The organism is Lysinibacillus sp. K60 (assembly GCF_019731275.1).
In the GTDB taxonomy this organism is placed as follows: Bacteria; Bacillota; Bacilli; order Bacillales_A; family Planococcaceae; genus Lysinibacillus; species Lysinibacillus capsici.
Window position 1 is genome coordinate 1 of record NZ_JAASJR010000017.1, and the last position, 57,671, is coordinate 57,671.

At 34.8% G+C, this 57,671-nt stretch carries 60 protein-coding genes and 3 pseudogenes (1 of these 63 running past the window's edge); 15 read left to right on the top strand and 48 right to left on the bottom strand.

Annotation, left to right across the window (positions count from 1 at the left end; genetic code table 11):
- From arsD to HCH28_RS23105, 5 genes and pseudogenes are all read right to left on the bottom strand, one after another.
- On the bottom strand, positions 1–338 hold a 338-nt coding region (arsD, locus tag HCH28_RS23085), incomplete at its 3' end, for an arsenite efflux transporter metallochaperone ArsD (protein ID WP_221683285.1).
- A gap of 1 nt (position 339) precedes the next feature.
- Positions 340–759, bottom strand: coding sequence for an arsenate reductase (thioredoxin) (gene arsC, locus HCH28_RS23090; RefSeq protein WP_221683286.1), 420 nt, complete (start codon positions 757–759; stop codon positions 340–342).
- 12 nt (positions 760–771) lie between these two features.
- Positions 772–1,830: an ACR3 family arsenite efflux transporter gene (arsB, locus tag HCH28_RS23095; protein WP_221683287.1), complete on the bottom strand. Its 1,059-nt coding sequence runs from the start codon at positions 1,828–1,830 to the stop codon at positions 772–774.
- Complete coding sequence (locus HCH28_RS23100; RefSeq protein WP_221683288.1) at positions 1,823–2,149, bottom strand: ArsR/SmtB family transcription factor; 327 nt, start codon at positions 2,147–2,149, stop codon at positions 1,823–1,825. Before HCH28_RS23100 ends, arsB begins: the two co-directional genes overlap by 8 nt.
- Before the next feature lie 334 nt (positions 2,150–2,483).
- Positions 2,484–2,923 (bottom strand): annotated as a pseudogene (locus HCH28_RS23105) (NUDIX hydrolase).
- Between the two features lie 460 nt (positions 2,924–3,383).
- Between HCH28_RS23105 and HCH28_RS23110 the strand changes: the two are divergent.
- Entirely contained in the window at positions 3,384–3,836 is a 453-nt protein-coding gene (locus HCH28_RS23110) for a hypothetical protein (RefSeq protein WP_221683289.1), read from the top strand.
- Positions 3,837–4,238: 402 nt separating this feature from the next.
- Here HCH28_RS23110 and HCH28_RS23115 read toward each other — a convergent pair whose 3' ends face one another.
- The 5 genes from HCH28_RS23115 to HCH28_RS23135 all read right to left on the bottom strand — a co-directional run bounded on the left by HCH28_RS23115 (position 4,239) and on the right by HCH28_RS23135 (position 8,628).
- Entirely contained in the window at positions 4,239–4,712 is a 474-nt protein-coding gene (locus tag HCH28_RS23115; RefSeq protein ID WP_221683290.1) for an EVE domain-containing protein, read from the bottom strand.
- 12 nt (positions 4,713–4,724) lie between these two features.
- Positions 4,725–5,264, bottom strand: coding sequence for a DinB family protein (locus HCH28_RS23120; protein ID WP_221683291.1), 540 nt, complete (start codon positions 5,262–5,264; stop codon positions 4,725–4,727).
- Positions 5,265–5,331: 67 nt separating this feature from the next.
- Positions 5,332–6,279 carry a helix-turn-helix transcriptional regulator gene (locus HCH28_RS23125; RefSeq protein WP_221683292.1) on the bottom strand — a complete coding sequence of 316 codons (948 nt, stop codon included), beginning with the start codon at positions 6,277–6,279 and terminating at the stop codon, positions 5,332–5,334.
- Positions 6,280–6,777: 498 nt separating this feature from the next.
- Positions 6,778–7,191 carry a universal stress protein gene (locus HCH28_RS23130; protein WP_221683293.1) on the bottom strand — a complete coding sequence of 138 codons (414 nt, stop codon included), beginning with the start codon at positions 7,189–7,191 and terminating at the stop codon, positions 6,778–6,780.
- A 12-nt stretch (positions 7,192–7,203) separates the two neighbouring features.
- Complete coding sequence (locus HCH28_RS23135; RefSeq protein WP_221683341.1) at positions 7,204–8,628, bottom strand: SulP family inorganic anion transporter; 1,425 nt, start codon at positions 8,626–8,628, stop codon at positions 7,204–7,206.
- A 93-nt stretch (positions 8,629–8,721) separates the two neighbouring features.
- Between HCH28_RS23135 and HCH28_RS23140 the strand changes: the two genes are divergently transcribed.
- Positions 8,722–9,273 (top strand): recombinase family protein, encoded by a 552-nt coding sequence (locus HCH28_RS23140; protein ID WP_221683294.1) that lies wholly within the window; start codon positions 8,722–8,724, stop codon positions 9,271–9,273.
- Between the two features lie 349 nt (positions 9,274–9,622).
- Here HCH28_RS23140 and HCH28_RS23145 read toward each other — a convergent pair.
- The 4 genes and pseudogenes from HCH28_RS23145 to HCH28_RS23160 form a co-directional block, all read right to left on the bottom strand.
- Positions 9,623–9,883 (bottom strand): annotated as a pseudogene (locus tag HCH28_RS23145) (NUDIX domain-containing protein); the annotation flags it as partial.
- A 195-nt stretch (positions 9,884–10,078) separates the two neighbouring features.
- Positions 10,079–10,693: a cysteine peptidase family C39 domain-containing protein gene (locus HCH28_RS23150; protein WP_205443601.1), complete on the bottom strand. Its 615-nt coding sequence runs from the start codon at positions 10,691–10,693 to the stop codon at positions 10,079–10,081.
- Positions 10,694–10,989: 296 nt separating this feature from the next.
- Positions 10,990–11,436, bottom strand: coding sequence for a MarR family winged helix-turn-helix transcriptional regulator (locus tag HCH28_RS23155; protein WP_205443603.1), 447 nt, complete (start codon positions 11,434–11,436; stop codon positions 10,990–10,992).
- A gap of 92 nt (positions 11,437–11,528) precedes the next feature.
- Positions 11,529–12,590 (bottom strand): flavin-containing monooxygenase, encoded by a 1,062-nt coding sequence (locus tag HCH28_RS23160; RefSeq protein ID WP_221683295.1) that lies wholly within the window; start codon positions 12,588–12,590, stop codon positions 11,529–11,531.
- 1,105 nt (positions 12,591–13,695) lie between these two features.
- Here HCH28_RS23160 and HCH28_RS23165 point away from each other — a divergent pair.
- A complete protein-coding gene (locus HCH28_RS23165; protein WP_081011020.1) occupies positions 13,696–13,842 on the top strand; it encodes a YrzI family small protein in 147 nt (48 codons plus the stop codon).
- A gap of 862 nt (positions 13,843–14,704) precedes the next feature.
- Here the strand turns inward: HCH28_RS23165 and HCH28_RS23170 are convergent.
- The 4 genes from HCH28_RS23170 to HCH28_RS23185 form a co-directional block, all read right to left on the bottom strand.
- Positions 14,705–16,060, bottom strand: a complete 1,356-nt coding sequence (locus HCH28_RS23170; protein WP_221683296.1) for an FAD-binding oxidoreductase — start codon at positions 16,058–16,060, stop codon at positions 14,705–14,707.
- A 312-nt stretch (positions 16,061–16,372) separates the two neighbouring features.
- Complete coding sequence (locus tag HCH28_RS23175) at positions 16,373–16,810, bottom strand: hypothetical protein (protein ID WP_221683297.1); 438 nt, start codon at positions 16,808–16,810, stop codon at positions 16,373–16,375.
- A gap of 10 nt (positions 16,811–16,820) precedes the next feature.
- On the bottom strand, positions 16,821–17,360 hold the full coding sequence (locus HCH28_RS23180; RefSeq protein WP_221683298.1) for a LytTR family DNA-binding domain-containing protein: 540 nt from the start codon (positions 17,358–17,360) through the stop codon (positions 16,821–16,823).
- 32 nt (positions 17,361–17,392) lie between these two features.
- The gene (locus HCH28_RS23185) at positions 17,393–18,580 is read right to left on the bottom strand and encodes a serine hydrolase domain-containing protein (protein WP_221683299.1); all 1,188 of its coding nucleotides are present in this window, start codon (positions 18,578–18,580) and stop codon (positions 17,393–17,395) included.
- 474 nt (positions 18,581–19,054) lie between these two features.
- Here HCH28_RS23185 and HCH28_RS23190 point away from each other — a divergent pair, with 474 nt between their 5' ends.
- The gene (locus HCH28_RS23190; RefSeq protein WP_221683300.1) at positions 19,055–20,431 is read left to right on the top strand and encodes a PepSY-associated TM helix domain-containing protein; all 1,377 of its coding nucleotides are present in this window, start codon (positions 19,055–19,057) and stop codon (positions 20,429–20,431) included.
- A 42-nt stretch (positions 20,432–20,473) separates the two neighbouring features.
- On the opposite strand, the gene HCH28_RS23195 is transcribed toward HCH28_RS23190, so the two are convergent.
- The 7 genes from HCH28_RS23195 to HCH28_RS23225 all read right to left on the bottom strand — a co-directional run bounded on the left by HCH28_RS23195 (position 20,474) and on the right by HCH28_RS23225 (position 25,611).
- On the bottom strand, positions 20,474–21,019 hold the full coding sequence (locus HCH28_RS23195; RefSeq protein WP_221683301.1) for a TlpA family protein disulfide reductase: 546 nt from the start codon (positions 21,017–21,019) through the stop codon (positions 20,474–20,476).
- Positions 21,016–21,702, bottom strand: a complete 687-nt coding sequence (locus HCH28_RS23200; protein ID WP_221683302.1) for an ABC transporter ATP-binding protein — start codon at positions 21,700–21,702, stop codon at positions 21,016–21,018. Before HCH28_RS23200 ends, HCH28_RS23195 begins: the two co-directional genes overlap by 4 nt.
- Positions 21,699–22,448, bottom strand: coding sequence for an ABC transporter permease (locus HCH28_RS23205; protein WP_255601748.1), 750 nt, complete (start codon positions 22,446–22,448; stop codon positions 21,699–21,701). Before HCH28_RS23205 ends, HCH28_RS23200 begins: the two co-directional genes overlap by 4 nt.
- A gap of 44 nt (positions 22,449–22,492) precedes the next feature.
- The gene (locus HCH28_RS23210; RefSeq protein WP_004230382.1) at positions 22,493–22,945 is read right to left on the bottom strand and encodes a nitrous oxide reductase accessory protein NosL; all 453 of its coding nucleotides are present in this window, start codon (positions 22,943–22,945) and stop codon (positions 22,493–22,495) included.
- Complete coding sequence (locus HCH28_RS23215) at positions 22,942–24,207, bottom strand: right-handed parallel beta-helix repeat-containing protein (protein ID WP_205443616.1); 1,266 nt, start codon at positions 24,205–24,207, stop codon at positions 22,942–22,944. The genes HCH28_RS23210 and HCH28_RS23215 overlap by 4 nt, the downstream gene beginning before the upstream one ends.
- The gene (locus HCH28_RS23220; protein WP_221683303.1) at positions 24,179–24,820 is read right to left on the bottom strand and encodes a nitrous oxide reductase accessory protein NosL; all 642 of its coding nucleotides are present in this window, start codon (positions 24,818–24,820) and stop codon (positions 24,179–24,181) included. Before HCH28_RS23220 ends, HCH28_RS23215 begins: the two co-directional genes overlap by 29 nt.
- A gap of 197 nt (positions 24,821–25,017) precedes the next feature.
- Positions 25,018–25,611 (bottom strand): class I SAM-dependent methyltransferase, encoded by a 594-nt coding sequence (locus HCH28_RS23225; RefSeq protein ID WP_221683304.1) that lies wholly within the window; start codon positions 25,609–25,611, stop codon positions 25,018–25,020.
- A 321-nt stretch (positions 25,612–25,932) separates the two neighbouring features.
- Here HCH28_RS23225 and HCH28_RS23230 point away from each other — a divergent pair, with 321 nt between their 5' ends.
- Both HCH28_RS23230 and HCH28_RS23235 read left to right on the top strand, forming a co-directional pair.
- On the top strand, positions 25,933–27,261 hold the full coding sequence (locus tag HCH28_RS23230) for a c-type cytochrome (RefSeq protein ID WP_221683305.1): 1,329 nt from the start codon (positions 25,933–25,935) through the stop codon (positions 27,259–27,261).
- Positions 27,258–28,298: a cytochrome ubiquinol oxidase subunit I gene (locus HCH28_RS23235; protein ID WP_221683306.1), complete on the top strand. Its 1,041-nt coding sequence runs from the start codon at positions 27,258–27,260 to the stop codon at positions 28,296–28,298. The genes HCH28_RS23230 and HCH28_RS23235 overlap by 4 nt, the downstream gene beginning before the upstream one ends.
- A 472-nt stretch (positions 28,299–28,770) precedes the next feature.
- Here HCH28_RS23235 and HCH28_RS23240 read toward each other — a convergent pair whose 3' ends face one another.
- Positions 28,771–29,061, bottom strand: a complete 291-nt coding sequence (locus HCH28_RS23240) for an MraY family glycosyltransferase (RefSeq protein WP_221683307.1) — start codon at positions 29,059–29,061, stop codon at positions 28,771–28,773.
- A gap of 439 nt (positions 29,062–29,500) precedes the next feature.
- Here HCH28_RS23240 and HCH28_RS23245 point away from each other — a divergent pair, with 439 nt between their 5' ends.
- Positions 29,501–29,929: a HEAT repeat domain-containing protein gene (locus tag HCH28_RS23245; protein ID WP_004230391.1), complete on the top strand. Its 429-nt coding sequence runs from the start codon at positions 29,501–29,503 to the stop codon at positions 29,927–29,929.
- Between the two features lie 406 nt (positions 29,930–30,335).
- On the opposite strand, the gene HCH28_RS23250 is transcribed toward HCH28_RS23245, so the two are convergent.
- From HCH28_RS23250 to HCH28_RS23265, 4 genes are all read right to left on the bottom strand, one after another.
- Positions 30,336–31,508: an anti-sigma factor gene (locus HCH28_RS23250; RefSeq protein WP_221683308.1), complete on the bottom strand. Its 1,173-nt coding sequence runs from the start codon at positions 31,506–31,508 to the stop codon at positions 30,336–30,338.
- Positions 31,498–32,040, bottom strand: a complete 543-nt coding sequence (locus HCH28_RS23255; protein WP_202342226.1) for an RNA polymerase sigma factor — start codon at positions 32,038–32,040, stop codon at positions 31,498–31,500. Before HCH28_RS23255 ends, HCH28_RS23250 begins: the two co-directional genes overlap by 11 nt.
- Before the next feature lie 348 nt (positions 32,041–32,388).
- Complete coding sequence (locus HCH28_RS23260; protein ID WP_221683309.1) at positions 32,389–33,405, bottom strand: LCP family protein; 1,017 nt, start codon at positions 33,403–33,405, stop codon at positions 32,389–32,391.
- On the bottom strand, positions 33,398–33,922 hold the full coding sequence (locus tag HCH28_RS23265; protein WP_221683310.1) for a sigma-70 family RNA polymerase sigma factor: 525 nt from the start codon (positions 33,920–33,922) through the stop codon (positions 33,398–33,400). The genes HCH28_RS23260 and HCH28_RS23265 overlap by 8 nt, the downstream gene beginning before the upstream one ends.
- A gap of 475 nt (positions 33,923–34,397) precedes the next feature.
- Here HCH28_RS23265 and HCH28_RS23270 point away from each other — a divergent pair.
- Positions 34,398–34,922, top strand: a pseudogene (locus HCH28_RS23270) (LysE family translocator); the annotation flags it as partial.
- Between the two features lie 566 nt (positions 34,923–35,488).
- On the top strand, positions 35,489–35,764 hold the full coding sequence (locus HCH28_RS23275; RefSeq protein WP_009371666.1) for a YqhV family protein: 276 nt from the start codon (positions 35,489–35,491) through the stop codon (positions 35,762–35,764).
- A 549-nt stretch (positions 35,765–36,313) separates the two neighbouring features.
- On the opposite strand, the gene HCH28_RS23280 is transcribed toward HCH28_RS23275, so the two are convergent.
- A complete protein-coding gene (locus HCH28_RS23280; RefSeq protein WP_221683311.1) occupies positions 36,314–36,634 on the bottom strand; it encodes an ArsR/SmtB family transcription factor in 321 nt (106 codons plus the stop codon).
- Between the two features lie 497 nt (positions 36,635–37,131).
- Between HCH28_RS23280 and HCH28_RS23285 the strand changes: the two genes are divergently transcribed.
- A complete protein-coding gene (locus HCH28_RS23285; RefSeq protein ID WP_221683312.1) occupies positions 37,132–37,752 on the top strand; it encodes a class I SAM-dependent methyltransferase in 621 nt (206 codons plus the stop codon).
- Between the two features lie 205 nt (positions 37,753–37,957).
- Here the strand turns inward: HCH28_RS23285 and HCH28_RS23290 are convergent, their stop codons facing one another.
- The gene (locus tag HCH28_RS23290; RefSeq protein ID WP_221683313.1) at positions 37,958–38,851 is read right to left on the bottom strand and encodes a DMT family transporter; all 894 of its coding nucleotides are present in this window, start codon (positions 38,849–38,851) and stop codon (positions 37,958–37,960) included.
- A gap of 183 nt (positions 38,852–39,034) precedes the next feature.
- Here HCH28_RS23290 and HCH28_RS23295 point away from each other — a divergent pair, with 183 nt between their 5' ends.
- The gene (locus HCH28_RS23295; protein ID WP_221683314.1) at positions 39,035–39,904 is read left to right on the top strand and encodes a LysR family transcriptional regulator; all 870 of its coding nucleotides are present in this window, start codon (positions 39,035–39,037) and stop codon (positions 39,902–39,904) included.
- Positions 39,905–39,967: 63 nt separating this feature from the next.
- On the opposite strand, the gene HCH28_RS23300 is transcribed toward HCH28_RS23295, so the two are convergent.
- Complete coding sequence (locus HCH28_RS23300; protein WP_221683315.1) at positions 39,968–42,124, bottom strand: ATP-dependent helicase; 2,157 nt, start codon at positions 42,122–42,124, stop codon at positions 39,968–39,970.
- Positions 42,125–42,303: 179 nt separating this feature from the next.
- The gene (locus tag HCH28_RS23305) at positions 42,304–42,753 is read right to left on the bottom strand and encodes a GNAT family N-acetyltransferase (RefSeq protein WP_221683316.1); all 450 of its coding nucleotides are present in this window, start codon (positions 42,751–42,753) and stop codon (positions 42,304–42,306) included.
- A 488-nt stretch (positions 42,754–43,241) separates the two neighbouring features.
- On the opposite strand from HCH28_RS23305, the gene HCH28_RS23310 reads away from it, so the two are divergent.
- Complete coding sequence (locus tag HCH28_RS23310) at positions 43,242–43,391, top strand: hypothetical protein (protein ID WP_016992948.1); 150 nt, start codon at positions 43,242–43,244, stop codon at positions 43,389–43,391.
- 97 nt (positions 43,392–43,488) lie between these two features.
- On the opposite strand, the gene HCH28_RS23315 is transcribed toward HCH28_RS23310, so the two are convergent.
- The 4 genes from HCH28_RS23315 to HCH28_RS23330 form a co-directional block, all read right to left on the bottom strand.
- A complete protein-coding gene (locus HCH28_RS23315; RefSeq protein ID WP_221683317.1) occupies positions 43,489–44,307 on the bottom strand; it encodes an SPL family radical SAM protein in 819 nt (272 codons plus the stop codon).
- 30 nt (positions 44,308–44,337) lie between these two features.
- A complete protein-coding gene (gene adaB / locus HCH28_RS23320) occupies positions 44,338–44,871 on the bottom strand; it encodes a methylated-DNA--[protein]-cysteine S-methyltransferase (protein WP_221683343.1) in 534 nt (177 codons plus the stop codon).
- Positions 44,855–45,475, bottom strand: coding sequence for a bifunctional transcriptional activator/DNA repair enzyme AdaA (locus HCH28_RS23325; RefSeq protein ID WP_221683318.1), 621 nt, complete (start codon positions 45,473–45,475; stop codon positions 44,855–44,857). Before HCH28_RS23325 ends, adaB begins: the two co-directional genes overlap by 17 nt.
- Positions 45,476–45,560: 85 nt before the next feature.
- Positions 45,561–46,274, bottom strand: a complete 714-nt coding sequence (locus HCH28_RS23330) for a 2OG-Fe(II) oxygenase (protein ID WP_221683319.1) — start codon at positions 46,272–46,274, stop codon at positions 45,561–45,563.
- Between the two features lie 162 nt (positions 46,275–46,436).
- Here HCH28_RS23330 and HCH28_RS23335 point away from each other — a divergent pair, with 162 nt between their 5' ends.
- Positions 46,437–47,348 carry a DNA glycosylase gene (locus tag HCH28_RS23335; protein ID WP_221683320.1) on the top strand — a complete coding sequence of 304 codons (912 nt, stop codon included), beginning with the start codon at positions 46,437–46,439 and terminating at the stop codon, positions 47,346–47,348.
- A gap of 121 nt (positions 47,349–47,469) precedes the next feature.
- On the opposite strand, the gene HCH28_RS23340 is transcribed toward HCH28_RS23335, so the two are convergent.
- A complete protein-coding gene (locus HCH28_RS23340) occupies positions 47,470–48,351 on the bottom strand; it encodes a LysR family transcriptional regulator (RefSeq protein ID WP_221683321.1) in 882 nt (293 codons plus the stop codon).
- 124 nt (positions 48,352–48,475) lie between these two features.
- Here HCH28_RS23340 and HCH28_RS23345 point away from each other — a divergent pair, with 124 nt between their 5' ends.
- Entirely contained in the window at positions 48,476–49,375 is a 900-nt protein-coding gene (locus HCH28_RS23345) for a PhzF family phenazine biosynthesis protein (protein WP_221683322.1), read from the top strand.
- Between the two features lie 110 nt (positions 49,376–49,485).
- Here the strand turns inward: HCH28_RS23345 and HCH28_RS23350 are convergent, their stop codons facing one another.
- A complete protein-coding gene (locus HCH28_RS23350) occupies positions 49,486–50,370 on the bottom strand; it encodes a LysR family transcriptional regulator (protein ID WP_221683323.1) in 885 nt (294 codons plus the stop codon).
- Positions 50,371–50,474: 104 nt separating this feature from the next.
- Between HCH28_RS23350 and HCH28_RS23355 the strand changes: the two genes are divergently transcribed.
- A complete protein-coding gene (locus HCH28_RS23355) occupies positions 50,475–51,242 on the top strand; it encodes a sulfite exporter TauE/SafE family protein (RefSeq protein ID WP_221683324.1) in 768 nt (255 codons plus the stop codon).
- A 126-nt stretch (positions 51,243–51,368) separates the two neighbouring features.
- Here the strand turns inward: HCH28_RS23355 and HCH28_RS23360 are convergent, their stop codons facing one another.
- The 8 genes from HCH28_RS23360 to hemL form a co-directional block, all read right to left on the bottom strand.
- Positions 51,369–52,121 (bottom strand): SDR family NAD(P)-dependent oxidoreductase, encoded by a 753-nt coding sequence (locus tag HCH28_RS23360; protein WP_221683325.1) that lies wholly within the window; start codon positions 52,119–52,121, stop codon positions 51,369–51,371.
- A gap of 80 nt (positions 52,122–52,201) precedes the next feature.
- Positions 52,202–52,498 (bottom strand): 3-isopropylmalate dehydrogenase, encoded by a 297-nt coding sequence (locus tag HCH28_RS23365; protein ID WP_221683326.1) that lies wholly within the window; start codon positions 52,496–52,498, stop codon positions 52,202–52,204.
- A gap of 56 nt (positions 52,499–52,554) precedes the next feature.
- Complete coding sequence (locus tag HCH28_RS23370) at positions 52,555–53,070, bottom strand: hypothetical protein (RefSeq protein ID WP_221683327.1); 516 nt, start codon at positions 53,068–53,070, stop codon at positions 52,555–52,557.
- Between the two features lie 167 nt (positions 53,071–53,237).
- Positions 53,238–54,494 (bottom strand): DUF4179 domain-containing protein, encoded by a 1,257-nt coding sequence (locus HCH28_RS23375; RefSeq protein WP_221683328.1) that lies wholly within the window; start codon positions 54,492–54,494, stop codon positions 53,238–53,240.
- Positions 54,491–54,991, bottom strand: a complete 501-nt coding sequence (locus HCH28_RS23380) for a sigma-70 family RNA polymerase sigma factor (protein ID WP_115673645.1) — start codon at positions 54,989–54,991, stop codon at positions 54,491–54,493. The genes HCH28_RS23375 and HCH28_RS23380 overlap by 4 nt, the downstream gene beginning before the upstream one ends.
- A gap of 169 nt (positions 54,992–55,160) precedes the next feature.
- Positions 55,161–55,523, bottom strand: a complete 363-nt coding sequence (locus tag HCH28_RS23385) for a hypothetical protein (protein ID WP_221683329.1) — start codon at positions 55,521–55,523, stop codon at positions 55,161–55,163.
- A 41-nt stretch (positions 55,524–55,564) separates the two neighbouring features.
- A complete protein-coding gene (gene pdxR / locus HCH28_RS23390) occupies positions 55,565–57,004 on the bottom strand; it encodes a MocR-like pyridoxine biosynthesis transcription factor PdxR (protein WP_221683330.1) in 1,440 nt (479 codons plus the stop codon).
- Positions 57,005–57,137: 133 nt separating this feature from the next.
- Positions 57,138–57,671, bottom strand: the 3' portion of a protein-coding gene (hemL, locus tag HCH28_RS23395; RefSeq protein WP_312130701.1) for a glutamate-1-semialdehyde 2,1-aminomutase. The gene runs 759 nt beyond the window's last position; the window shows 534 of its 1,293 coding nt (coding positions 760–1,293); its start codon lies beyond the right edge, outside the window; the stop codon is at positions 57,138–57,140.

Below are 57,671 nucleotides of genomic sequence, written 5' to 3' on the forward strand. Positions count from 1 at the left end.
AAGCGTACTTTTGGCTTTTGTAGTAATTCGTCTTCTGAAAGTCCTGACCACTGTGAAAATTGTTCATTTGTTGGATATATCCCTTTACAAAGTAATTCTCCATCCACAAACGTTGCAGGCAAGGCATCAATTCCTTCCGACATTAATAGTTGATTGATTGCTTCGTTTTCTACAAAAGCATTGGGCTCGTTTGTAAGATTAAATCTTTCAGCTTCTATGTTTGTTTTCTTTAAATTATTCATAATAAATGACATACGCAATAATTCTGGGTCTATAGAGGGTCCACATAAGCCTGTAGAACAGCACATTGCTGGTTCATAGATATGAATTTTTTTCAATTTATTTCAGCTCCTCAATTACAAATTGTTCAATGCGTTTACCAATTGCATCACGAACATTTTGAAATACAGCCCATTTCTCTTCATCCGTACCTGTCGCTTTCGCAGGATCTTCAAATCCCCAATGCTCACGACGAACGTGAGGAGGTGTCATTGGGCATTTATCAGCGGCATCTCCACATAACGTGACTACTAACGTGGCGTTATGTAATGTCTCCATATTAATTAAATCGGATGTATGATTTGAAATATCAATTCCTACCTCTGCCATCGCTTTAACAGCATTCGGATTTACGCCATGTGCTTCAATCCCAGCACTTTTAACTGTCCAATTGGTTGGTAGTAGCTTTTTTGCCCATCCTTCAGCCATCTGACTTCGACATGAGTTTCCTGTACATAAGAAATAAAGTGTATTTGTCATAGTAATTGCTCCTTATAATTTAATGGTTTTAAAGTATTTTTTCTGCCAACGTAGGGCAACCCATACAAGTCCGATGAGAACAGGTACTTCTACAAGTGGACCAATAACAGCAGCGAATGCCACGCCACTGTGAAGGCCAAATACGCCAACTGCTACCGCAATCGCCAGCTCAAAATTGTTACTTGCAGCTGTAAAAGAAAGGGCTGCTGTGACAGGATAAGATGCACCTACTTTACGGGAAGAGAAGAATGACACAGCAAACATAATTACAAAGTAAATAAATAATGGGATTGCAATTCGTACCACATCAAGTGGCAGTTCTACTAATTGCTCACCCTTTAAGGCAAACATCATCACTATCGTAAATAACAGGGCAATTAAAGTAAGTGGTGAAATCTTTGGCAAGAATTTTTCCTCATACCACTGTTTCCCTTTTGTTTTAATGCCTATCCATCGTGTGAGGAACCCTGCAGCAAATGGTATCCCTAAGTAAATCAGTACGCTCTTAGTAATTTCCCACATGGAAATAGAAACACTAAAATTCTCTAAGCCAAACCAACCAGGTAATACATTTAAGAAAAAGTAAGCAAAAATTGAATAAGTCACGATTTGAAAGATGGAGTTAAACGCAACTAAACCAGCTACATATTCACGGTCTCCACGTGCTAAATCGTTCCATACAATCACCATTGCAATACAACGAGCTAAACCAATCATAATCAGTCCAGCCATATACTCTGGATAATCGTGCAGGAAGATGATGGCTAAAAAGAACATTAAGAACGGTCCGAGTAACCAGTTTTGAAAAAGAGAAAGTAAAAGCACTTTCCAATCCTTAAACACACGCCACATTTCTTCATACTTTACTTTCGCTAATGGTGGGTACATCATGACAATTAACCCGATAGCAATCGGTATGGATGTTGTGCCAATAGACATGGCCTCTAATGCTTCTCCAATATTAGGCATTGTCAAACTTAATAAAACACCTATTCCCATAGCAACAAATATCCATAGGGTAAGGTAACGATCTAGAAAAGAAAGCTGCTTGGTTAAAGAATTATTATTCATTATCAGTTCCCCCTACATGGCAACAATCTGTGCCACAGTTGCAACCCTTTAAAGGCTGAATTTGTTCTAAGATGCCCTTCATCAATGGCGTTTGATCCTCTACTAAACGGTAATGTTTCCAAGTCCCTACTTTTCGTTCCGTAATAATGCCTGCCTCCTTTAATTTTCGCAGATGTTGACTAACGGCTGGTTGTGAGATTCCTAACACATCCACAAAATCACATACACATACCTCCCCATTTTTCATACATGCAAGTAATTTAATGCGATTTAAATCTGCAGCTGCTTTTAATTGTTTTTCAATTTGTGTGTTTTCCATATATCTGCACTCCTTATATAATCATTTGCTTATATATTAATTTAAATAAAGTCACCTCGTTAAGGAAAGGTGAATTAATCCGTATATAACTATATTCTTATATTATGATTTAATGTTTTGAATTGCAACAGATTTTTGTAGATTTAGAATAAAGATTGAGCAAAAATACCTCACAAACCTTTATTTTACGTTAAATAAGAAGAATCCCTTTTTGAAAAAGATTGATCAAAAGGGATTCTTCTTTAGCAGTTTTAAGTTAGGTTTTTATAAAAAAGTTTGATCATTTTCCAACTTTGTTGCTCCACAATGGCGCCCTATAATGGAAAATGTATAACTAATATTTCATCTGCATATTATCTTGTAGTATTTTCTCTGCAAGTTTAATGTTTTCTTTTAGAAATAAAGGTAGTTCCGTATGTGCAAGAACCTCTGATGTAGTCATCCAAATAACATCATCCACTTCTTCAGTACTTTTAGCGTAAGGTTCTCCAGATTTATGATGACATGGAAAACTATATCGATTACATTTATCCCTGATTCTGTCACGAAGGAGGAGCTATTTACATATTTAATGCCTGTAATTTCGCTACCTACTTCTTCAAAAACTTCTCGTTTTAATGTTCTTTCCAGAATATCAGACGAATCACCTTCAATTTCACACTTTCCTCCTACTAATGAGAGACCTCCACCAGCATGCTCCTCCTTTTCACTTCTACGGATTAAAAGCCATTTCTCATTGCGACGAATAGCCCCTTCTACATTTACTACAAACATAAAATACCCCCTAAAATTTATACTTTATCCATAAACACTTGGCCTATTTCATTTCGTAGACGGATTTTTTTCTGCGGAAATGCGCCCGGTTATAGAACCTTCAAACAATATTCTGTTAATCATATCACACACCAATTATTACCACCACGACTCAAGCACTTTAATTTGAACTAACAATAAACTAATTTTTTAGATTATTCTCAATATTAATCCTCCTAATTTCTCCAAAACCCTTATTCAACAATATGGCCCGATTGTGGAACAAGAAAAAATCTTGCTTTTATATTTCGTATAAACATTGAGCTTTAGAGATTAAAAGTTCGATAAAAAACGCGACAACTTTAAAAACTAATCCCTTGATTTTTGTTAAAATGTAAATAAGGTTTGTTTGCTTTTATGTTAAAATTTTGTAAAATAAAACGGAAGACACATATTTTTACAACTTGGGAGGGGCTATATTATGCGAAGTAAACGAATTAAATTAGCAATTGTCGCAATTATTCTTGTCCTTTGTATAACTGGTATTCTATTTTATTCAGAATATGGAACAAAGAATTTTGGAGATGAACTCATTACAAACACTGATAAATTTGAAGAAGTTGTTGATAGCATTTCCGTTTGGGAAATGAACGGTGGTATAGATAACAAAAATATATTTCTCGTTAACAAAGACGATGAATTATATAACGAAGTACGCAGCATTTTGAATAACTGGGAAGCAAAACGAACGTTATTCAAAAATATGGATGTCTCTAACTCTTATTACAAAATAGTTTTCACTAATAACGACGATCCTACTAGTCCAATTAATATATTAATTTCCAAGGATGGAATGGTTAACATTAACGCAAGAGAATACGAACTTGTCAAAGGCGATTTAGTTGAATTACTTAATATCGCTAAATATGAATAATCAATCGAGAATGATGAATCTCAAGTGCCTTGTATTCCGCTGCAAGTTCGCATGGATTGGTGGAATGCTTGTTGTATGGTGAAGTCCTAAATTTTCTGATTTCTGATTCGTGCAATCATTGCGGAAAGCTCCGTAAGCTAAATAGATCTTTTATTTTACATCTATATGGTTAAGTGAACCAGATGTAAACAATTATAAATGGTGACTGTTTTTATAATAAAGGCGGCCTTCCACAAACTAATCTGTGGAGGACCGCTTTTAATTTGTTCTTATTTACTTAACAATCCTCGTCTCGTGAATTCAGAAGAACAGAACGCTATTCAACAATAGCGCCCAATTGTTGATGATTGTTATCTAACTAAAGCACTCTAAAGTTTAAGTGAAACTGTTCACAAAATGTAATCAGTGTTTTAATATCTCGGATAACGCCTGTTCCTCACCATCTAACATCGAAGTAACGATTGTCATAAAATCTTCAGCTCCAATTTCAAAATGACCTCGACGGAATGGAAATCCCCAATTGCGATTTCCACGCGTAAAAGTGAGCTGGTTTAACAACAATGCAATCTTAACTTCTCGACAAGGAATATAACGCATATCTCTGCGAAATGGCACAAACGACTCCGACACTTGATGTTTGTAAGCACCGTTGTCCGTAACCTGACCAATAGCAGTAAATGCTTGAACTGGCTTCCCTTTTAACATGTCTGTGCGAGGGGAATAGTATATCAGCCAATCACCTGGAGACATTTTACGCAAAGGTGCTGCCTTACCGTGACACAATTGTGCAAAACCACCTTCTATGGCTAAATTCACATGAGAAGCGGATACAACGCCAATCCAATATCTGCTTTTCTGACTTGTTTTATTCGACATGATGCATCCCCCCTACTCTTCAAATGCTAAACGCGTTTTCAACCGATCCAGTTGTAAAAAATGATGTCTGTAATGCATTTCAATCAACATAAACCATTCCTGCGCGTTTAAAGCACCGAACGCCGGATGAAGTATCTTGTTACTTACAGGCGCTTGAAGTAGAACTGATTCCGTATTCCTCATCTGTTCCACTACACTGTTAAGTCCTTCTACCAAATGCTCCATGCTCTCAGGTGGTTGCGGAGTATAAATCGGAGAAGCAGGGACCTTAATACGAACAGCTGGAAATTGTTCTAGTTTAAAAACAATCTTACCCTGCTCAGTTTTTTCCTTCGTTGGGTTCAATGTCGATTCGCTACCAGCTAAACATTGCTCGACATTATGTAGATGCATGAAAGCTGATTGAATTAAATGTACATACATCTGTCCAATGGACCAATCTTCTTCGTTCAGCTTTCTATGTAATTTATCCATATTGAGTTTTGTCAGTTCTTCCAAATATCTTTCTACTGTAAGTTCAAATGACTTCAATACATCCTTTGTACTTTTCATCCTTTAAGCAGCTCCTCTTCATCTTGGTATAGTCACAGTATAAAAGAACACTACTGACAGGTGTATGTCAGTAGTGTTCTAAAATTTTTTTCGCTACTTCTCGAATCTTGAAGCGTAAAGACTTCGGCTCAATCACCTCGATATCTCCGCCCCAGCCAAGTAAATGATGTAATAGTTCCTCTGGATACCGAACACGAAATTGAAAGATTACATCCTCATTCCGCTCCTCAATGGATGCAATATAAAAATTAACTGCCTCAATGATTTTGTCGGCAATTTCGGGGTTTGCCCTCATTATTATTCTTTCATCTCGATTGTCAGGTGGTCGATAGCTACTTAGGTCAAAATCATTTGGTAGAAGAAATTGATCTTCCAACACAGAAAGTTCGGACATCCGGGACAAGCGGAAATGTCGCATTTCTTGCCTCATATCACAATATGCTAGTAAAACCCAATTTTCATGGACAAGTGTTAATCCATATGGAGAGACCACACGTTTATTTTTCCGATTCCCATCTGTTCCTGGCATTTTTTTAATATACATAAAACTGATTTTGCACTGTTTCAAAATTGCATCGCGAACTTGATTAAGATACGTTTTTACCCGCTCTTCAGTTGACTGTTCACCTATATGAAGCAGTCGCATTGTTTCCCGAACAAGCCTTGACTCGTTACGAACTGACTCCGACAAAGTAGCCTCGATTTTGCGTTGAGCGGACTTTGCATTAATACCATAATCTGTATCCAACCTTTGCTCGATAAAATCAGCTCCCATGAGCAGGGAGACGGCCTCTTCGGCTGTGAACCTAACCGGGGGTAGAAAATATCCTTCCATTAAGGAATAACCCTGTCCAGGAGCGCCTAAAATGGGAACCCCAGCCTCACTTAGTGCTTGAATATCCCTATATATCGTACGCACACTTGTCTCAAATTGAGAAGCTAAATCTTCTGCTCTCAATGTTTTACTTCGCTGTAATTCAAGCGTGATTGCAAGCTGCCTCTCCGTTTTGTTCATTTTTTTCCTCCACCATTTCTACATTCTATTACGGTACTTGCCCAATAGTTGAATAACAGCAAGCAATGTAATTAGGCTATATCCCTGGATTCGTTTGTATGTCTCATAATGATATCAAGTTTGCTTAGAGTCATGGTACAACAATTGATAATAGTTGCTTCAATTAAGAATTTTTAAACACCATTCAACTAGATTTTCCTGTTAAAAAAGGTATTCACCCATGTTTTCACGAAGTCTTAATCTAATAATTCTTCAGCAAATTTAATCATCCTTAGTCTCAATTTGTACATATTTCTTATAATATCATAAAAATTTTTGTACTAGACTGCCCCATTTGTTGAACAAAAAAATCCTGCATATCGACACAGGATGTTTAAACAAACTTGATTATAAATGATTAATTTTTTTTATAAAACTACAAAGGCTACCTGTGAATTTTTCATACTCAAGTTAAACCTTTCCAAAGTATTTCCATTTTCCATGCTTCATTAAACCTTGCTATTTCACTATTAACGCTGGGCAATGAACATGTTTCATCACTTTGTGGCTGACACTTCCTAACACCATCTCTTGTAAAGTATTTAAGCCTCTGCTTCCAATGATAACAAGATCAACTTGCTTTTCATTTGCGTACTTCACAATTATAGGACCAGGTGTACCATGTAAAATCGTTAATTTGAAGTTACTACCAGCAACTCTTAAAACTTCTTCTACTGGTGCTACCTTTCGTTTACGTTCTAATAATAAACTTTCACTAGATACAGCATGTAACACTTCTGTTTTCGCCTTTTCAAAATCTGCCACATACACCATTTCAATCAGTGAATTCTCAGAAGCAATTTTGACTGCCTCTTTTGCGGCACGCACTGAATGCTCAGAACCATCAACAGCCAATAAAATATGTTTATACATAAAGTATCCCCCTTAATGTGATACACCTAATAATTGGTTATATAATTTTTCACTCGCTGGATTCATGCCAATGACTTTCACTGTTTTCCCCTGCTCTTCTAATTTCGTAACGACTTTTACGACTGCACCAACTGCTGATTCATCCCATAAATGGCTACTTGTTAAGTCGATTGTAACGATATCATCCTTAACTGCTTCCAGTGTTTGGACAAATTTTTGAGTAGACGCAAAAAATAAAGGACCTTCTACAATAAATTGATCGTTATCTTGATGTATTCGTACCTTTGAAATCGTTGCAACAAAGAATAAAGAACTTAAAATTACTCCTAATACAACTCCAATCGCCAAGTTATCTGTATAGACAACTACAGCAACCGTTGCAAGCATAACGAATGCTTCACTTTTAGGTGCTTTGACAATATATTTAAACGATCCCCATTCAAATGTACCGATACTTACCATGATCATAATCCCAACAAGTACTGGCATTGGAATATCGACCACGATGTTGCCAAGTACTAGGATTAAGAACATTAGGAACATTCCAGCCACAAGTGTTGATAGACGTCCTCGACCACCTGATTTTACGTTAATCATCGACTGTCCAATCATTGCACATCCCGCCATACCTCCAAAGAAACCATTAACGATGTTTGCAATTCCTTGTCCACGTGCCTCGATATTTTTATTGGATTTTGTATCCGTCATATCATCAACAATTTGGGCGGTCATTAGTGATTCCATTAACCCAACAAGCGCTAATGCTAATGCGTAAGGGAAAATAATCACTAACGTTTCAATATTGAATGGTACGTCTGGAATGAAAAAATGCGGTAAGCTCTGTGATATCGCACCTAAATCTCCTATCGTTTTTAGTTCAAAATTAAAAATGAATGTTACAGCCGTTAACATGATAATCGCAATTAAAGGTGCAGGTATTACTTTAAGGAATCGAGGTAAAATGTAAACGATACATAATGTGACCACGATAAATATATACGTTATATACCCTCCACGTAAAAAGTGTGGTACTTGTGCCATGAAAATTAAGATTGCTAGTGCATTAACAAAGCCAATCATGACCGAATTTGGTATAAAACGCATGAGCTTAGCAATTCCAAATACACCAAATAAAACTTGAATAATTCCTGTTAAAATTGTTGCTGCTAATAAATATTGTAACCCATGGTCTGCCACCAAATCTGCAATCACGAGTGCCATTGCTCCTGTTGCGGCAGAAATCATTCCCGGTCTTCCCCCAACAAATGCTATAATAACAGCAATAGAAAAGGACGCATAAAGTCCGACCATTGGATCGACACCAGCAATGATAGAAAAGGCAATTGCTTCAGGTATAAGCGCTAAGGCGACGACCATCCCTGATAAGATGTCACCACGCACATTACCAAACCATTGTTGCTTTAAACTTTGCATGATATTCTCCTTCTTTACTAAAATATAATCTTTGAATATCATAGCATACTTTTCCCAAAAGGGAACCTTTACGGAACTGAAATGGAGTGAAATTATATGATTTACGGTTATCAACGACCCTTATATAATGATGAGGATATGCAAATTCAAACTGTTGCTTTAAAGAATTGTGACCATCTATTTACTGAAAATCATGGTCGTGCGAAAAAGCGATTAGCGCTTGAAGAATTACTCATGACAATAGAAAAAGACGATACCATTCAGGTACTTCGTTTCTTTAGCATCGCGGATACAACTAGGCATTTAGAAGACCTACTAAAAATTTGTAAAAGAGATCAGGTAACTATTCACTTTATGGAGGAAAATATTACGTCCACACAAATTCTTGAAATGCCACTTGAGCAAGTTTTACAATTCTTTTTAACATTTCAAAGTGATATCGTAAAGCAATCAACTACTTTAGGAATGGCTGAAGCAAAAGCAAAAGGAAAATCAATTGGGCGACCTAAGAAATCAGATGAAAATATAAAAAAGGCAATTGAGATGTATCAGTCTGGAAACACATTATTGGATATTAAGAATGAAACAGGTATAAGTAAATCAACACTTTATCGTTATCTAGAGTCAATAGAAGTAAAACCACAGTAAATTGAAATCTTTATAACCACTATTAATTAAATAAAAACAAGCCTGCTTATGCGTTAATTTGAGCAGGCTTGTTTTTTATTTAATTAATTCATTTTTACTTCCCAAAAAGTCATATAATAGAATGGTATTCCATACTATGCTTCGTTAATTCAATAAAAATGAGCTGCCTTTGCAATTCCTTGTTCTTCAAACAAAGCACTCGTTAGCTTAAATAATTTTTTCATAAACTATGTTTGGTGTTCATCTGATTAACTAACCTTTTGTTCAATTCCCATAACGCCGTTTTATTGCTATCCCATTTCAAAAGTGTTACTGCCTCTTCAAAACATAACCATTTATAGTTAAGGTGCTCTTTGGATAAAGATATATCTTTTGTAGGAATTTTTTTTGTGATGTAGTTAAAAATCATATATCTATCCATAGCAACTGGATTTACATATTCATAGAGACCTTTAAAAATAAGGTTACTTACTTCTAAACCCGTTTCTTCTTTTACTTCTCTAATTGCATTTTCCAAAATACTTTCAGGAAATTCAACTTTTCCACCAGGTGGAATAAACCCTTTGAAATGATCATGTTGTCTATCAAGTAGTAAAACCTTATCTTCTTTAGGTTTCGGTCTCTCTCAAAACTTTCATTTGGGAACGTTATTGAGGTTTGTATTAGATACGTTATAAATCCTTGTGGCACTACACTAAAGCACCCGTTTAACAAAAATAGAATATATAATCTTTTTTTGGTATATTTGTTAAATCGAGGTTCTTGCTAGCACAACTAGACAGTTTAAATTTCTTCGTCATTGAGATTAATGCTGCGAAATATCTACAGAAATGTAAGTATTGCTAGAAATAGGCATATGGATTTTCTTTACATTCCACAATTTCTGAAATTCCTTAATTGGAACTTTTCGATTATATTTTTTATTGTCATCATCACAATTCACCAAATGCCCTAACGATTCTGAAAGATAAATATACTCTTTGTCGTAGCCTACAACGGGGACAAAATGCAAATTATTAAGCCCCTTCTGTACTTTAATAAAAACAATTACAGGAGTTCCTTTACTAACTTCGTACTTTAATGAATGTATATCCCCTTTATAATAGCTTGTTTTAAAGCCTTTTTCTCTTAATATTTTACGAATTCCCTTTGGATATACATTACCTGCTCTTGTTTTACAAGGAAAATGTGTATATAACGATTCTCCCTCAGCTTCTATACCGAAATGACGTAGTAGATACGCTGTTGAAAACGCTGCACATTCTGTATTTTTTTGTAAATCAATTCGATTATTTTGTTGAATAAGATAATTAGGTGGATAATCTCTTTTGCGTAAAACAGGTATAGGTAATGTCATTAAATATGCATTAATACTAATTGTTATAACCAGCCAAAAAATAACTGTTCTAATTATAAACATATTGCCTCCCACATTGTTTTCATTTGTATTAAAATTACATTTTATAACTGAATTTACCATATTATTGATTAAAGTATATCATTCCCAAAGCGTCGTTTGGTAGACATTTTATAAAAGTTTGTTATTCCACATTCTGGCCCGTTTATTGAACAAAAAAAACCTGCATATCAACACAGGATTTTTAATCAAACTTTATTATCAATGATCAAATTTTTTATAAAACTACAATTACATCTTTTATTGGACTATTTTTTACAGGTAGATGAAATTATTAATTGCTTATAACCTTTAACGCATTATGAAGAAGGCATACAACAAAAGCTTGATTTAGCCATAGCTTTGTTTAAAAGTTCAATTGAACGTAAAACAGTTTCTTTTTCGAACTCATTCAAATGCGAAAAAACTTCATTTAAATAATTGTTTATCATTTCATCAATTGTAGTAGCGAGAAATGTCCCTTCCACCGTTAATGACAAAATGTACACTCTTTTATCTGATGGTAGAGGATTTTTTTTGACAAGATTCATCTTAATAAGAGATTGAATCTGTCTACTAAATGTAGTAATATCCATTCCTATTGCCTCTGCTATTTGTTGCATAGATGGGTTATTTTGTTTGTCTATCTCATATAGAATATGGCTCTGTATTGGTGTGATGTCAATTGATCCTACAGAACAACATGTTTTATTTAGTAAAGCAAACTTTTGAGTTAATACTTGAAAAAGTTCACGTTTATTTTCCATTTAATCATCTCCTATAAAGACATATATATATTATTTACTTGCAAAATGCAACTAAAATATATTTAACTTTTTTTGAAGATGTTTTCCTTACTTCAAAAGTTACTTTTCAAGTGATGAAGTAACTTTTTCACCACATACTCGGCATCTTCTCCCACTCCTCTTAAAGTTGCAGATGCAAATGATCGTTGTCCTTCTAGTCCCACAAAATACAATCCAGGGATACTGCTAATACCTGCCTTTTGTAAAGGCATTCCTTCCCCATCCAATGCACCGAGTAATTTCATATAGGGTAAATATGGTCTGAATCCTGTGGCATAGATAATAGTATCTACAGGTTCCCTTTCTCCATCCGGCCAAATAACTCCATCTTCATAGAAAGAAGTAAACATTAAACGTTGTTCTGGATTCCCCTTACTAATTCTATCTTTATATCCACCTGTATCATTCACAGCATTTGATCTGGGTGCCGTTTTTCCAAAGCGCCAGAAAGGAAAGGTATCAAAACCAATTATTTTCAACCAATAATGTATATCCAGTCCAAGTAAACGTTGTTTTACAAATTTTATTGGTTGTAGTACTGAAAGAGTAGTTTTGCTCACCTCAGACAATTCAACAGCAATCTGCACAGCCGAATTTCCTCCACCAATTACAATTACCCTTTTGTTATGAAATGGCAGTGTATTTTGATACTCTGAAGAGTGAAGAGTTTTCCCTTGAAAAACTTCTCTTCCTTTAATTTTAGGAATAAAAGGGTTATTAAATGAGCCTGTAGCGTTTATGATTGTTCTAGCTTGAAATATATCCCCTGTGACTGTTCGAATAATAAAACCTAGTTTGTTTTTCTCTATCAAATCTACTCTCTGATTAATTAAAACAGGTAATTGAAACTTATTTTTATACTCCTGCAAATATTGAATAACTTCATCTCTTTTCGGATAGCGATTCTGAGTTCCAGGAAACTTCATACCAGGCAAAGAGGAAACACTTGCTGGAGAAAACAATTTAAGACTGTCATAATATCTTGGCCAAGATCCCCCAATCTGATTACTTGCCTCCAATATTAAAAAACGTAGACCTTTTTTCTGTAAATGAAAACCTGATGCTAGCCCTGCCTGCCCTCCCCCTATTACGATAGTTTCTAGTATATCTTTCATTTTTATTCCTCCCTTTTTTATTTGTATTATGCAAGTATTAATGTAAAATAAATATGTTCAAGATACTCATTTTGTCTTAACATTTCCCTTCAATTAAAACGCTATGTAAAATATTTATAACGTAATTACTTGCAAAATGCAAATAAAATAATAAAAAAAAAATACCTCTCTAACTGAGTGGATTATGGAAGTCTCAAATATAATTAATTTCCTGAGTATTTCTCTTTTTTTCATACGTATTAAATACTTCATTCGCAATATTTATTATTAACCGAACTTCAGCTTCATTTCTATCCTCTACTAGATTTTGTAATATCATAATCAAATCTTTTTTTCAAAATACTTATTATTAAAATTCAGAGTATCAAAATTAACAATACACTGACAATAAGCTCTTCAAATCCTGTTAATACTTTTTGTTCTCCGTTTATAGTACCAACCAACAATATGGATGTTCTCTTCTTTCTTTACCTGTGAGATATAGAAAGGTGTTATTACTTCAACTTTACCTGAATATATTAATCCGTGAAACACCGAGTGTGCCATGTGCTGCCAAAGCATATTTTTTTTCGCCGCCATAGGCTTCTTCTACAGACTTTTTATGCATAATCCACACTAGCTTTGTTGAAGGGTTTTCTCTCTGTAATTCAGCCAAAGCTAATTATTAATGTCTGGGATCCCATACTCAATGTGATCTGCTAATACTTTTTCATTTTGTAGCTATACATCGGGTTTGGATTTCCCCATGTACCGTAGCATTCATAACGCTTCACACTTCAATAATTAGGAAAGCTTAGTAAAAGATGTTTACAAACAACTTAAAGTTAGATATACTTACTAAGTAATCAAAAAAATTCTTAAGGAGGTCGAATAAAATGATCGTTATCGTTAAATTGATGTCATTGGTAGCTACAACTTCATTAAAAATGAAAATCACACATTCGACCGCATCGGAATGGATCGCTTAAGGTTTTTTTGTAAATAAGCATACCCATACCGCAGGGAGAAGTGTGCCCCTGCGGTATTTTTGTGCCTTTTTTCACCGTAGAGGAGTCTCTCTACGGTTTTTTTCATTTTTCATGACAATTTAAGGAGGTGATAATAAATGATATTAAACTTTTTTGCGCTCACGATAACTATTACAAAACGTAAGGTCTCTCTTGAGAAAGCACTTCATGATGAATATGTGAAAAAAATCTTTGAAGAGAACCGAAAAAAAATTGACGATTATATTCGTATTCGTCAATATTAATCTTGTTAATTAAAAAACATGAAAGGTGGAAATTGAAATGTTTTATATGATCAAAAGACGTTATGCAGTTTTATGGCTGGAGAAAGACACAACCACCAGATGAAGTAATATAAAGTGATAATATAGCTAATGTTATAATCTCAGTTGAGCTAACCCGTTCTAATCTAGGACGGGTAGCTTCAGGAGGTATTTTGCACTTTTTTAAGTGATATGTTACACAAACAACTTGATGTAGTTTAAGAAAATGCGGAATTACAATGTTAAGAAAAATAATTCTAATGCTAAAAATCGTAATTCCTCGATACTAAAATGGAATTTGGCAATTTTTATTTTAATTCCATTGTTCCGCCTAGTTAGCTATCCATGTAGTGCAAAAACAGTACCCGAATATTGAAGATCGTTATTCATTTAAAACAAACTAAAAAGTCACTTTCCTTACGGAGAGGAAAGTAACTTTTAGTCTTTTTCAATGGCCTGATTGTGGGACTACTCTATTGTTACTCAATAATTATCAATTTGATATGTATATTGGACATGTCTAGATTAAATAATAAATAATATTATTTATACGAATAACCTTTTGAGCGATCAATTATGAGGAGCATCCGATAACCAGTAAGTTGTGACCAATTTACTTATATTATGTAAACTAAAATTGTTTGGTGAGGAGTCGGGCTTGATTGCGTCTACTACCCATGCCATTGCAATAAACCCGCCTTCCTTTGCATGAGGATTTTAAAGCTTCATAATATTTTAGACAAGTACTTTTATTTAATTAATTTGAAACTAAGATTTACAGAACTTTTATAGTATAGCCGTAAATTATCTCTTATATAGTGATCATTCCTATTTCAATTTAATTTCATTTTAATCCCTGTGGAAACCTAAATACATTAAACGGATCATACTTTTGGTTAACTCGTTTCAACCTTTGTGCATTGCCTCCAAAGTATTCCTTATCATAATTTTTAAGCTCACTTATAGGAAAATTCACATAAGAACCTTTTGTCATATTTTTAATCATTTCAAAACGCTCACGAACCCACTCCTGATTATCTCTTGCATACTTATCCTCTATCCATACAGACTGGACACCCATTATATATTTAGCATCTCTATAGTAAAAAGCCGTTTCTTCTTTATCAATGTGTTTGATTTCTCCTCCTAATGCATAAAAAGAAATAGCAGCATATACAGAACCATTCGGAGGACTTTGGACACTAGTTCCAATATTTTTAAGCTCTTCTACTGTATAGTTTCTTTGTACAAACCTACCAGTGGATTTAAATTTTTCGAAAGGTGGATAGGTTGCCTCTACCTTTTTCACTGCTTCTAGAAAGGAAGATTCTTCTAAGTTCAATCGAAACCCTTTAATTTCTACAAAAGGTTGTAAAATCTTTTTTGCTAATTTGGATGGACCGTAAAAGAAACCAGTTCCAAAAATACCTAACCCTTCATTTTCAGCGTTATAAAAGCTTGTAACTAAAGTCATTCGTTTATCCAATTTAGGCAACCAATTTTGCCAAATATTCATGACATCTATTTGCTTAGCAATTGTTGTATTTACATAATAGAATCTAATGAATGTGACAGAACGTTGTGTTGGTTTTGGTAACTGAAAAGTCATGCTAATAACCACACCAAAGTTACCTCCACCTGCACCTCGACAAGCCCAGAAAAGATCAGCGTTACAATTTTTATTTGCTTTAATAATCCTTCCCTCGTAATCTACTAATTCTAGTTCTAGTAAACTATCACACCCCAACCCATAAAGTCGACTGGAGAATCCCCATCCACCCCCGAGTGTAAAGCCAGATACTCCAACAGTAGGGCAAGTTCCACCAGGAAAAACATATCCATTGGAGCCAACAAAATCATACACCTCTGTGTTTTTTGCTCCAGCCTCCACCTCTAATATGTGTTTTTTCTTATCTAGTTTCAGCTTATTCAATCTACTAATATCAATTACAAGCACGAAATCACCATTAGAATAGCCTTCATAATGATGTCCTCCAGACCTAATGCGGATATCCACACAATGTTTACGTGCCCAATGTATGGCATTCACAACATCTTGTCTTCTTTCACAATACACAATGATCAATGGAAACTTTTGATTGGCACGATTCCATTCTTGTCTTGCTTCATTGTAGTTAGGATCTTTTACGGTTACTACTTCACCAGTTAGCCCTTTTAAGAACAATGAATCTCGCTCCATTTCAGTCACCTCTATCAACACAATAATAATTTTTCTACTAGTTTATTCTTTTGGTTGAAAATGGTTTAGGTTTTAGGCTGATATAAATGACTACTGTAGCTAAATATAATGAGTTAGTTTAGAGTTAAAAAGCATGCAAATACATCGGAAGTTTATTGAAAAAGTACAAAATTAAAGAGCATCATTCTTATTTGTAAATGAGGCTCCTTTAAAAAACGTTCCTACTTATCTTGTAGTTAAACGGTGAAAATATCTGTTACAGCAAAAAACATTTCGGTTACCAGCTCGCACCATCCATCACTATTTTTGGAGCTAATACTTAGTATCTTTAATCATTGCTTTGAATTTTCTCAATTTTTTTTGGGCACGCCGATACATCATATAATCACTTAGGTTTGCTAAACATATAATGCCAAGCACAATCAATAAGACCGAGATGAATTCTCCCTTTTTCACCATTTCGCTATTTGTGATAATAATTAAAGACATCATAATCACTGTAGTCACAATTAATGCAATCAAATTGTTTATTAAGAAGTAGGTTCGGGCATTTGCCATGCTAATTGGTAATATTGCTGTTAACCATTCTGTCACTAAGCCAATAAAGAACCCTACACATCCGCTGGCTAATATCGCTAAAACTCTATACGAAAATTTTATGTTCGTATTATCAGAAAACTGTAGTATAATCCCGATGAAGAGACCAAGAATAATTGACTTTATGATATTTTCTAAATGAATTTTCTCCATAAGTGATCTCCTATATTTTTAGCGTACTTCTAAGCTTTTTTGAGAACATTTTCGATACTTCCAGTTCAGTGTTATTTTCCATTCTCAATACATATCTGGAGTTAAACCAGGGGATAATTTCTTTCACATGCAGCAAATTAACGAGTTGTGATTTATTAATTCGTATAAATCCTTTTATACCCCACACGTTTTCATAAAATTGTAAGGTTTCTTTTATACTGTACCGATTAAACTCAGTAAATGCCGTAATACCATTGGGACCTGCTTCTAGATAAAAAACATCTATAGGTTCTATTACTTCAAATTTATTATCTCTAAAACCTACAATAGTATTTATAAAATGCAGGTCTTCTCGAATGCCCGTAATCAATAGTTTTATCACATTCATGTAATCAATGCCATCAAATACGACACTCAACTTTCCGTCTGGTATGTCATATCCTTTTTCTACGAGTACTAAACTACTATCTGGCTTGATTTCAATTTGGTACTTGGATAGTTCTTTTTTTAATTTTTCATAAACTTTATTTGAACACAATAATTGAACCATCGTATGTCTCCTAATAACAACTTAAGACGTATTTAATCTATATTCATTCTATCGTAAATCATTCTTATTTTAACTAATTCTTGTAAGCCTTTTTCTCCATAATCAAGTGATCCAAAATTAGCTATAAAATAAGTATCTTTTTCTTTATCATATAACATATAAGTTCCTGTAACTCCTACACCGCCATAAAGATCTGTCATTGAGCTTAATTTTAACAGTAAAGATAACTCGCTAAAATCAAAATACATCATACCCATTCCATAATAAATACCCTTTGTATAGATGTTTGAAAAGTCAGTCATTTGACTATAAACATCATCAGAAAGAATGGTTCCATTTTCTAATGCCATCATGAATGTTAAGAGGTCATTCATAGTGGTAACAACACCGCCTCCTGCCCAGTCTATGGATAAAGCGTTTTTGTTGCTAAAGTCAATTTCATTCATATAAATTCCAATGATATCAGTAGGCTTATCATTATAGAACATGAAGTAACTCTCAGTCATGCCCAATGGCTGAAATATCCTATCTTCTAAGATTGCTGAGTAAGGTTTTTCCTCGATAGCTTCTAGAATAAATCCAAGTAAGATATATCCCGTATCTGAATAATAAAATTGTTGTCCTGGCTTCCCCACTGGAATCTGGTTTTCTCTAGTAAATGCAATCAATTCTTCTGGTGTAAATAAAAGATCTGGATTGGATGAAATGATTTCCAGCATAGGCTTCCCGCTTTTTACTGGACCTTCAAAATAATCGCCAATTCCTGATGTATGACTAAGTAAATGTTTCAATGTTACCTGATCACTATAATCCGTGCCATCTACGACAAATAATCCCTTAAGAATATCATCATCTAGCCAAGAACTGATTTTATCGTTTAAGTTGATTTTACCCTCGTCAGATAATATGCCAAACACTGTAGCACACATGGTTTTTCCAATACTGGCTGAATGATAACGACTATCGATTTGAACAGGTAGTTCCGAATATTGATTTTTAGTTCCTACTGCAAACTGTTCGAAATAACCTGTCTTGTTGGAGTAAATTGTTAATAATGCACTAGACAATGTTTTATCTTTTTCAACTATTTTTGTTAAACGTGTGTTAATTTCTTCAGAAACTGCCGCTTTTGATATTGGCCTATTTATGATGACAAATACGCAAAATACAATTCCGACAACAATGATTATGCCAAACAATGATCTATTTACATTTATCATATTGCCCATCCCTCGCTTCATTTACTTTTCATACTTTCAATTTAATCGATGGTTTATGATTTAGAAATGTATTTAGTCTAAGTTGGCAAAATTAAAGGGTAAGAAGGTTTTTTTCGTCTATCAATGTGTAGAAAACTCCGCTTATAACCTTTACATAAGCATCTATCCTCTCTTAAAACAAAATTACCAAATTGAGTTAGAACACGCCTATTTACTTTAGATGAAACGTTTTTTTCAAATTATGTCTATTTTTACTGGTCTACAATATTCAGGACAATCTCACTTTTACAAAATCTAAAAAGGAATTAGCGACTATATAATATTAATATTTAGTTTATCTAAAAGAACTTTTTCCCTCGAAATAATATATTTCTTTTATTTAAACATAAATTCTCCTCAAAAATATCATCTACATTTCACATTTCAAATGTATAGTATTCATGTAAGTGAAATTATCTATTTTTAGGAGGCTTTATGAAGAACTTATACAATCGATTTTGGCGATGGCATTTTTTTGCTGGATTATTTATTACTCCCCTCTTGCTTACTTTAACAATCAGTGGAATAGGCTACTTATTCTACACAGATGTAGAGAACAAGCTCTATTCTGATGCTTTCTTTGGTGATAGTAAAGAAACAACAAATATTACAATTGATGAAGGAATTGAACAGGCAAAAGCAAAATTTAGTGACTATAAAGTTAGTAAAGTAATAGTTTTAGACGAACCTTATAATACCCGCTTAACACTGACCAACAGTGAAGGCGAACAAAAGTATGTCTTTTTAGATGATAATTATCAGGTAGTCGATAGTCAGGATGCAAATTACACATTTTCGAATATTATGCGAAATCTCCATAGCTCTCTATTTATAGGTGGGACATTCGTAAACTACTTAGTGGAGCTAGCTGCATGCTGGGCTATCTTCTTATTACTCTCAGGTTTATACATGACCTTTAGAAAGAAAGTATGGAAGAAAGTGCAAACAGAAACATCTCGTATTCGGTCACGTAGATGGCACAGTATCCTCGGTGTGATTATTACCATACCTATGATTGCAATTATTTTCACAGGATTGCCATGGTCAGCATTTATGGGGAATTTTATTTATACAGCAGCACAACAAAATCCGTCCATTGGGATTCCAGAATTGCAACAAAATCCACCAACATCTGATATTAATGAAATTCCATGGGCTACTCGCAAAAATGAAACGCCAACTTCTACTACCCAAGACCATTCAGGTCATGCAGGTCATGGAGGAGCTCATGGTGTTGTTGATTATTCAAATGAATATGCGATGTCAGTCGGCGATTTGATGAAGCATGTGGACAGTGAAAATATTTCTAAACCATACTCTATTATTTTACCTAGTTCGGAAGAAGGCGTTTTTACTGTTGCTAAGGGGTCAAACACAGGTATAACAGGACTGGATGTAAATCCAAATGAAGAAATAACTAATTATTTTGACCAATACACTGGCTCACTTATCTCATCAGTCGGATACGATGAATATGGTATTTTAGGAAAATGGTTTACATGGGGTATCCCACTTCATGAAGGGCATCTATTTGGTTGGCCAAATAAAATAATCAATCTATTGATTTGTCTTGCGTTTTTATATTTAATTTATCTTGGCTTTAAAACATGGTTATTACGTAGACAAAAAGGGATGATTTCTGCACCACCTATGCCAAAAGAAATATCTATTCCATTTTGTATTTTCATGATTTTGCTAGGCATTATTATGCCACTCTTCGGTATTTCTCTTATTTTAGTTGTTATAATTGAACTGTTTATTTTGATTACAAAAAAGAAAAAAACAGCTATTAGAAGAAGTAATTACTATTAAGAAACAGGTGCTAAAACACAATTAGCACCTGTTTTTATCGTATTATAGTTCACTAATAATATTGTCTATATATTGCTCATCAATAGGTCCATAAACTTCATGAACAATCTCTCCATTGGCGCTTAGAAATATTGTAGTTGGTATTGTAAAACCACCGAATCGCTTTCGGATATCCCCAGTTTCATCCAATAAAATAGGTAAATCCCATCCCTTTTTAGTAGCATATTTAGTTACCGTTTCTATACTTGCTTCAGTATCAGTTGCATTGACTGTGACAATCTGTACATCTTTTTTTGTGTCATAATAATTTTGCAATCGTGGCATTTCCTCATTACAAGGTCCACACCAGGTAGCCCAAAATACAAGGACAACCGGTTTACCTAGATAATTGTATAATGTTTTTCGTTCGCCTCTGAGATTTGGCAATTCAAAATTTCGCACTGCTCTATCTGAAAGTTTTATATCTGTTGATTTAACTGTGCTATCTATAATCTCTTTAGAAGTTTCTGCTTTATCTGAAGGTAAATAGTTAATAAAGACAATACCAATTAAAATTAAAATAACACATGCTGAAAGCCAATTTTTCATGACAAATCCTCCCCTAAATACAATTTCAACCATAGGGATTCTAAAGATTCTTCAGCATATTGTCTTTTTAAACTTGAAATATTACCAGAAGCAAGAATTTTACCTTTATGAATGAAAATTACTTCATCTGCAATTTCCTCTACTGTTGATAGTAAGTGAGTAGAGTACAAGATCAATTGACCTTTATCTCTTTCCTCCTTTAAAATTGATTTCACTCTGTTGATCCAATATGGATCTAGACCATTGGTAGGTTCATCTAAAATATACACATCACATTCGCCTAACAGGCTTTGGGCAAAGTTTAAACGTTGTCTCATTCCTTTTGAAAGCTCACTAACAAAACTATTTTTATGCTCGAATAGATCAACTAACTGTAAAATATCATCTTGACTCCTACTAGTAATACCCTTTAACTTACCTAAAAGCTCAATAATTTCTTTCACTTTTAATGTAGTTGGAAAGTTTAGATCATCAGGCATATATCGAACTCGGCCTTGAGGAATGCCTGTTATAGTCCCTTTATCTAATGGTAATTGTCCCATAATCAGTTTCATTAGCGTACTTTTTCCAGCACCGTTCTCTCCCACTAATGCTACAATTTTCCCACTTGTAAGTTGATAGGTAACTGGACCAATTTGTTGTCCTTTACGATATGTAATCACAACCTCTTGTAGCTCTATCATCTATAGCTCTCCTTACGTTTCAACTTTAAAAAAGCAAGACAAAGTGGAATAAACCACCATACTATTGTGATACCTATTATCAAAACAATTCCTAGACTAGTTTCATAAAACTGTGTTAAATAATAAAACGACTTCCCTAAGATGCCTGTTTGTTCTATTTGAATTAAATAGACATATCGGAGCCACTCAATAATATTAATATGAACATGTGTATAAATTATTTTTTCATAGACATGTTTTGGAATAATGGTTCCAATTGCCATTACTACATAATTACTCAATAATGTAAAAACTGCCCATAGCCCTAGACTAAAACCTAATGCCTGTAATCGATGTATGGAAAAAGCGCCAATCATTACACTTATAGCACTAAAAACAACGATAATAACTGTTGTTAATACAATAAACTGACTATCTATATGAACGCCACCAAAGAAAGCTCCTACAATTAAAATAACTGCTTCTGTAGTTGCTAAAGCGAATAAAAAAATGGATACTAATGCGACATATTTTGCCCCTAAATAATGTGCGATACTAACGGGATATGATCGAATTAATTGATACCATCCTGATTCTATATCAGCAGCTATACTCATTGCCCCTATTGTCAAAATAAATAAAGGAAACAAAAAAAGTAATAAATTTAAGAGAGAGGCTTGAAAGCGATCGAAGCCACCTGCATCCGTGTTTAATTGTTGCAACATCAAAATAGCAACAAATAATACAATAAAAATACCAAGCAACATGTAAATCCACTTACTCCGGAAAAGCTGCTTTATTTCCGATTTAATCAATGTTCATGCACACCCCAATTAAATGACGTTACTAATTCTTCGTATCCAAGTGGCTTACCAGCACCATTTTCTTGCTCATAAATTGCTGCGTCCCCAATTGACGCAAAGGCAAGTACACCATAATTCATGGGTGTCCAATAATCCTCGTTATATAAATAAGCAGCCGTCTTCACATCTATCCATTCTTGCTTATCATTTGATTTGATATAAGCTGCGGCTACTTCTTGCTCTGGACTTTTTAAATATTCAATTAAACAACCTAAATCATCAAATACTAGATAATCATTATTTTTGAAAATTACTTGCCCTGCATAATCAGGATGCGTGATACCCATGTTACACACAATACAAATATCCGTCTCAGGATCAATATCCCGAGGTTCTATTGTCTTCTCCGAACAACCCATCAAAAAAAGTCCTATTACTACTAATAAAATGATCTTTTTCATTTCAATTTCCTCCAACTAAAAACTAGTACAATCAGTAAAGCAACGCCAATGCTAAAATGTTTTCCTGAAAAGGATAATTGCCAAGGCTGACCCTCACGAACAATGGGTTGCGCATCCATTAGAGCATTTGGTTCTGATATTTTGTTATCCATCTTTTCTAATAATCCTGTGGCTGTACTTCCAATAAAATATTGATAATATTCATTTTTTAATACCCATTTACCGAAAGTAGACGTTGCAATGTAAACACTATCGCCATAGCCATCCTCATCGAAGTCTTCCCCTTCGTAATCATCATAAACATTCGCTCTAAGTGTTATGCCTTGGGAACCACTTGAAGCAACGAGCACATTTCCATAAAGTTGATTGTTTGTAACAAGGACATCTTTTGGCTGAATATTTTTAAATACTAATAAATTACTAGCAAATATATTACTGGACATATCTACCGTATCTGCCTGCTGTAATTGAACTGCTATAGAATTTTCACGAATGATATTATGGACCACATTTACTTTTGAAGTTTGATAAAGTGTAATGCCAGAACTATTTAAAGCATTTTGATGTTTAATTGTGTTCTCTTCTATATCTACATTATTTGCCATCATGGACATTACCCCTGTTATATGATCGGAGTAGTTATTATGAAGCAATTTCATATCGCTACCATACATGATATGAGTCCCGTAACGTCCATACGTAATCGTGTTTTTTTCGATTGTAACTTGTCTGCTATTCTCTAAGTAAATCCCATCTTGTGTTTGTGTAATAGTACTATTTTTAATATGAATACCTTTAGAGTTATAAAGAGAAATACCATGGCTTTTTTCTGAATAATGACCAGATTTACCAATAACGTCTACTTCAGCAATTTCACTATTTTCTACACCATCGAAGTAAATAGGAAACCTTTTTGTTTGAAAAGAATTTTGGGTGATTTTTATGTTTTTAACTTTTTTTGCAACAATGCCTTGCTCTCCAAGAAATTGAATGCCACTAATCTCTACATCATCAGCTTTAATTTCTATTTTTCCAGTGAATTTAACACCTTTGTTTCCGTTTATTTTAATAGGTTCTTTTATTAATAAATTTTCTGAATATAGTCCTGGTTCTAGCTCTAAAATCTCACCCGATGAGAGACTATCAATCTGCTGTTGTACGCTCTGAGCATATGCAGGTGTTGAAAATCCAACTATGCAGAAAAAAAGGGCAAGTAAACTGCCCTTTTTCATATTAGTGACTATGTGTTTCTTCAGTTCCATGCTGGTCCTCACTATGTTGTTCATGGTCCCCTTTTTCTTGCATCATTTTTTCACGACGTTCTTTTGCTGCTTGTTTAATTACGTCTAATTCTTCAACTTTTGCGGTTGGATTTTCTGAAATATAAGCTTTTGCATCTTCTTCAAAGGCAAAGAATATATACCCCCAGTTCATAGGGGATTTCATATCCGTTTTAACAGCTGTAGCTTCCTCAACATCTATCCAATTTAATGTTATATAATCTCTCACAAATTTTTCATTCGTTTGATTTTGAACCAACTCCGCATTTAATAAACAGCCAATGTCGTCATAAAATGCAATCGATCCATCAGGTTTAACAGATTGCGCAGAAAAAACGCCTAGGTCATGGTCCTTTGTATATACTTTCATATTACACATTTCACAAACAGTATCCTCTGCTGGCTCTTGTAGACGATCATCTATTTCCCACTCAGCAGTGGATGCTAAATATGTAACTTCATTCTTCGGTTGCTCTGAAACAACCTCTTCATGTTTGGGCTCCTGTTTAGCGTCTTTGTTCGTTTCTGTTGTACTATCCTCATTACATGCATAAAGAGCTAGCATAAATGGAACAACTAGAAAAATTTTCTTCATACCTTTACCTCCAAAGTAATTATTTTACTAGACATATACACTTTACTAAAAAGTTGTGAAAAAAATTAGAAATTAAAGTGACAATTATATTCTTTTTGAATAGTTAAAATGGATTACGTGAAGATTCGCTCCTACCACCACCTTATTATTTCTTTGAGATCTTAAAAAAATGTATTTTGAATTGTAAAATAAATGTCTTATTTTTCTACAATAACTTGTATGACACGGCGAGTATTTGTTTGGAAAGAAACTTCATATTGTTCTACTTCCCCTGTGAAGTAATGTTTTAGCTTATAACGCCTAGCCCACCTTAATATATCTTCAGCATTATATAAATAAGCCATTTCGTTTGGTCCTCCTGTTTTGTATAAAAGCTGCGCATATTCATAGACCTCAAACATAAAAACACCATTTAATTTAATAGAGTTCATTATTTTTTCCAATATCACTAATTGGAATTTGTGCTGAAAATGACCAAATACCATAATTGCGCCATCATAAGTTTCTTGAGGTAGCTCATACTCTATTAAATCTGCTCTTATTGTAATGATTGATACACCATTCATTCTTGCTAATAACTGCACCTTTGCTAGACCAGATGAAGTTGAATCATAAACTGTTATCTGGTGTCCAAGCTTCGCTAAAAAAACCGCGTTCGCTCCCTCTTTCTCTTCATAGGCAGCAATTTTGGCTTGTTTAGGAAAATATTGAACTGCTGAGGTAATAAATCGATTAGCCTCAGTTCCATATATATATAATGGTGGACTAGCTTGCTTACTCCATATACTCATATCCTTCCTCCTATTTGTAAAAAAGCTTCATTTTTTAACTATATTGTTCCTATTAACATGACCATTATAAAAAACAATTGAGAAATTCAAATGAACTTTAAGCAACAAAAAATAGAATTTCATTAGTATAACCTATGGGACTGCTATAAAAAAAGGGCTAATAAAGAGAACCCAGTATAAAGAAATTCTTGTTACTTAAACTATTTTGACAAAACAATGAAATATAGTTCCTTTCAATTTCACATATTACTCATTCGATTTTCAAAACTATTTTGTATGATTGCATTGCATTTGATTAAAAAATGAAAGGAAGAGGGTAATATGAATTTTCCATCCGTGGATTATACATGGTTTGGTAATGGCACTGTGATTGCTCTTATTGCAATTATTCATGTGATAATTAGCCATGGCGTCGCGATAGGTACTTCTGTTTTAGTTGTATCGACTGAATATCGAGCGATGAAAAAGAAGAATGAGAAATTAGATCAAGTAGCAAAAACAATGTTGAAGTGGGTTTTAATCATTACTACAACTATAGGAGCGATGACCGGAGTAGGAATTTGGTTTTCAACCACAGTTATACAACCAGATTCAATTTCTTCTTTATTGCGTATTTTTTTCTGGGCATGGGTGGTTGAATGGGGAGCGTTTATCTCAGAAGTAATTATACTTATTATTTACTATTATACTTGGGATAAATGGAAAGAAGGCGAACGTAAACGTAAACATATCATGCTGGGCGTAGCACTAAGTGTTGCTTCATGGGTAACAATGGTGATCATTACGGGTGTCTTAGCTGCAAAATTAACACCAGGGCGTTGGATTGAAACTTTTTCATTTTGGAATGCATTTCTCAATCCAACCTACTTCCCTTCACTTGGATTCCGCATGTTTTTAGCAATCATGTTGGCAATATCTTTAGTATCATTTTTTATCCGTTGGCGTATTAAAGATAAGGCTTTACGTACAGAAGTTTTTCGTGTATTTGCATTCTGGGGTGCTATCTCTTTACCTATGACTTTTATCACAGGGTTATGGTATTTATGGGCCATTCCAACTGAAGCTTATAATATGATTGTCTGGTCTACAGGGATGTCCGAGGTCATCTTCAAAAGTTTAAATATCTTAGGATTTAGTATACTTATTATTTTCTTAGTATGGCTTGTAAAAAGTCCAAAAACAGTCCCGTGGATTCTATCAATAGCAGTGATGTTCTCATCCATCGGTTTTATTGGGGAATTTGAAGTAGTAAGGGAAACTGTAAGAAAACCCTATATTATCTATAACTATATGTATGCGAATGGGATGTTAGCAAAAAATGAAGAAAAACTAAAAAAAGATGGTTTTCTGGCTAATGCTACATGGGCAAAAGAAAAAGAAGTAAATGACAACAATATGGTGGAAGCGGGTAGAGATGTATTCGTTGGTCAATGTATTACCTGTCATACAATAGATGGATGGAGAGATACAAGAGCCTTGTCTAGTAGAATGGAAGGTTGGGATAAGGAAGCCATTATGTCCTTTGTTCCGAATATGCATTATGCACAAGTAGCAATGCCTCCATTTATGGGAACTGAAAAAGAAATAGAAGCTTTAGCTACTTATATTTTAACAGTACTTGAAGAAGAAAAAGAGGTGTCTACAAAATGAAGTATTTAAGTTTTGCTTTAATTTCTTCAGATAACCCTTTACCAATACCTGCACCTATTGGGTTACTAGAAATTCTTATCGTTGCGACATTTATTTTTCATATCATTTTCGTGAATTTTACAATCTCATTGACTGCAGGAGCAGTTGGATTAGAAATTACGAGTATGATCAAAAAAAATAGTTTATTTGATAAAATGGCGCAAATTTGTTCATTTCATGCTTCAATACATAAGAGTATTGCAGTCGTTCTAGGAGTTGGCCCATTACTAATTGTGAGTGTCTTGTATACACAATATTTTTATTCTTCAACTATTTTAATAGGAAAGGCTTGGATGAGTTTATTAATCCTATTGATTACTGCATTTCTTCTGTTATACATTTACAAGTTCACTTGGGATAAATATCAAACCAAAAAATTACTTCATATTAGTATTGGTTTATTGGCAATGTTGATTTTATTCTTTGTACCCCTTATTTTTATTGTCAATGTAACTTCTATGTTATATCCTGATCGTTGGGGAGAAGCAAATGGTTTTTTTGAAAGCTTATTTTATTATCCTCAAATTTGGCAACGTTACCTTCATTTCATGCTAGCAAGTTTAGCAACAGGTGGATTTTATATGTTTGTCTATTTTACTTTTCAGAAGCGAAAGCAGAAGAGATTAGAGGAACATGAGCAATCATTAAAACTTCTTGGTGCAAAAGTAGGCTTTTGGATTACAATTGTACAGTTGGTAGCTGGTTTCTTATTATTATTTTCATTTGATACGGATATTCGTATGCTTTATTTAGGCGAGGATTTATTGTTAACATCTTTACTCATCATTTCTATTGTATTGACTGTCATTCTTTGTATGCTACTATATGCAGCAGGTTATAAAGATTCTACAAGTGCTTTTCTAGGATCTATAATTGTATTCACTTTTGTTATAGGAATTATGGGATGGATGCGACATGAATTAAGGGAAGCCTATTTATCTCCATATCTTGACGAACATCCACGAACAGAAGAAGGAATTGAATCTACCTCTGAATAAAATTAATTGTATTAATCATGTTTCTATATAACGTAATCCTCAATCCCGTTTTTCTATTGGATAAACGGGATTGCTTTGTTATTAAAACAATATATCACCATTTGATTGAAATTGTTTAGCTTAAACTATGAGATAAAACTTCTGCTCATAGATAAAATAAAATATAAATTGTAATGCACTCTAAGTAGATTCACTATATAAATCACTCTGATCAAATTGTCTTTTCATCATATTTTTCCCCTATTATAGGTATTACTTTAATTGTTGCTCTACTGTTTTATTAAAAACTAAACAGCCACACCTGTTTAGATGTGACTAGTAATACCATACTCAAGTATTAAGGTTACTTACGTACTTAAACTTCACTTTTATTTTACAATTTCTAATTGCTTCGCATTATAAGTTAAAATATCCTGAACTGAATTTAAAGTTCCGTCTGGATAACTTCTTAATTCAACCAGTTTTGCTTTATCTAAGAAACGAATGGCAACAGCAATATAGAAGAATTTTGCACTTTTTCTACATTCATTACATTTGTAAAACTTACAAGAAGTAATAAAGTAAATGGAACCGTCAAATATCCTAATTCAAAGTTATTACCTAGACTAATTTGATTAACCTCGAGGTTTCCGACCATTATGATTACAAGTGACGCACTGATTTGACCAAGCACCACCCAAATGCTTGATAATTTAAAAGCTCGAGTAAGCTTATCCGTAATTACAATTGAAATGACACCAATAAATAAAGCTAAATATAACAACTACTCCCCTCCCAAAGTAATTCTTTAGAAATACTCAAACTTAAATATTCCAACTCCAAATTATACAGTATATGTAAAAAATAAATACTAACTAAACTGCCCCTTTGGCTTAAGCACATTGTTTTACAAACTCACATCAAGATTAACATAAAATCCCATTTTTAATTTAGAAGTGTTATTCAATTAAATGGCATTTCATGAAGAAGGACGCTTTCCTTATATCAGAAAAGCGCCCGATTGGAGTTAGTTTAAGAAGAATGGCAAATCTAATAAAGAATAGTACATAATTTTGATACGTTTCACCTCAATGTAGTTAGTTGCCATATTCTATATATATCCTTCCCTTCGATTCTTCGCTATTTTCACCAAAACAACGTATAATAAGAGAAACAGAAGAAGAATTCATTTTTCCTCTAGTTAAAAAAAGAGGTGCAATTACTTGAAACAATTTGAAACAGCATTACCAGAGCAGTATGAAACATTAAAAAAACAGGCCAATTATACGTCTAGCTGGCGAGAGCGTTTAGACGCAGTCGAAAAGTTATCAGCTTATCAACATGACAAAATCATAGATTTATTAAAAAATCGTATGCAGCATGATACTGTCAACAAGGTGCAATTAGCAGCCTATGAAGCACTTGCGGCGTTTGGCGAGGACGTAGAGAAGCCATCACCTGCACGTTTTGATATTATTAAAGGAACAGAAAAAATTTTCCTGCGTGTTAAAAAGAGCTTGCCGAAGGACCATACAGTGGCAGACTTTGCGGATAAACTAAAACGTATGCGTTTAGATGTCTTTGACGCGTATGAAGGCGACAAAGGTGAACAATTTATGAACTGGTTAGAGGAACGTTGGACAAAACTATAATCAGCAGTTTTGCGATTTATGAAGGAAAGTCATTCTCTCTGCTTATGGAGGGAATGACTTTTTCATATCTTACGCTGCGGTTCATCGAAACCAATATTAAATTGTCTTACTTCTTTTCTTTGATCATCTATCTTTATTGTTTAATGATAAAACAAACACCTAATAAAACTAACCTGCTCCTTTAGTTTAAGTGGAAATTTTCACAATTTCTTTGCTCCATAACAATTTTGATTAAATATGTTACTCAAGTAAATGGCTCTATAATGAGATCGAGCGCTAATCCTGATTACAAAATCGCGCCAGATTGAAGTTCGTTTTTTAACTTACAATTAAAAAAGTCTTATATCATATTTTATACAGATTTTTTCTTCTCATTAAAAGGCTCTCACTGTAAAGTTTTTTACCACTAATTTAATTTCAACCGTATCGGATCAATCTCTTCTGTTATTTTCACAGTAGAAGGCACTATTTTGAAAGTGTGCGGTATATTTTGTAAATCGTTAAATTGTGCTCTATAAATGGTACGATTATTAGTACGTTTTTCATCAAATTTACTAGAATTTCTATCAGCAACAACTAAGCGATTATCGATTACAATATTCCATCCCATCGGCCTTATCTTTGGCTCACCTTCCGTAGAAATTTGAATGTGCAATGAATTATTTTCAATTTCCATTGAATCTACTGTATATTCTGCGTTTTCAAATTGAAATGGTTGCGGCTGTTGCGGATTTACTTGCGTCTCATTTAAATTGTGCACAATTTTTTCCATAGCAAACACTTCTAATACAGTTGACTTAGTATAGCTTGGGACAGAAACCGAATAAATCATTTCACCTAATACATTAGTTCCCCTCCCACTAGAAGAACTATTGATTAACGGTTTTTCTTTTAATCTATGCCCTGCAATCAATTCACCCGCATCATTTTTAAGGGCAAAATGGACATTTGTCCGAACTTCACCGAAAAAGAAATCTTCCATTTTATCAATTGGTGGATTTAGAAATTCATCATATTCATAACGAGTTAGCATTTGACTGTATAAATTTTCATAATAACGCTGATTTTCATCATTGAATTTTACACGAAATTCAATATCCATGTTTTCTCCATCATTAACCACTTGCTCGATTGAAACATCCAAAAACGGTGCATCTAAGCTAGGGTTTTGGTTTTGTTCACTTGTTTTAAGTACCTCCTGGTCACCACTGTTAGGTTCGATTAATTCCGCTGGTTCATCAATTGGCTGTGCAACTTCACTGGGCATTCGATTCCAATAATAAAGTCCGAAACTTAAGACCAGAACTGCAGCACTAATTACACTAATTTTCAAACTATGCCACACTTTCTTACGCTTAGTATTTGTTTGAATAAGCTGCATAATTAGATCCGCTTGACTACTATGTTTAATAATTGGAGTATTAAGCTGTGCAAATAAAGTTTGCTGCTCATTTCTTAATTGCTGGTATTCATTTTGACAACTTTTACAGGTTTGCAAATGGGCTTCAAGTTTCTCCAACTCATTAGCTTCTAAAAAGCCTTCCACATAATCTTCTATCAGTAACGAATCACATTTCATAAAAATAACCTCCCTTTGTAGTTCCGATTGATCTTAATTTTCTTTTACTACGGTGCAGTTTGTTACGTACTTCGTTCATAGAAATTTGAAGCACTTCACTAATTTCATCGTAGCGAAGCCCGTTCACAAATTTTAGCAACAACACGAAATACTCGGTTTCATCTAGCTGCTGTAGGAGTTGTTCTAATTGCTCATTTTTCTCACGTAATAATAGAATTTTTTCTGGATAACGACCGTCTGCTATATCCATATCTATTGATCTTGCTTGCTGCTTATATTTTCTTAAATAATCAAAACACTTATTGACAACAATCCGATAGAGCCATGCATTAAACGACCCTTTTTTTTCATACTTATGTAGGTTATAGTACACCTTAATAAAAATATCCTGAACGATATCTTCTGCAACTGTACGATTACGAACAATTCGTATAACAGTGGTAAATACTTTCTGTTCATAATGTTTGATAATATATGCAAAGCAATGATCTTCTCCGTTCTTTACTCGTGCAATCACTTCATCTATCTCCATCTGATTCACCTCCTTACTACTATAACGATCAATTCTTTATTTCCTCTCAGAATAAGTTTAATTTTTTCTATTGACGGAGTGCTGCAAGGGAAATGCGGATTGACAACACTAAGAAATATACATCGAACGGCAAGCCATAAACGTCTAAATATTAGTGTATCTAGTGTTTTCGCTTCTTGCATAATAAGCTGTATAAATAAAATTTATAGAAAAAGCCACGAAAATGAACTGCACCCCCATTATTAAATTGTGTCTAACAATGGGAGTGCAGTTCACGCTCATGGCTTTTTCAAGTGTTTCCAAACTTTGATTTGGGAACGTTATTTTGTATGTGTTTGTATATTATACTTAGTTAAAGGTCGTTAAATTATCTGATATAGTATTTAAAAAATCTTTTTCAAATTTATAATAAAATTTACCCTCAGTCTCACTTAATGTTATTGAATCCGTTTGCATTCCGTTGCTTAAAGAAACCAATTTTATTGACTGAATTTCTAGCTGATTTTCTAACAATGAATCAAGTGATGTATTCGTTTCCATTTGAGTAAACATTTTTTTTAATTGTACTGGTGACATTTCAACTTCCATTTTATTAATTATAGCTTGCAATAGATTTACGAGATTTTCTTCATTTAGATTTACACCTTCTGTGGCTGCCATTAACAATGCGATAACTTCTTCACCGCTAAAACTCTGTAATCCTTTTTCAAATTCAAATGCTACTTGTGTGATTGCTCTCACTCGAATATCTTCTGACAAATCGTATTCTAATCCATTTACAGAATCAATGAGCGTTGAAATAGTTTCCACATCAATTACTGAATAATAATCAATTGGTAAAGCTACTAATTTTGAAACAGTCGTTTTTACATTATCAGCGCCCCCAAATTTATATGCAAACAATAATTTATCGTACAAAGGTGTCCCATCATTATTAGTCGATACTGGTGCATATGTCTCAGCAGGGAATGATACAACTTTCATCATCTTTTTATCTTTATTATAAGTAAGTAATAGATTTAGATAAATTCTATTGTCCATCTCTTTTGATTTCACCGTAATTAATGTAGTTGAAACCTTCTCTTCTTCAACCACTTGGTTACTTGTAGTACGTATATTAGATTCTTTAGTCAGATTTCCAGGGAATAATGATGGCAAAAATAAAAATAAACATAGACCTATTATTAATATAGAAATTGTTACTGGTGCAAATTTTTGTAGGAAAATAGGTGACTTTTTTTGCATATGAGAATCCCTGTCTATTTTCTTGATTTGTTCAAATACTTTTTGACGATCTTCTTTCGTAAATTGTAGTTCTTGATTTAACTTATTAGAAAAGTTAGTTTTTGAACGTTTCTCATTCATTAACTTCTGCCTCCTTTATCATCGACTCTAATCGTTGTTTTGCTCTTCTTAATCGAGTTTTCACTGTATTTACCGAAACATCTAAAACATTGGCAATTTCATCAGTCGTCAATGAATCGTAGTAGTATAGATAAACCACTTCCCGATATACTTTTGGTAGAGAAAAAATCGTATCTTTAATTTCTTCATTATTGTATTTATCAAGTACTGTTTTTTCTGTTGAAGGTAATATTGACTTCGCCGTTTCATTAATAAAACTTTTTACGTGTACCATTTTGTAATTCCAACTTTTCAAATAGTCCTTACATTCGTTAATGGTAATACGATAAAGCCATGTTTTAATTTGTGCGTCAAAGCGAAATGAATCAAGGTTTTTGTAACATTTGATAAACGTATTTTGAACCATGTCCTTCGCAATCTCTGCATCTTTCACATATGAAAACGCTAATCGTACCAACTCATTACCATAATCAATCATCAATTTTTCTAGTATGAAATCATTTTCTTCACTACCCAATCTACTTCCCTCCTTCTCAACCTGCTCCCAAATTCTTCTATTAGACGATTATCAATTCAAGAAAGGTTCAATTTTTAAAAATAACTCCAAAATATCCGTTACCGACTTGTAACAATTGCGATTGTAAGTGCTGAGAACAGGTGGGTGTTGGATTTGTTAATTATTTGATCAACCTTTCCATAAATTCTATTGATTGCTCCTTTTATAATTCATTGATGTCTGAATTATAGACGCGATTTTTTGAAGGTGAATGACTCTTGTCTAACCATCTATTCTTCTCTCTTACTATTTCATAAGAATAGACTAGCATTATAATCATGTTGGATTAAATTAATGATATCAACCTTGATATGAGAGCAAATCTAAAGAGCATGTTTTGAAAAGATTGTTCAAAACATGCTCTTATTTATTGTGGCAGATTAAATTCTCTTTCAATTACTTTAATATCGATAAGGGCACCCCAAAAACAGATGGAGGTGCTGATACCATGTATATTGTTGATAGAAGTATTTCACAAGGTAAAAGAGCTGGTGTTTATTCTGTATTCGGTATTATTACTGGCTCCTTGGTTCATACGTTATTTGTTTCTTTTGGCTTAAGATTATTGATGTAATTTATCTCGTTTATCTAGGAATTAAAATGGTATTTGATAAATCAAACATAGGTTTTGAAACGTCATCTAGTAAATTAAACTTAAGAAAAATTTATATACAAGGTCTTTTAACCAGTTTTAACGAATCCAAAAGTCTCGTTATTTATTATTGCTTTTCTTCCGCAGTTTATAGATGTAAAAGCATCAGATCCTGCTCCTTTTTTAATATTAGGGCTTACATTTACAGCAACTGAACTCCTATAGTGTTTATTTGTTGCTTATTTCTCCTCGTACGTTACTAAAAAACTAAGAGGAAACCAAAAATTAGGTATGCTTCTGAATAAAATAACGGGAATGATATTTATTTGTATGGGGTTAAAGCTACTTCAAACAAAAGCTCCACATTAAACTTGTAAAATAAAACAATGCCCCCCTACCTAATGAGCTCCTTTCAAATTTGAAGGGACTGTTTCTTAATTAATATCAGTTCGTTTACTGCAGACTTTATTTCTGACATTCTTTCAATATAGTGATGATAAGTTTCCTTCCACTCCTTATTGAAGTAAAGCTCCTTTAGTTGAAGAAGGGATATCTTTTTTCACCTAGGGCTACAGGGAATCCTCAACTTACTAATAGATTTTTGAGTGCTTGTTTTGCTCCATATTTTAATCTAGCTCCAAGGCTACTAGCAAATCCCCTCAATTAATTAAGATATTTGTAAAACCTGCATCTTTTTTAAGTACCATTGAAAGAACTATTTTTCCCATACTATTTCCTATTAAAAACAGAAAATGGATTTATAAAACTGATTTTAATTCTTTGAACTTTTAACTAGAAAATCACTTCATATAAAGCATTATCTAATAAGAATATTAGATACGAATCAGACATATATTGATTTTAGTATTTCATTAAAACAAACATCTATTATTCTATTCATGTTGGAATTATATTAAATTTTCTATAAAGATAGGATGATGACAATTATTGAAAAGTCGGTTCTTGCGATGGTTATTTTACGTGTATTGTCTGGGAGTATTGAAGTAAGTGCTGGGTTGTTGATGCTAAAGTTAAATAATTTAGAAAAAGCATTTTATATTAATACAATGCTTGCTTTGGTTGGGCCAACCGTTTTAATCGTAACGACAGCAATTGCATTATTTGGACTAGCAGATAAAATACCTGTGACGAGAATCATTTGCTTATTTACAGGTATAACACTTATTATTATTAGCTCACATATTAAGTAAACATAAAATATTACTAAAATAATAATTATAAAGTATGAAAATGCCAGAATATGAAATTAGTAAGTAGATTGATATCTTCCCATCCACCATTTTGGACATAAGTCTTCTTCTGTCTCGAACATTTATTTTATAGCCTGATTCCATTCATAATCTTTGTTAAACTCTTTATGAATCACATAACATGTTTATCCGTCCATTTGAAAAATTTTTTATAATTCTTCCTATTCATGTTCATTAAATCACTGTAGCGTGTGACGACGCTGCTTTTTTTTATGTATAATTAGCCTTTGCTTGCACAAATTAATATTGAGTGTATCGCACGCACTTATACGGTTGTGGCGTTGGTTGACCGTCACGACCTCCCTCAAAAAGGGTTACATTACCTCAGTAACCCTTTTTTAATTTCTATTCAAATTAACATTACACTACATCAGGTAGTTTTCTACTTTGGATTAACCTTGATCAAACCTTTACGACCACTAACCCGATTTGTAAGTGTACTTCCCATCTTACTCAGTACTACAAACCTTGCCTATATTTAACTTCCCTTTAATCTACATGGTTTACACAGCACGCGACATCAGCATGAACATCTACTAAAACCGTATCAATCATTTCAAGAAGTTCACGAATACGCTCATTTCTCAAACTATAGTAGCAATATTTTCCTTCATTACGACCAACAATAATGCCACAACCTTTTAAACAGGCTAAGTGTTGAGAGATATTAGACTGATTCCCCTTTAATTCCTCGACGATTTGAGATACTGTCTTCTCTTTCTCTTTGATACACCCTAAAATTTGTAGTCTTACCTTATTTGAAAATCCATGAATTAGTTTGATTTTTAAATCAATATTTTTTTCTGTCACAAAATCTCCTCCAATTCATATTAGACTTAGCTAATATGTTCTGATATTATCATATTCGATATCACTAATATGTGTGTCAAACATACTAGCACTACCTAATATGTCTGTCAAAAATTTTTAAAAATATGGGTCTCTCTTCAGCTAATAAACGTAGGCATCCTCAAGTTAGATTTTTTACTTTCTGAAAAGGAATATCAGTTTAAATTTGGGACAGGTTTCGCAACTGGCTGGACACTTGTAGTAATGGCTTTAGGGCTAACAAACCCTGTTAAAGGCTTATTATACATACTTATTTATGTACTTGGCTTTTCACTTCCCTTTCTTAAGCTGTCACTATTTATTGGCAAATTACGTTTCTGCAGATGAATTATGATTTTAATGGGGATTTTATTATATTTTGACATGATGACAAAGATATTGCGTGGGTCACTCCTATTTTTGAAGAGGACACAGGATTTTAGAAGCTCATACCCTCTGTAGAAAGGTTGGATGTAGCATTGAATAATACGTGGAACAAAATTATCTATAAAATTGGCTCTTCCTTTTACGATAAACTTTTTAACACAGGTGCTTTTTTAAAGACTAGAAAGAGGATTTTTCAAGAAGTACCTTTTCAGCGTAAGCAAAAAATCCTCTATGTAGGTATTGGTACTGGTGCTGATTTAGAATTAATCAACTATGTTGATTATGATATAACAGCTATTGATTATTCTCCTGATATGCTAGCGAAAGCTAAACATAAATTCGAGCACTCTTCTATCAATTTTTTAGAAATGGATGCTCAAAAAATGTCTTTTGCAGATGAATCATTTGACTATATTGTAGCTAGTTTAATTCTTTCTGTGGTTCCTAATGAAAATAAATGCTTTGAAGAGATGATACGAGTTTTAAAGAAGGATGGTAGAATTCTTATCTTTGATAAATTTGCTCCTAAAAATCAAAAACTAACACTATCAAAAAAATTGGTAAGGCCATTTATAAGTATGTTAGGAACAGATATTGGTCGAAGTTTTGAGGAGTTGTTTAACCAAAATGATCATAGGCTCAAAATTATAAGAGATGAATCTGTTATGTTAAAGGGTATGTATCGATATATTGAAGTTATTAAACTCTCTTAGCTAAATCGTATAATCGCAATCAATGTTTCGGAGAAAACTCATTAAGGAGCACAAGCATCTTATCAAACTAGAAAGAATAATGGAGAGTTTAAAAAAACAACAATCAGTCCAAATAAAATTGGCTGATTGTTGTCTTAGTAATTGAATAACTTTTATAAATGTTAAATACCATGTCATATCGATTTAAGTCTTCCGTGATAAATTGTTACTCTATTTGTTTTTTCATGAGTTGTTTTGAAAAGTTAAAGGATCGAATTTCGCTAACAAAGGTAGAACCTAATAAGAATACCCCGCCCATAATTTGAACTAGGGTCATTTGCTCTTGCAATATCATTGCAGAAATCAAAATAGCTACAAAAGGATCGACATAACTGAGCATCGCAATACTCTGCCCTTTCAATTTCTCCATTCCCGAGAAAAACAACCAAAATCCAATCCCTGTATTAACGATACCTAAAATTAAAATAAAAGGAATAGATGCGCTTGATAATCCAAAAATCCCAAAGCCCTCTGTCAAAAAAACATACGGCAGCAGTAATAATGCAGTCGTTCCAAGTTGAATAATGGTCAGCTCTAGCTTGTCCATCTCTTTAATAAATTTGTTTAAAAGTAACAATGCAGCATAAAAAACTGCTGCAATCAATCCAAAGATAAGTCCAAGGAAATCATCTGATTCCGATGCACTCACCCCTTCTCCTACAATCATTATCATACCGATCATTGCAATGACAATGCAGATTATTTTTTTAATGGATAATTGTTCCCTAAGTACAACAGGTGAAAGTATCATTACAAATACTGGTGCAAAGTAATACCCTAGCGTGGCATTGGCAAGTGATGTGTGGTCGTAGGATTGATAGAGAAAAATCCAGTTTCCTCCCAATGCAACGCCTGAGAAAATCAAAAATAAAGCATTCGTTTTTACTAAATTCCAGGATATTTTTTTCTTCATAATGGAGAAGATGAGTAGTAAAAATAAGCATCCTAGGAAACTACTTAGTAGAGCTCTTTCACTCGCCGCTAAATCAATGTAACGCACAACTAAACCGATGGTGCCAAAAATAATCATCGATACGATAAATTGAAATTTAGATTTCATGGTTTACTCCCCTAACCTACCGCATTTTAATAGATACGATTAGATGCTTTTTCCTTCCTTTTGTCCCACTCCCTTTCCACTTGCTTTTGTAATGGGAATAGCATAGCATACACCTAAGTATTACAAAATTGAATGTTTGTCATGTTATCTATAACAAAATAGCATGCAAGGGAGGATAGCGTTATGAATATCCAAAAATATATGGCTTTTGTCAAAGCAGTAGAGTATGGGAGCTTTACAAGAGCTGCTGATGCATTAAACTATACACAGTCCGGCATCAGCCGTATGATCAACGATTTAGAATCAGAATGGGGAATATCCCTTTTTGAAAGAGGTCGTACCGGAATCAGCTTAACATCTGATGGCTTAAAGTTACTGCCCCAATTACAGCGTATATGCAATGAGCATGAAATGTTAATGATGCAGATCGATGACTTACATGATATCCAATCTGGAATCATTCGAATTGGTACATTTTCTAGTGTAGCAACCCATTGGCTACCTTATATGATCAAATTCTTTAAGCAGGATTATCCAGGGATTGATTTCGAGTTACTATTAGGAGATTACACCGAAATCGAAAGCTGGATTATCGAAGGTAGGGTCGACTTTGGATTTTTACGACTGCCAACAAAAGCTGAAATGGAAACAATCTTTGTAGAGCAAGACCGTTTGTTGGTCATCATTCATCAGGATCACCCTCTTGCTGATTGCGATAAGTTTCCTATAAGTGAACTATTGACCAGTCCATTCATGCTTTTAGAAAAAGGTGCAAAAGCTGAAATCTCCGAAATTTTTGACAAGCACAATATCTCGCCGCACATTTCTTTTACAACATGGGACGACTATGCCATTATGTCAATGGTGGAAAACGGGTTAGGAATCAGTATATTACCTGAACTGATTTTAGAACGCATTCCTTACCAAATTATTGCGAAAGAGCTTGAAGTACCTGCATTTCGAACTATTGGGATTGCGATGAGAGAGCAAAAATCGCTGTCACTTGCAGCAAAGAGATTTATAGAATATTTATCCTATAGAAAGAGAAAATAAGAGATTAGATATTATTTGCACTACTATAAAAAGCGTATTCGAAAAAACCTCGAATACGCTACATTAATCTTCCACCGCTTCTAAATAGCCTTGCTGTAAACATGTATCCGTCATAAACTGCTTTATCCCTGCATCAAAGGACAATTTGATCGTGCTACTTGTAACGTCCAAAATTTTGCCTTCTCCAAACATCACGTGCTTCACCTTTGAGCCAACGATTAACGCTGACTCCGTTGTAATTGTCCGATCATTACGGTATTGCTTCAATGCTTTCCTCGGACTTTTCGACGCTTTCTTTGGTAATTCCTGAGGTGAAACGATTTGCTTTAACGCTTTCATGAATATTGATGGCACCACACTTGCTTTAAAACGCTTGCTGTACGAAATTAATTCCAAATGGCGAATCGCACGTGTGATACCGACATAAAAGAGCCTTGTTTCTTCCTCTATTGCTTCTTCCGTCTCACTAGGTAAAATCCCATCAATTAAGTCAATCAAATACACACGATCAAATTCCAAGCCTTTTGAACTGTGTAAGGTTGTTAATGTAATGGCATTCATTTCATTTTTCAGATGAGATGTACGTGCTAAATTTTCAAGGTACTTCAAACGACCCGCAAATTCAGTCATCGTCGACGTATGGCGAGCAATTAGTCCAAGTACATCCACAATATCTAGTAAATTTTCATAATTAAAACCGAGATCCTCGCTCATTTTCTTTAAGGCACGCTCATAACCAAAATCATAACGGATATGCTCTAGCATGGCTGTTGGTGTTGTTTGATCAAATTGAATGCTATCATACGTTTGGCGAATTCGCTTAATATATTCAGGCTGATAATCCTTTAGCTCCACATGCTCTAATAAAAGTGTGAATACACAGCCATCCTCTGGCACTTTCTGTAGTGCCTTTAATTGCGTTGGTGTAATATAAGCATTCATTTTTCTGTAAACTTTTTCAAATATCGAGATATTTTTTGTATTGTACGCTAGACGCATGAAGTTCATAATATCCTCCACGACCCAATGCGTAAAAAAGCGTATGGTGGAATCCTTCATATAGAAAGGCAGGCCCGCTCTATCTAACGCGTCCATAAGTGGAATGGCTGACGTATTATTTCGATATAAAACAGCCGTTGAGCCAAGCTTAGACAAGCTTTTTAACTGATTCACTACATATTTGGCCTGTAAGCTGTAATTCTCTAGGATTTTAAACGAGATTGGCTCTGCTGCAGGATTTTGCGTAAACATTTGTTTGTTATATCGCTTTTTATTGCGCTGAATGAACAGATTGGCTGGCGCTACAATCGAGGCAGATGAACGATAGTTTTGTGTCATTAGTAAAACTTGTGCGTCTGGATAAATCTTTTGGAAAGTCAATAAATAATCTGGCTCTGCACCACGCCAGCTATAAATAGCCTGATCCTCATCAGCAACAACGCATAAATTTTGATGGACTGCGACGAGCTTCTCGATGATCGCGTGTTGAACTGGCGATGTATCCTGACTTTCATCCGTTAAATAAAAATCGTATCGACGCTGATATTGCGCCAACACCTCTCGATTTTTCGTAAAAATATCATTCGCCATTAACAGCATATCGTCAAAATCAATAAGCAAACGATCGCAACCTGTGCGTTTATATTCCTCATATCGCTGCAAAATCTCGACTTTTTTTGGCACATTTACTTCTGCCATTGCCCATTCCTGTTCTGGCAACATTTTATTTTTGATGAACGTTATGTACGTCAGTAGCTCTTCTAACTGATCTTCAGTAATTTTCAAGCCATTTAATTGTTCAAAAATCTCACGAAGCACTCGTTTTTTTGACATAACACCAGGCTTGTCCGCTTCTTCCATAATCCCATACGAAATGCCCTGACGTTCAAGTGTCTCCCGCACCACTTGAAATGCTAAACTATGAATCGTCGAGAAATCAACTGGTGGCAAATGTGGAAAAAACTTTGCAAAACGTGCCCTCATATCATTTGCTGATGCCTTACTAAACGTAACAGCCTTAATGCGAGCAGGCTTGACACCAAGCATCTCGATCATATAGCCAATACGCATAATAATCGTCGTCGTTTTTCCTGAACCAGGAGATGCCAATAGTAGCAACGGTCCATTCGTTTGCAATACGGCCTGCTTCTGCACATCATTTAGATAAACGCCAAGTGAACGCTCCTTTTCTTCAAAAAATGCTTTTTGCGCTCCATTCATATCAATTACTCCGTTCTAAAAAAATCTATTTTCTATTATACCAGATGATACTGATTAACCTCCTAAGATCATTAAAAGAGATTGTTTGCCTCTTCATCATTTTTAAATCTTTTCAAAAACAAAAAAGCGTATATACAAAATCTGTACAACGCTTTTTAGTAACTCGTTAGTTATATCTTTTATTTGGCTATCCATTCATATTGAATATCAGCTAAATTTTCTTCATTTTCATGACCTCTACCTATAATTTTAAATCCTTGTTTTTCATAAAATCGTTGAGCATTTTCATTGACCTCAAATGTGTATAAAGTTAATCGCCCATTTGCTTGAGCTTTTACTTTATCTAGTAATGTATGCCCTATGCCCATCCCTTGATAGTCAACATGAATATATAGTTGGCTTATTTCCTCTTCGTTATAGGCAATCATTCCAACTACGTTTTCATCCATTAACGCTAAATCGATGTGAAACTGTTCAGCTAATAGATGATTTAAGAAATATACATGACTTTCAAAGGTGTGAATTTCTTTCTGACCAATCGCCTTTTCCTTACTATCTCGCCACATAGCAACTGTTTGTTCAGCGTATTGGGGGTTATATTGCGTAATAATTATTTTGTGTTGGTCCACTACGATGCCTCCTTAAGTGCTATTCGTTGTTGTTGGCGAATTACCATTCTACACAACTTCGGATACCGTTTCATTGGTTAATGAAAAATATCGCCTGTTTACTATCATCTTATATTATTTTAATACAGGAAACCACTTGAGATAAAGCCTATCTAAACAGGATGACTCGCTTTTAAATCCTTTAGAGATATAGGACATTCCTGTATGCATCAATTTATATAGGACGGATTAATCTTGGATATATGTAGAAAATCCTTTTGTGCATATAGGTTTTACTATCCCCAAAGTCATTCACATCGACTACAATAATTATTTTCTCGACTTGTCAATGTCGTGATTCAAATCTACCCCTAGTTTGAACCGTATGCCACTTTTCCAGTTATAGGTACTTCTTCATAAAGTAAAGCACATTACTTGAAGAATTAATTGTAAGTTCTACGGATAAAAAAACATCTTCCACTCACACTAATGGTGGAGGTGAGATGAAAATGGGAAATAATAAACATAAAAATAATAAAACGCAAGACAACAAAAAACAGCAGAATCAAAATCAAAATGCTAACAATGAACGTAAAAACAGAGAAGAGTTTGCTGAAGAAGTAGATTTCAGTCAAATTCAAAATGAAAACAAACGTTAATAATATTATCATGTGAAAAAACCCTAATACTCACTTCAGTAAAGAAGGGTATTGGGGCTATTTTTATAATACATCTTTTGCACTTTACTCACTATTTTTACGGCTCAAACCCAGTCTGGCTTATATAAACATGATCTTCTGGAAAGATTTCAATAAATCGGTTATATACTTTTTTTATTACATCTGGTCCATACCATTCTTCTAAACCAAGTTGGTCATATTTTTTCCCAATCTCCAGTTTTCTTGTGCGTTTTCCACCACTGCCATCTCCCATGAAGTAGTCATCTATACATATTCGATCGACGAGTTGCTTCAATTTCAAAGGAAAATATTCTCCACTTGGTAAAATGGGAGCGATAGCAACTTGGGTCGGTATGTCCGCAGCTGCTAATTTTTCCAATGTCTTAAAACGCGCCTGGATTGGAGGTGCCATTGGCGTAAAATGTTTACGTATCGTTTCCGAATCTGTCTCAATTGTCATACTTACCCGCACTTTATCTTTAAATTGTCGCAGTAAATCAATATCTCGACTGACAAGTGGACTTCTCGTCTGTACAAATAAAAAGTCAGGGAGATCCTCTAGCATAATTTCTAGTAAAGATCGCGTCACTTTTTCCTTATGCTCTATTGGCTGATACGGGTCTGTACTTGAAGACATAAAAATGGTTACTGGCCCTTTGGCTTTGGCACGATGAAGCTCCTTTTTTAATACATTCGCTGCACCGTTTTTAACATCTACCCAACTTCCCCATTCCCCTTCTCGAAAAAGAGATACAGGCATTTGACGTACATAGCAATAGGAACATCCAAATGAACAGCCTGTATAAGGATTGAGTGAATGCGTATAGCCAGAAAGAAAGCCAGTCCCTTTATTCAGAATGGTTTTTGGATTTTTATAAAGGATTTCACATTTCATACAGAACCCCCATTCCATGTACGGTAAGTATTACGCATTGCTAGACGAACCTCGCTTTTCAAGGTCCAAAAGCAATTTTTTCATTGCTAATCCGCCCCGATAGCCTGTTAAAGAGCCATTCTTTCCTGTTACACGATGGCACGGTACAGTAAGTAACACTGGATTAGCCCCAATAGCCGCTCCCACAGCACGAACAGCTGCTGGTTTATTTATAGCATGGGCAATGTCTGAATAGGATTTCGTCTGCCCATAAGGAATTTCACAAAGTGCTTGCCAGACTGCTAGTTGAAATGGCGTACCTTTGTACTCCAATGGGACAGTAAAGGTTTTCCTCTTTCCTGCTAGATATTGAATGATTTCATTGACATAGGGTTCAAGCTTTTCCTCATCTTCAACAAGAGGACTTTCTGGAAAGCGTTTCTTCGCCCATTCAACCATTTCCTCGAATGGTTTGTTCTGTGAACCTACAAACACAAGGCCCTTGGAGGTAGCAGCAATATAAAAATGCCAATCCTCAAACTTGAGTAAAGACCAATAAAGGGTTGGTTTATTGTTTGTTTCCATCATTTATTTCCTCCATTTTTCTCATTTGACGAAATTGCGCTGGGGTCTGACCTGTTTTCTTTTTAAATAAAGTAATAAAATAGGGCGCATTCGCCATACCCACACATATGGCAATATCGCCTATTGCTTTATTCGTCTGCATCAAATACTTTTTAGCCGCGTGTACGCGAACTTGTTGTATATACTCAACGGGCGTCATGCCTTTAATCTTTTTAAATGTTCGATGCATATGATAGGGACTCCCATGACAAATCATTGCTAGTGATTCTAGTGTTAATTTTTCAGTGAAGTTTTGATCAATGTATGCTGTAATAACATCAACCCACTCGCTATCAGGCAAATTTTCATTAGTAGGCTTGCAACGTTTACAAGGGCGAAAATTTGCGCGGAGTGCTTGTTCTGCGGTTGCAAAAATACATACATTCTCTTTTTTCGGAACGCGAGACTTGCAGGATGGTTTGCAAAATATCCCTGTTGACTTGACAGCATAAAAAAATTGATTGTTGTACGCTGTATCATTCGTGATAATAGCTTGCCACTTTTCATCTGTCATCATTTCTACATTATTCAAAATTTTATTTTCATCATTCATAGGCTCATGCATTTATCTCACCTCTCCTTACAATATACTACCTAAAAATTCACCATGTACAATTCTGGATATGGAATAGCAAGATATTGAAGTTTTTTTATTTAGAATCGTGAAAAATGATGCCAAGACCGTATCGTTCTCCAGCAGTAATCGTACTTACTCCATGACGAACTGTATGTTTATAATATCCCCTTTTACCTTGAGCAGGTCTATGGTTCGTAGGAAAGATCAGCGCACTGCCACGATCTAACGTAATGACATGTCCCCTACTCTGAGCACGTGGAATTTGTTCCACTAGGAGTGATTCTCCACCAAAAAAGTCTTGTTCGCGTTGATTTAATACAAATACTACTTGAAACGGGAAGAAGATATCGCCATATAAATCTTGATGCAAACAATTAAAGCCACCTGTTTCATACTTTAAGAGTAAAGGTGTCGGTCTAGTTTGTTCATTTTCTTCACAGGTGTTCAAAAAATCTTGAAGCTGAGCTGGAAACTGTGCTGTTTTCTTTAAATAACCTAACCATCGATTGGCTGTTTTGGCCAATTCTTGATAAAAGGATTCTCTTAAACTTTGGATAATTTCAGGCAATGGATAGGAAAAATATTTGTATTCCCCCTCCCCAAAGCGATACCTCGTCATATTAATGGTCGTTCTATATGGCTCTTCCGTACCATACAACCCTATTAAGAATTCACATTCCTCTTTTGTTAAGATTACTGGAAGCTTTGCAAATCCTTGCTTATCTAGTTCCTGTTGAATGGAATCCCAAGCTAGGCTTTCGACACGTGTTTGAATATCTTGGACCATCTTTATTCCCCCCTTAGCCTTCTTAATAACTAACACTATAACCTCATCAATAGAAAAAAATAAGGAGTTTAGAATGTAATAGCAAGATAACAAAATGAGTAAAGCTACTTTTATGCTAAAGTAAACTAACAAACTGTGTATGTTGAAAAGGAGAATAAAAAAGTGATATGGCATGACGTTGATGATGTGATGATGATTACCTTACCAGAAAATTTTGATATGAATGCGAATCTAGGCTATTTAACAAGAGAAAAAAATGAATGCATGTATGAAATAGAGAACGATATCATCATAAAAGTGATAGCCATTGGAGAAATGCAGTCTTTAGTACAGATAAGCGTAATTGATAATCAACAAATGGTTGTTCAATTCCTAAATGATTCTAGACCTATTGAGAAGTGGGAGCGGCAAGAAATTGTAACATATATTCAAGAATGGTTTGATCTTGATAACGATTTAACGCCATTTTATGAAATGGCAAATACAGATCCATTACTTAAAATACCTGCGCAAAAATACTCTGGATTACGAGTTATCGGCATTCCCGATTTATTTGAAGCATTATGCTGGGGCGTTTTAGGGCAACAAATTAACCTAGCCTTTGCCTACACTTTAAAGAGACAATTTGTAGAAAGCTTTGGCGATTCTATCGAATGGAATGGTAAAAAGTATTGGATATTCCCTCCGTACGAACGAATTGCACAGTTAACACCTACTGACCTAGCAGCTATTAAAATGACAGTTAAAAAAAGTGAATATATTATTGGCATTGCAAGACTAATGGCAAACGGAGATTTATCGAAGGAACAATTAAAGAAAATGGATTTTAAAGAGGCAGAAAAAAGCTTAATCAAAATACGAGGAATCGGACCTTGGACAGCCAACTACGTGCTAATGCGTTGCCTAAGGTTTCAGACAGCTTTTCCAATCGATGATGTGGGTCTGATTAATTCAATAAAAACATTACGTAATATGAACCAAAAGCCTACGAAAGAGGAAATTTTAGCGCTCTCGATACCATGGAAAAACTGGGAATCCTACGCTACCTTCTATTTATGGCGTATTCTTTACTAAATATCATCGCCTTGATGTGAGCATGTCTTGAAAAAATGAATCAAAACATGCTCTTACGTAGGTATGTTTTATGCTTCTACAAAAGCACAATGGATGAACAATCGCAATGTACACAGAATTCTTATAGCTGTAATTCTTTAATACAATCCATGGTTGTTTTTATAAACTCTTTGACAGCGGGAAGGGGTTGCTTCTTTGAGCGAGTAATGATGCTTATTTCTCGGAAAGGTTCGGGTAAGAGAGGTTTTACAATGGTACCTGCTAAATTATAGGGTAAAGCTAGTTCTGGTATGATTGTAATGCCTAATCCTTCACGTACCATTGCAATGATTGTTTGATTTTCTTCCACATTAAACTGTATGTTTGGGGATACCTCTTGTTCCTGTAAAAACTTCTTAACACTTACTTCACATCCTAGCTGAGGCATAATAAAAGCCTCCCCTTGAAGTTCTTCCGCCTTTACTTGTTCATTGATTGCAAGATGATGATGAATCGGTACGATTGCTACTAATCTATCTCTTACTATGGTAGTAGCCTCCAAATGATCCATAGGGTTACTTAAAGATGTAAAACCTATATCCACTTTCCCCTCTTCTACCCAACGTGTAATTTGGTCATAGCTCCCCTCATAAAAATTTATTTCAATTCCCTTAAACTCTCCTTTAAACCGTGATATGATCGTTGGCAACACTTTTGAAGCGAAACTTGAAAAGCTACCAATATTTATTTTTCCGTTTTGTATTCCTAAAATAGAAGCCGCTTCTTGTTTAATGCTTTCTGCTTCGGATAAGATATTTCTCATATTGTTGATGATACGTTCTCCACTATCTGTTAATGAGATGCCGTTTCTTCCTCTATTCAAAAGTTTAATACCGAGTTCTGACTCTAATGAAGCGATATTATGGCTTATGCCCGATTGTGTCATCGCCAATATTTCACCTGCTTTTGTGAAATTTCCAATATCGACTACTTTGACGAATATTTCTATTTGCAAAAGGTTCACAAGATAACCTCCGTATAAGATTTAACTTTCCATTCGACTTCCTCATGTTTAAGATTAAAAACATGAATTTTACTTATCAATTCTATCATACTACAATCATCTTAGAATGAAGGAGGAGATAGCAATGAAAAAAGTGGTAGAGTTTTTTTATGTTGATGCATTCACCACAGAAACGTTTGGAGGAAATCCAGCTGGCGTCATACCTCATGCAGAAAATTTAACAGATGAGGAAATGCTAAACATAGCCAATGAATTAAACCTTTCGGAAACGGCCTTTCTTTTACCATCAACAAATGACAATGCAGATTATCAAATAAAATATTTTACTCCTACAAAAGAAGTTGACTTTTGCGGTCACGCTACGTTAGGTACAGCATGGTTAATGGCTAGTAAGTACAATTGGATTGATAAGGACGAGAAAATAATCTTTGAATCAAAAATTGGACTCATTCCTGTAAAATGGATTACGGAAAACAATCACTTAACGAGCGTGTCCATGACTCAAGTACGTCCACAAGTAAAAAGTATAGACATTCGCCCTGAAGTCGTTGCTGACCTTGTGGGTATAGGGGAAACGGACATTGATGATCGATATCCGATAAAAGTAGCGAACACAGGGGTGCCACATCTTATGGTTCCCGTTAAAACACGTCAAGCAATTGATCAAGCAGAACCTAAATTAAATGAGCTTAAAAAGATGAACAATCATTTTAACATATCAACCACTCACCTCTTTACCTTTGACACAAATGGGGAATTTGATATTTATACAAGAGATTTTTGCCCAAATATAGGGATTGATGAAGATCCAGTTACGGGGGCAGCAAACGGTGCATTAGGCGGTTATTTATATCTAGAAAATATACTAGCTCCACAAGAAAAACATCAATTAGTGATTGGGCAAGGACATACGATTAATAGACCTGGGACTCTTTATGTCACGATTACACCTGATGGGGAGAACGCTGTTATTGAAGTAGCAGGAGCAGCAGTTGTTTCAATAGAGGGAAAAATACTTTTATAACAATATTTTTCTGAATTTTCTGTGTTGATTATCATATTAAAATAAACTTCTCTAAATTCTTTACTTAAATTTAGAGAAGTCTTATTTATGCCAAAAGAAGATTATAGTGGTTAGTTTAATGCATTTAAATGCGTTTTTAAGTATTGCAAAAATGGTTGCTCCAATAGATCGGTTTTTCGAGAGCAAATAAATAAACTTTGCTGAATAGCTGCCTGCTCAACATACACTTGAGCAAGTTTCCCGTTTGCTATACTTTCAGCCACACTATAGGACGGAGCTAAAGTCATGCCGTACCCTGCTTCCACTACTTTGATGGATTCATGTAGGCCCTGCATTTGAAGTCCTAATTTAGGTAATGGTGCATTAAACGTGTAAAATATGGACTCCAATAAATCGAGTGTCGAGCTACCACGTTCCCGATAAATAAAGTCCTCGTTCGATAATTCAAAGATGGTGACCGTTTGATTTGCGAGAGGATGTGACGGATGGACTATAAACCAAAAAGGGATATCCAATACCTTTTCAAATTGTAAATCTTCATGACCAATTTTACTTTGAACGACAAAACCAAAATCTACTTCATAATTCAGAACTTGCTCCTCCACAGATTGAACATTGCCTAACGATACAAAAAATTCAATTTGAGGATGCGCTAGCTTGTATTTAGCTATGATAGGCGGAAGTATATAATTAATGGGGATGTAAGAGGACGCAATATGTATTTTGTCTTCCTTTGCTAAAAACTTCCCAAGCTTCTCATCGATTTGTGCTTCTAAGTAAAATAAACGCATGCCTTGCTCGTATAAAAACTTCCCCTCTGGCGTTAATTGAATTCCACGCCCTTTACCTTCAATCAATTTTGCCCCTATTTCATTCTCTAATTTTCGAATTTGTATGGTAACAGCAGGTTGACTTAGTAGCATACTATTCGCTGCTGCAGTAATTCCCCCAAGCTTGGCTACATTCGTAAAGATCCTCAATGCATGTAAATTCATTCCATTCCAACCTTTCTATCCATAAATAATATTTATGAATAAGCAATAATTATATATTTGTTTTATGTATTGTTTACCAGTAATTTAAGTATTGAGGTGATTGAATGGAAATTTTACTACAGGAATGGTTAACAGTAAAAGGAGTTATTTTATTTACAATTGGTTTACTCGCAGCCATAATAGGCGTTTTATTTGGTGCAGCAGGCTTTATTTTGATGCCTGCATTATTACTCATCGGCATTCCGATTCATACAACGGTTGCTGTTAATAAATTTGCGACAGGTTTATCAGCCCTATCAAATGTTGTTTCGTTTGTCATAAAAGGGCGTCTATCTGTAAAAAAATATTTTTCTTTCATGATTGTTTCTAGTATAGGAGGAGTATTTGGGGCATTATTAGCAATCCTCTTATCGGAACAAATCATGAATGTCGTCGCTTGTATAAGCTTAATTTTCGCATTTCTATTTGTCCTTTGCAGTAGTAAATGGATTGTCAAAGATGTAAAAGATACAGAGGAACAACCTTTGAACAAGCTTATTCCATTTGCAATTTCCATATATGACGGAGGTTTTGGACCAGGCTCAGCTCTAATGAATATAACCTATTTCTTGAAAAAACAATACCATTATTTAAAAGCAGTCGAGTTAACAAGAATGCTCTCGTTATCAAGCTGTACAGGTGCTTTTCTCTTTTATTACTTTACTGGCATTGTTAATTGGGAAATTGCTATCCCTGTGTCACTTGGCTCTATTGCTGGCTCTTTCTTAGGTTTAAAGATCATTCCGTATATCCAAACAAAATGGATTCAAATTATTTTACCAATCATTTTTTTGTTCTTAATTGTTCAAGTAGTGTCGGATTTAATAAAATAACCAAACAAATCCTACCTTTTTTGCCCCAAAATTTAAGGACATCTAATGTGGAGCTTGTTTAGAATCCGAAATTTACGACTGTTAGTATAATAGACGAGAACAATAATAATTTGCCTATTTTTTTATTTATCTACCGCCACTCACATGTATAATTTCTCCAAGGATGTAATTTGAGGCATCGGCAGAAAGGAAGGCAATTACTTCTGCTATCTCTATAGGCGCTGCAGCTCTTTTAATTGGTACAGCGGAAGCCATCCGTTCAAGCCGATTGTCGCCAGGAGCAAATTTATCGTGAAAGGGTGTCTCTACCATTCCAGGCGCTACCCCGTTCACGATAATTCCATATTCAATTAATTCTCTGGACATACCAATCGTCATTGTATTGATAGCTCCCTTAGCAGATGCGTAATGAATACTTTCCCCTGCCCCACCAATACGTGCAGCTGCAGAAGAGACATTAATAATTTTTCCACATTTCTTCGGAATCATATGTCTTAATACAGCTTGAGAGCATAAGAGCACACTATTGACATTTAGCTTGAATGTTTCTTCCCAGAGCTCTTCACTCATCTCCATAAATGTACTTTGACGGATGCCGCCTCCAGCGTTATTCACTAAAACATCAATTGTGCCGAATGAAGAAATAGCTTTTGCAACCATTGCGTTCACGTCTTCTTTATTCACAATATTCGCTTGAATGGCAATGGCGTCTCCACCTTGTTCTTGAATTCGTTGGACAGCTTCGTTGGCACCTTCCACATTTGTATGATAATTGATAATTACTTTAGCCCCGTATTTTGCCACTAGTTCAGCCGTGGCAAAGCCAATCCCAGAGCTTGCACCTGTGATAAGAATAACCTTTCCCGACAAGTTATGCATAGCTTCCCACCTAACGTTTTTAATAGTAATTCGTTAATTCGTTCATAAACAACTCAATGCTCACGCACCACGATGGTTAGTCACATGATTCTACTTCTAGTAAATTTTTGAATGATCGTAACTAAAATCGCTAGAATAAATACAATCAAACTATTAATGAGTAGATAGTAGGCAATGTTTAATCCATAGAATAATGCAAAGGGGTCACGTATAATTAAAAGTGCCAATACGCTTCCTAACCCACCAAATACACCTGCCAGTAGTAAAATGATGAAAGCCGCATTATATAGATTTTTCTTTTTTTTGTAGAATACAAACCCAATCACATTTGCACCAACAATCAAAAAGCCTATCAGTATAAAGAAAAAACCTTCCATTCAACGCCCTCTTTTCAAAACGATTTTGTCATGGGATAGCATTCCTTCCTATTGAATTAAAGTGGCCCACCCTCAAAACCAATAGGCCAACCATTTTCTTTAAATTTCACTTTATACTGAAATTCAAAGTGACCCTCATAAATAAAAGCTAAACTAAAGCCTGAAAATATATAACTATCAAAGTTAGCCATATTTCCAAAGCTTATTGTAGATAAATAATAGCTGTTTATTTCTTGATTAGGAAAAAACTTATGTAAATACTCCAATGCGCAGCTTATATGTAAATGGAGTTCATCGAAAATTCTTTCTGCTAATTCGATGATCCCTACCTCAGGATTTTCATTATTTCCTTGGACAATAATCTCCACATCCTCCCATTCCCCAATATTCATCCTGTATAACCACTGTTCCTGAATAAGATACTTCTCTTTATCGTGTACAGGGGGATTAACTATGTTTATTTTTTTGAGATCATCTTTAGTCAACGGTTTTGCAAGAATAAGCTTATTATGCAAAATGTCTTTGATATTAGAGACCATATATTTTGATTTGTTTAATTCTAAAGAGTCCATTTTACACCTCCGTTTAAAGTAAGTTTAACTTAAATTATACCATCATCGCTCTACAACTACCCTACATTGTAAGTTCAAAAAGAAAAAAGAGCTAGCTATGTAACTAATTCCGGAAAATAGCAAAACAGCTATTCAAAAAGGTTCGTCTTTTTGAACAGCTGCTGCATTTATTGCAATGGAATATTTACTTCAATATTTTCCCCAATCGGATGAGGGTAATAGTTTAAATATAGCTTAGCTTTTCCATTATATTCTTCAAATTGTGATGTCTCCACTACATACTGCTCGTCTCGTGAAATGGTCAAACTTTTGAATTCTAATGGCGTGCCATCTTCTTTTATGGCGTCAGAGAGCATTAATAATTTGCCTTCATTATTTTTATTCATCTTAACCGCTACACTTTGCTGCACTATTGAAATGTCCCCCTTAAAATAAGTAGGCTTCGTGAGTATCTCTTTTGTGCCAAAATCAACTTCGATAAAATCCTCACCCTTTGGCACAGCTTGAACTGCGCCAATCATAACCGTCAATGACGCTGGATCATCGAAATAATTACTTTGCAAATAGAGTGTAAATTTGCCATCGCGAATATCTCCACCTGTTGAAATGCCATTTCTAATACTATCTCTGCGCTCACCGCTTTCTGTCATGACGGCAACATCATCCAGCGCTAATAGTTGCATTGTATTATCTTTGGCTACCTCAATATCGAGTGCCACTTTTAATGGCGAACGGCGAATTTGTGTAATCGTAAATCTCTGCCCATTGACATCGATCGTACGATTCGCAGTAAAAATTTTCTCCTTTGCGACCTCATTTTTCAGTGAAAACGGTAAAGTAATTTCAATGTTCCCCTTCTCTTCATCATGAAAGTGAAAAACTGCTTTAAAATCCTTTGAAATATAGGCGATAGGCTCTAAAAAATTATATTCCACTGAGGAAGAGATGTATGTTTGATTGCTTGCATTTCTAGTAAACGTACAGCCGCATTCAATCTCCTCATCTCCTTGAAACAATTGAACTTCTTCTAAGTTTAATTTTGAAATATCAAATGAGGCATCAGCGTCATAGAACAGTACAAATCCCGAATTATCGGCAATCACGCCCTGCAATGTAAGGGCTAGACCTTTTCTAGATTGCGTCACATTGATTTCTTCATAGTATTCATGATCTACAATATCTTTTATTCCTTTATCTATTGCAATCGCTGATACAATTGCTTGAAAGCCAGGTATTTTGGCAACTTGGCTAGCAATCGTTGGCGAGACGCGAATTGAAAAGAGAAGGCTTAGGCAAAGCATGGAGATGCATGCAACCGAAACAATGCGCTTCTTTCTTCTTTTTTCTCGTTGAACTTTCCGAAACATGTCCATGCGAACTTGTTGCAGTTTCTCCTTTGGAACGTCAATTAATGATTTACTCATAGCCAGTCCTCCTTTTCTCTAGCAAAGCTTCTAAGCTTCTTTAAAATGTGATGAAGCTTCGATTTTACAGTACCCTCAGGAATTTGATTGAGCTCAGCAATTTCTTTGTTCTTTAGTTGCTGGAAATATTTCATATAGACGAGTTGCTGCTCCGATAAAGATAAATGTTCCAATAATCTCTCCATATCTGAGTAGATGACCCATTCAGATAGGTGGTGTTCCTCAATCTGAACAGTCGGTGGACGTTTTCGTAAATGGTCTTTACAACAATTGATTAAGACGCGCACAAGCCATGTTCTGGCATATTCGTGCTGTTGAACGGTATGCATTTTTTTGAGTGCCTTGTAAACAAGCTCCTGCATCACGTCCATAGCATCTTGCTCATTTTTCATATATGTAAAGGCCATGCGATATAAAATATCCTCATCCATTTCAATCAGTGAAAGTATCGCTTCTTGATCTCCACGTATAGCACGCTGCTCTAATTCAAATTTCATCCTTTTTCGCCTCCTTCTCTCATTAGACTCAACATTGTTGCATTTCGTTCAAAATGTTTTAGAAGTTTTTAGGAAACTGTCATTTCAACACATCTCCCCATTAATAGTAAGAAGCGATTGCTCCAATTGAACAATCGCCTCTTACTCTTACCCATATGTATTGACAAAATTAAACACCATAATGAATCATCCATTTATCTTGTTTTATTGCTTCAGCTATTTTTTTGATTAGTTCTTCAAGTTCTGCAGATTGGTATTCGACATTGGCTTCTCTCACCATATTTAAAAATTGTTTATGAGAGCTCGGTGGTATCAAGGTTATCCCCCAATAGGCGAGACTTTTAAATGGCCTATTTGTGGTGTGTGCAAAAGTTTCGAGTTGATGTATTTTTTTGCCAAAATTCTTTGAAAGCAGTTCATCAAAGAGGTCACCATCTACACCGATGCAATTGTCTTTTTCAGGTTCATAAGCAGCATACTCCTTGTCTTTTTCTATACAAGCAATGATCCCAAACTCATGAATGTATGGCAATAGTATCGCAACCTCCAATTCCCTTTATGCCCGGCTAATGATTACGTTTCTTGCAAGAGGATCTTTGCAAGACGAAAAATGCCTTCCTCAATGGCTTGCTCATCCATTTTAGCAAAGCCTAGAACCCATCCTTTTCGATTATTTTCTAAGCAATACTTACTAAGTGGATAAACACGTATCCCATTTTCGAGTGCGAGGTTTGTCATTGCTTCTTCATCAAACGATTCTTCCGCTTCAAGAAGCATATGCAAACCCGTTTCAATGCCACTTAGCTTGAAACGTTCGGCTAGTCCTGTTGCCATGATTGCCTTTGTCATCGCTTCATGTCTACGTCGATAGACATTTCTGGCTCTCCTCATATGACGCATAAAATGACCGTGCTCAATAAAATGAGCAAGCGTTAATTGCTCCATAATGGGAAGATGCCGATAGGTTAATTGTTGTACTTGTGCAATCTGGCGAATGGCATCTTTTGGGCCGATAACTGCCGATATTCGTATGCCAGGAGCAACCATTTTAGAAAAACTCATCATATATAATGTGTTGTGGGGTTGTTGGCTAAACAAGGTAGGAAGCGGGCCACCTCGATACCTAAACTCACCATCATAATCATCTTCTACAATCCAAAATTGATTTTTCGCAGATTTTTGCAGCAATTGTTGTTTGCGTGGCTCAGACATTATGACACCCACTGCACATTGGTGCGAAGGTGTAACAAAAATAAGCTTGGTTTGTGGATCAATCTGCTCTACTTGTACGCCATACTCATCCACGGGCACAGCGACAACATTCATACGCCTATATTTCATGGTCATCCAGGCTGCAGGAAAGCCAGGATCTTCAACAGAAACCGTTTCTCCTTCCTTTAGAAGGGCTTGGGCAATCAGATCGATGCTATGCTGCGCGCCAGAGGTTAAGATGATTTGGTCAATCTCTACATGTACCCCTCTTTCAAATGTCAGGTAACGTTGAATCTGTTCACGGAGCGGTGTGAAACCGTAGGCATCGCCATAGCCCCAATTGGTCAGATCTGTTTCTGCTGAAGCCTGTAAAAACGATTGTCGCCAAGTTTTTCGGAAATGCTCGTCCAAATACGGCTCATGGGGACAAAAATCGATTGCGACGTTTCCAATTTCTTTGCCTCTAAACCAACTGTTTAATTCATCAACTGCCACGTTTAATAAAGGTAATGTTGGCGTAGATGGTCCTTGAGGAATCACCTCTTCTGCCAAGTTGGTTTTAAATCCCCATTCACTTACTCTTGTTCCTCCACGCCAATTTGTCACGGTATACCCTCGACTAAATAATTCCTCATAAACAATTTGTATAGTTGAGCGTGAAACACCTACTAATAAGGCGAGTTCTCGGGATGGAGGAAGTAACTCCCCTGGTGGCCATTTGCCTGTTGTAATATGATGAATAGCTTGGTCAAGTAACTGTTGCCATATAGGATTTTTATCGTCTCGGTTAACTTGTAACATTCAATTCACCTCCAGTTAGAATAGAGATTGTTAAAATATGCGAAAATTAATAGTTTTGTACAGTCAATAATTATTATACTATCAAATCGATCATTTTATAGATATAGGATGTTTGTAGTATACCTTGCATTATCTAATTACATGATAGCATCCTTTTAAAGGCTACATCTGCAGCATGAATCGTTCTATCAATATCATGTATGGAATGAGCAGTCGAGATAAATATGCTTTCATATTGAGAAGGAGGTAGAAGTATACCCTGTTTAAGCATTTCTTTATAAAAACGGCGAAACATCTCAGCATCTATTTTTTGAGCATCATCAAAATTTTGTAAGGGATGATCGATGAATGCGTATCCAATCATTGTTCCAGCTTTCGTTGTTTTAAGTGGAATATGATAGTTATGAGCTACTTTTGATAAGCCTTGTATAAGCCGATCTGCTAACGCTTCGATATACGAATAACTGTTATGATTTAATTTATTGATTGTGGTATACCCCGCTACCATAGCGATTGGATTACCCGATAAGGTTCCAGCCTGATAAATACTACCTTCAGGTGCAATATGATTCATGATTTCTTTTCTTCCACCATATGCCCCGACAGGCATTCCACCACCAATGATCTTACCTAAACATGTTAAGTCAGGTTTTATGTTATAAAGCCC

Coding starts and splice junctions, on each gene's coding strand:
- HCH28_RS23170 (WP_221683296.1), bottom strand. CDS start 16,060: ATGGAGCGAGATTCATTGTTCTTAAAAGGGCTAACTGGTGAAGTAGTA.
- HCH28_RS23330 (WP_221683319.1), bottom strand. CDS start 46,274: ATGGTCCAAGATATTCAAACACGTGTCGAAAGCCTAGCTTGGGATTCC.
- arsC (WP_221683286.1), bottom strand. CDS start 759: ATGACAAATACACTTTATTTCTTATGTACAGGAAACTCATGTCGAAGT.
- HCH28_RS23210 (WP_004230382.1), bottom strand. CDS start 22,945: ATGAAAAAGATCATTTTATTAGTAGTAATAGGACTTTTTTTGATGGGT.
- HCH28_RS23115 (WP_221683290.1), bottom strand. CDS start 4,712: ATGTCGAATAAAACAAGTCAGAAAAGCAGATATTGGATTGGCGTTGTA.
- HCH28_RS23200 (WP_221683302.1), bottom strand. CDS start 21,702: ATGATAGAGCTACAAGAGGTTGTGATTACATATCGTAAAGGACAACAA.
- HCH28_RS23365 (WP_221683326.1), bottom strand. CDS start 52,498: ATGGAAGGTTTTTTCTTTATACTGATAGGCTTTTTGATTGTTGGTGCA.
- pdxR (WP_221683330.1), bottom strand. CDS start 57,004: ATGTTACAAGTTAACCGAGACGATAAAAATCCTATATGGCAACAGTTA.
- HCH28_RS23150 (WP_205443601.1), bottom strand. CDS start 10,693: ATGTTTATAATTAGAACAGTTATTTTTTGGCTGGTTATAACAATTAGT.
- HCH28_RS23290 (WP_221683313.1), bottom strand. CDS start 38,851: ATGAAATCTAAATTTCAATTTATCGTATCGATGATTATTTTTGGCACC.
- HCH28_RS23205 (WP_255601748.1), bottom strand. CDS start 22,448: ATGTTGCTTGGTATTTTTATTGTATTATTTGTTGCTATTTTGATGTTG.
- HCH28_RS23380 (WP_115673645.1), bottom strand. CDS start 54,991: ATGAAATTTGAATTAGAGCAGCGTGCTATACGTGGAGATCAAGAAGCG.
- HCH28_RS23315 (WP_221683317.1), bottom strand. CDS start 44,307: ATGAAATGTGAAATCCTTTATAAAAATCCAAAAACCATTCTGAATAAA.
- HCH28_RS23235 (WP_221683306.1), top strand. CDS start 27,258: ATGAAGTATTTAAGTTTTGCTTTAATTTCTTCAGATAACCCTTTACCA.
- HCH28_RS23190 (WP_221683300.1), top strand. CDS start 19,055: ATGAAGAACTTATACAATCGATTTTGGCGATGGCATTTTTTTGCTGGA.
- HCH28_RS23255 (WP_202342226.1), bottom strand. CDS start 32,040: ATGGAGATAGATGAAGTGATTGCACGAGTAAAGAACGGAGAAGATCAT.
- HCH28_RS23355 (WP_221683324.1), top strand. CDS start 50,475: ATGGAAATTTTACTACAGGAATGGTTAACAGTAAAAGGAGTTATTTTA.
- HCH28_RS23180 (WP_221683298.1), bottom strand. CDS start 17,360: ATGGTTCAATTATTGTGTTCAAATAAAGTTTATGAAAAATTAAAAAAA.
- HCH28_RS23370 (WP_221683327.1), bottom strand. CDS start 53,070: ATGGACTCTTTAGAATTAAACAAATCAAAATATATGGTCTCTAATATC.
- HCH28_RS23260 (WP_221683309.1), bottom strand. CDS start 33,405: ATGAATGAGAAACGTTCAAAAACTAACTTTTCTAATAAGTTAAATCAA.
- HCH28_RS23345 (WP_221683322.1), top strand. CDS start 48,476: ATGAAAAAAGTGGTAGAGTTTTTTTATGTTGATGCATTCACCACAGAA.
- HCH28_RS23175 (WP_221683297.1), bottom strand. CDS start 16,810: ATGGAGAAAATTCATTTAGAAAATATCATAAAGTCAATTATTCTTGGT.
- HCH28_RS23140 (WP_221683294.1), top strand. CDS start 8,722: ATGATTTACGGTTATCAACGACCCTTATATAATGATGAGGATATGCAA.
- HCH28_RS23110 (WP_221683289.1), top strand. CDS start 3,384: ATGCGAAGTAAACGAATTAAATTAGCAATTGTCGCAATTATTCTTGTC.
- HCH28_RS23120 (WP_221683291.1), bottom strand. CDS start 5,264: ATGAAAAGTACAAAGGATGTATTGAAGTCATTTGAACTTACAGTAGAA.
- HCH28_RS23220 (WP_221683303.1), bottom strand. CDS start 24,820: ATGAAGAAAATTTTTCTAGTTGTTCCATTTATGCTAGCTCTTTATGCA.
- HCH28_RS23155 (WP_205443603.1), bottom strand. CDS start 11,436: ATGGAAAATAAACGTGAACTTTTTCAAGTATTAACTCAAAAGTTTGCT.
- HCH28_RS23300 (WP_221683315.1), bottom strand. CDS start 42,124: ATGAATGGAGCGCAAAAAGCATTTTTTGAAGAAAAGGAGCGTTCACTT.
- HCH28_RS23310 (WP_016992948.1), top strand. CDS start 43,242: ATGGGAAATAATAAACATAAAAATAATAAAACGCAAGACAACAAAAAA.
- arsB (WP_221683287.1), bottom strand. CDS start 1,830: ATGAATAATAATTCTTTAACCAAGCAGCTTTCTTTTCTAGATCGTTAC.
- HCH28_RS23100 (WP_221683288.1), bottom strand. CDS start 2,149: ATGGAAAACACACAAATTGAAAAACAATTAAAAGCAGCTGCAGATTTA.
- HCH28_RS23160 (WP_221683295.1), bottom strand. CDS start 12,590: ATGAAAGATATACTAGAAACTATCGTAATAGGGGGAGGGCAGGCAGGG.
- HCH28_RS23165 (WP_081011020.1), top strand. CDS start 13,696: ATGATATTAAACTTTTTTGCGCTCACGATAACTATTACAAAACGTAAG.
- HCH28_RS23350 (WP_221683323.1), bottom strand. CDS start 50,370: ATGAATTTACATGCATTGAGGATCTTTACGAATGTAGCCAAGCTTGGG.
- HCH28_RS23275 (WP_009371666.1), top strand. CDS start 35,489: ATGATGACAATTATTGAAAAGTCGGTTCTTGCGATGGTTATTTTACGT.
- HCH28_RS23250 (WP_221683308.1), bottom strand. CDS start 31,508: ATGAAATGTGATTCGTTACTGATAGAAGATTATGTGGAAGGCTTTTTA.
- HCH28_RS23130 (WP_221683293.1), bottom strand. CDS start 7,191: ATGTATAAACATATTTTATTGGCTGTTGATGGTTCTGAGCATTCAGTG.
- HCH28_RS23125 (WP_221683292.1), bottom strand. CDS start 6,279: ATGAACAAAACGGAGAGGCAGCTTGCAATCACGCTTGAATTACAGCGA.
- HCH28_RS23360 (WP_221683325.1), bottom strand. CDS start 52,121: ATGCATAACTTGTCGGGAAAGGTTATTCTTATCACAGGTGCAAGCTCT.
- HCH28_RS23295 (WP_221683314.1), top strand. CDS start 39,035: ATGAATATCCAAAAATATATGGCTTTTGTCAAAGCAGTAGAGTATGGG.
- HCH28_RS23225 (WP_221683304.1), bottom strand. CDS start 25,611: ATGAGTATATGGAGTAAGCAAGCTAGTCCACCATTATATATATATGGA.
- HCH28_RS23195 (WP_221683301.1), bottom strand. CDS start 21,019: ATGAAAAATTGGCTTTCAGCATGTGTTATTTTAATTTTAATTGGTATT.
- adaB (WP_221683343.1), bottom strand. CDS start 44,871: ATGGAAACAAACAATAAACCAACCCTTTATTGGTCTTTACTCAAGTTT.
- HCH28_RS23215 (WP_205443616.1), bottom strand. CDS start 24,207: ATGGAACTGAAGAAACACATAGTCACTAATATGAAAAAGGGCAGTTTA.
- HCH28_RS23185 (WP_221683299.1), bottom strand. CDS start 18,580: ATGATAAATGTAAATAGATCATTGTTTGGCATAATCATTGTTGTCGGA.
- HCH28_RS23230 (WP_221683305.1), top strand. CDS start 25,933: ATGAATTTTCCATCCGTGGATTATACATGGTTTGGTAATGGCACTGTG.
- HCH28_RS23325 (WP_221683318.1), bottom strand. CDS start 45,475: ATGCATGAGCCTATGAATGATGAAAATAAAATTTTGAATAATGTAGAA.
- HCH28_RS23375 (WP_221683328.1), bottom strand. CDS start 54,494: ATGAGTAAATCATTAATTGACGTTCCAAAGGAGAAACTGCAACAAGTT.